This is a genomic window from Streptomyces sp. NPDC053541, assembly GCF_044544705.1.
Classification (GTDB): Bacteria; Actinomycetota; Actinomycetes; order Streptomycetales; family Streptomycetaceae; genus Streptomyces.
Genome location: NZ_JBITXM010000006.1, coordinates 396,412 through 452,783 on the forward strand (window position 1 = coordinate 396,412; position 56,372 = coordinate 452,783).

At 72.5% G+C, this 56,372-nt stretch carries 48 protein-coding genes, 1 pseudogene and 1 riboswitch (2 of these 50 only partly in view); of the genes and pseudogenes, 22 read left to right on the plus strand and 27 right to left on the minus strand.

The annotated features are described in order from the left end of the window. Both ACIGW2_RS18245 and ACIGW2_RS18250 read right to left on the minus strand, forming a co-directional pair. On the minus strand, positions 1 to 925 hold the 5' portion of the coding sequence (locus ACIGW2_RS18245) for an NYN domain-containing protein (protein WP_399844446.1). The gene continues 437 nt to the left of window position 1, outside the view; the window shows 925 of its 1,362 coding nt (coding positions 1-925); its start codon is at positions 923 to 925; the stop codon falls past the left edge of the window. 43 nt (positions 926 to 968) lie between these two features. Beyond that, a complete protein-coding gene (locus ACIGW2_RS18250; protein WP_128976779.1) occupies positions 969 to 1,211 on the minus strand; it encodes a hypothetical protein in 243 nt (80 codons plus the stop codon). Between the two features lie 188 nt (positions 1,212 to 1,399). On the opposite strand from ACIGW2_RS18250, the gene ACIGW2_RS18255 reads away from it, so the two are divergent. Further along, positions 1,400 to 2,134, plus strand: a complete 735-nt coding sequence (locus tag ACIGW2_RS18255; protein ID WP_391654503.1) for a rhomboid family intramembrane serine protease — start codon at positions 1,400 to 1,402, stop codon at positions 2,132 to 2,134. Beyond that, on the plus strand, positions 2,131 to 2,412 hold the full coding sequence (locus tag ACIGW2_RS18260) for an Lrp/AsnC family transcriptional regulator (protein WP_128976777.1): 282 nt from the start codon (positions 2,131 to 2,133) through the stop codon (positions 2,410 to 2,412). The genes ACIGW2_RS18255 and ACIGW2_RS18260 overlap by 4 nt, the downstream gene beginning before the upstream one ends. 75 nt (positions 2,413 to 2,487) lie before the next feature. Here the strand turns inward: ACIGW2_RS18260 and ACIGW2_RS18265 are convergent, their stop codons facing one another. The 6 genes from ACIGW2_RS18265 to ACIGW2_RS18290 form a co-directional block, all read right to left on the minus strand. Next, positions 2,488 to 3,897 (minus strand): aminotransferase class V-fold PLP-dependent enzyme, encoded by a 1,410-nt coding sequence (locus tag ACIGW2_RS18265; RefSeq protein ID WP_391654502.1) that lies wholly within the window; start codon positions 3,895 to 3,897, stop codon positions 2,488 to 2,490. Between the two features lie 183 nt (positions 3,898 to 4,080). Then, a riboswitch (SAM riboswitch) is annotated at positions 4,081 to 4,197 on the minus strand. Between the two features lie 90 nt (positions 4,198 to 4,287). Beyond that, on the minus strand, positions 4,288 to 5,352 hold the full coding sequence (trpD, locus tag ACIGW2_RS18270) for an anthranilate phosphoribosyltransferase (protein ID WP_391654501.1): 1,065 nt from the start codon (positions 5,350 to 5,352) through the stop codon (positions 4,288 to 4,290). Positions 5,353 to 5,493: 141 nt separating this feature from the next. Continuing rightward, a complete protein-coding gene (locus ACIGW2_RS18275; RefSeq protein WP_356064565.1) occupies positions 5,494 to 7,119 on the minus strand; it encodes a cytochrome bc complex cytochrome b subunit in 1,626 nt (541 codons plus the stop codon). Then, a complete protein-coding gene (locus ACIGW2_RS18280) occupies positions 7,116 to 8,168 on the minus strand; it encodes a Rieske 2Fe-2S domain-containing protein (RefSeq protein WP_356064567.1) in 1,053 nt (350 codons plus the stop codon). The genes ACIGW2_RS18275 and ACIGW2_RS18280 overlap by 4 nt, the downstream gene beginning before the upstream one ends. Next, positions 8,165 to 8,974, minus strand: a complete 810-nt coding sequence (locus ACIGW2_RS18285; RefSeq protein WP_356064570.1) for a c-type cytochrome — start codon at positions 8,972 to 8,974, stop codon at positions 8,165 to 8,167. Before ACIGW2_RS18285 ends, ACIGW2_RS18280 begins: the two co-directional genes overlap by 4 nt. A gap of 74 nt (positions 8,975 to 9,048) precedes the next feature. Next, positions 9,049 to 9,669 (minus strand): heme-copper oxidase subunit III, encoded by a 621-nt coding sequence (locus ACIGW2_RS18290; RefSeq protein WP_356064572.1) that lies wholly within the window; start codon positions 9,667 to 9,669, stop codon positions 9,049 to 9,051. 188 nt (positions 9,670 to 9,857) lie between these two features. Here ACIGW2_RS18290 and ACIGW2_RS18295 point away from each other — a divergent pair, with 188 nt between their 5' ends. Further along, positions 9,858 to 10,259 (plus strand): hypothetical protein, encoded by a 402-nt coding sequence (locus tag ACIGW2_RS18295; protein ID WP_356064574.1) that lies wholly within the window; start codon positions 9,858 to 9,860, stop codon positions 10,257 to 10,259. 13 nt (positions 10,260 to 10,272) lie between these two features. On the opposite strand, the gene ACIGW2_RS18300 is transcribed toward ACIGW2_RS18295, so the two are convergent. From ACIGW2_RS18300 to coxB, 4 genes are all read right to left on the minus strand, one after another. Then, a complete protein-coding gene (locus ACIGW2_RS18300) occupies positions 10,273 to 11,529 on the minus strand; it encodes an Ig-like domain-containing protein (RefSeq protein WP_361587077.1) in 1,257 nt (418 codons plus the stop codon). Between the two features lie 114 nt (positions 11,530 to 11,643). Then, complete coding sequence (locus ACIGW2_RS18305) at positions 11,644 to 12,042, minus strand: cytochrome c oxidase subunit 4 (RefSeq protein ID WP_356064578.1); 399 nt, start codon at positions 12,040 to 12,042, stop codon at positions 11,644 to 11,646. Then, a complete protein-coding gene (ctaD, locus tag ACIGW2_RS18310) occupies positions 12,039 to 13,775 on the minus strand; it encodes a cytochrome c oxidase subunit I (RefSeq protein ID WP_356064580.1) in 1,737 nt (578 codons plus the stop codon). Before ctaD ends, ACIGW2_RS18305 begins: the two co-directional genes overlap by 4 nt. After that, the gene (gene coxB / locus ACIGW2_RS18315; RefSeq protein ID WP_391654500.1) at positions 13,772 to 14,767 is read right to left on the minus strand and encodes a cytochrome c oxidase subunit II; all 996 of its coding nucleotides are present in this window, start codon (positions 14,765 to 14,767) and stop codon (positions 13,772 to 13,774) included. Before coxB ends, ctaD begins: the two co-directional genes overlap by 4 nt. Before the next feature lie 292 nt (positions 14,768 to 15,059). Here coxB and ACIGW2_RS18320 point away from each other — a divergent pair, with 292 nt between their 5' ends. Further along, complete coding sequence (locus ACIGW2_RS18320) at positions 15,060 to 16,448, plus strand: cysteine desulfurase/sulfurtransferase TusA family protein (RefSeq protein WP_391654499.1); 1,389 nt, start codon at positions 15,060 to 15,062, stop codon at positions 16,446 to 16,448. A gap of 69 nt (positions 16,449 to 16,517) precedes the next feature. On the opposite strand, the gene ACIGW2_RS18325 is transcribed toward ACIGW2_RS18320, so the two are convergent. Continuing rightward, positions 16,518 to 17,492: a carbohydrate kinase family protein gene (locus ACIGW2_RS18325; protein ID WP_361587086.1), complete on the minus strand. Its 975-nt coding sequence runs from the start codon at positions 17,490 to 17,492 to the stop codon at positions 16,518 to 16,520. Positions 17,493 to 17,624: 132 nt separating this feature from the next. Between ACIGW2_RS18325 and ACIGW2_RS18330 the strand changes: the two genes are divergently transcribed. Both ACIGW2_RS18330 and ACIGW2_RS18335 read left to right on the plus strand, forming a co-directional pair. Continuing rightward, the gene (locus ACIGW2_RS18330) at positions 17,625 to 17,831 is read left to right on the plus strand and encodes a hypothetical protein (protein ID WP_361587089.1); all 207 of its coding nucleotides are present in this window, start codon (positions 17,625 to 17,627) and stop codon (positions 17,829 to 17,831) included. Positions 17,832 to 17,931: 100 nt separating this feature from the next. Beyond that, positions 17,932 to 19,398, plus strand: coding sequence for a hypothetical protein (locus ACIGW2_RS18335; protein WP_391654497.1), 1,467 nt, complete (start codon positions 17,932 to 17,934; stop codon positions 19,396 to 19,398). A gap of 111 nt (positions 19,399 to 19,509) precedes the next feature. Here ACIGW2_RS18335 and ACIGW2_RS18340 read toward each other — a convergent pair whose 3' ends face one another. Continuing rightward, on the minus strand, positions 19,510 to 19,866 hold the full coding sequence (locus tag ACIGW2_RS18340; RefSeq protein ID WP_019885637.1) for an iron-sulfur cluster assembly accessory protein: 357 nt from the start codon (positions 19,864 to 19,866) through the stop codon (positions 19,510 to 19,512). Positions 19,867 to 20,118: 252 nt separating this feature from the next. On the opposite strand from ACIGW2_RS18340, the gene nadA reads away from it, so the two are divergent. Further along, positions 20,119 to 21,297 (plus strand): quinolinate synthase NadA, encoded by a 1,179-nt coding sequence (gene nadA, locus ACIGW2_RS18345; RefSeq protein WP_361587095.1) that lies wholly within the window; start codon positions 20,119 to 20,121, stop codon positions 21,295 to 21,297. Between the two features lie 74 nt (positions 21,298 to 21,371). Here nadA and ACIGW2_RS18350 read toward each other — a convergent pair. The 5 genes and pseudogenes from ACIGW2_RS18350 to ACIGW2_RS18370 form a co-directional block, all read right to left on the minus strand. Continuing rightward, positions 21,372 to 24,498, minus strand: a pseudogene (locus ACIGW2_RS18350) (efflux RND transporter permease subunit). A 174-nt stretch (positions 24,499 to 24,672) separates the two neighbouring features. After that, positions 24,673 to 25,362: a response regulator transcription factor gene (locus tag ACIGW2_RS18355; protein WP_356064599.1), complete on the minus strand. Its 690-nt coding sequence runs from the start codon at positions 25,360 to 25,362 to the stop codon at positions 24,673 to 24,675. Continuing rightward, the gene (locus ACIGW2_RS18360; RefSeq protein ID WP_391654495.1) at positions 25,359 to 26,597 is read right to left on the minus strand and encodes a sensor histidine kinase; all 1,239 of its coding nucleotides are present in this window, start codon (positions 26,595 to 26,597) and stop codon (positions 25,359 to 25,361) included. The genes ACIGW2_RS18355 and ACIGW2_RS18360 overlap by 4 nt, the downstream gene beginning before the upstream one ends. A 73-nt stretch (positions 26,598 to 26,670) precedes the next feature. After that, entirely contained in the window at positions 26,671 to 26,949 is a 279-nt protein-coding gene (locus ACIGW2_RS18365; protein ID WP_391654494.1) for a hypothetical protein, read from the minus strand. A 26-nt stretch (positions 26,950 to 26,975) separates the two neighbouring features. Next, positions 26,976 to 27,767, minus strand: coding sequence for a PspA/IM30 family protein (locus ACIGW2_RS18370; protein WP_356064605.1), 792 nt, complete (start codon positions 27,765 to 27,767; stop codon positions 26,976 to 26,978). Positions 27,768 to 28,060: 293 nt separating this feature from the next. Here ACIGW2_RS18370 and ACIGW2_RS18375 point away from each other — a divergent pair, with 293 nt between their 5' ends. The 3 genes from ACIGW2_RS18375 to ACIGW2_RS18385 all read left to right on the plus strand — a co-directional run bounded on the left by ACIGW2_RS18375 (position 28,061) and on the right by ACIGW2_RS18385 (position 30,641). Continuing rightward, the gene (locus ACIGW2_RS18375) at positions 28,061 to 28,663 is read left to right on the plus strand and encodes a DUF3043 domain-containing protein (protein WP_356064607.1); all 603 of its coding nucleotides are present in this window, start codon (positions 28,061 to 28,063) and stop codon (positions 28,661 to 28,663) included. A 50-nt stretch (positions 28,664 to 28,713) separates the two neighbouring features. Beyond that, positions 28,714 to 29,478 (plus strand): methyltransferase domain-containing protein, encoded by a 765-nt coding sequence (locus ACIGW2_RS18380; protein WP_361587108.1) that lies wholly within the window; start codon positions 28,714 to 28,716, stop codon positions 29,476 to 29,478. A 98-nt stretch (positions 29,479 to 29,576) separates the two neighbouring features. Then, entirely contained in the window at positions 29,577 to 30,641 is a 1,065-nt protein-coding gene (locus ACIGW2_RS18385; RefSeq protein WP_391654493.1) for a S1C family serine protease, read from the plus strand. A gap of 52 nt (positions 30,642 to 30,693) precedes the next feature. Here ACIGW2_RS18385 and ACIGW2_RS18390 read toward each other — a convergent pair whose 3' ends face one another. After that, complete coding sequence (locus ACIGW2_RS18390; RefSeq protein WP_356064610.1) at positions 30,694 to 30,900, minus strand: hypothetical protein; 207 nt, start codon at positions 30,898 to 30,900, stop codon at positions 30,694 to 30,696. A 92-nt stretch (positions 30,901 to 30,992) separates the two neighbouring features. Between ACIGW2_RS18390 and ACIGW2_RS18395 the strand changes: the two genes are divergently transcribed. From ACIGW2_RS18395 to ACIGW2_RS18410, 4 genes are all read left to right on the plus strand, one after another. Next, positions 30,993 to 32,195, plus strand: coding sequence for a bifunctional adenosylcobinamide kinase/adenosylcobinamide-phosphate guanylyltransferase (locus ACIGW2_RS18395; RefSeq protein ID WP_391654492.1), 1,203 nt, complete (start codon positions 30,993 to 30,995; stop codon positions 32,193 to 32,195). A gap of 754 nt (positions 32,196 to 32,949) precedes the next feature. Beyond that, the gene (gene cobT, locus ACIGW2_RS18400; protein ID WP_391654554.1) at positions 32,950 to 34,023 is read left to right on the plus strand and encodes a nicotinate-nucleotide--dimethylbenzimidazole phosphoribosyltransferase; all 1,074 of its coding nucleotides are present in this window, start codon (positions 32,950 to 32,952) and stop codon (positions 34,021 to 34,023) included. A 73-nt stretch (positions 34,024 to 34,096) separates the two neighbouring features. Beyond that, entirely contained in the window at positions 34,097 to 35,857 is a 1,761-nt protein-coding gene (locus ACIGW2_RS18405) for a phosphatidylglycerol lysyltransferase domain-containing protein (RefSeq protein WP_391654491.1), read from the plus strand. Further along, positions 35,854 to 36,573 carry a hypothetical protein gene (locus tag ACIGW2_RS18410; protein WP_399844456.1) on the plus strand — a complete coding sequence of 240 codons (720 nt, stop codon included), beginning with the start codon at positions 35,854 to 35,856 and terminating at the stop codon, positions 36,571 to 36,573. The genes ACIGW2_RS18405 and ACIGW2_RS18410 overlap by 4 nt, the downstream gene beginning before the upstream one ends. On the opposite strand, the gene ACIGW2_RS18415 is transcribed toward ACIGW2_RS18410, so the two are convergent. Next, positions 36,510 to 37,277, minus strand: coding sequence for a hypothetical protein (locus tag ACIGW2_RS18415; RefSeq protein ID WP_361587123.1), 768 nt, complete (start codon positions 37,275 to 37,277; stop codon positions 36,510 to 36,512). The two genes, ACIGW2_RS18410 and ACIGW2_RS18415, sit on opposite strands and share 64 nt — an antisense overlap. A 78-nt stretch (positions 37,278 to 37,355) precedes the next feature. Between ACIGW2_RS18415 and ACIGW2_RS18420 the strand changes: the two genes are divergently transcribed. Next, positions 37,356 to 38,120 carry an adenosylcobinamide-GDP ribazoletransferase gene (locus ACIGW2_RS18420; protein WP_399844458.1) on the plus strand — a complete coding sequence of 255 codons (765 nt, stop codon included), beginning with the start codon at positions 37,356 to 37,358 and terminating at the stop codon, positions 38,118 to 38,120. 98 nt (positions 38,121 to 38,218) lie between these two features. On the opposite strand, the gene ACIGW2_RS18425 is transcribed toward ACIGW2_RS18420, so the two are convergent. The 5 genes from ACIGW2_RS18425 to ACIGW2_RS18445 are packed head-to-tail and all read right to left on the minus strand — an operon-like array spanning position 38,219 to position 44,804. Further along, entirely contained in the window at positions 38,219 to 39,022 is an 804-nt protein-coding gene (locus ACIGW2_RS18425) for an endo alpha-1,4 polygalactosaminidase (RefSeq protein WP_399844460.1), read from the minus strand. Continuing rightward, a complete protein-coding gene (locus tag ACIGW2_RS18430) occupies positions 39,019 to 39,639 on the minus strand; it encodes a spherulation-specific family 4 protein (protein ID WP_399844462.1) in 621 nt (206 codons plus the stop codon). The genes ACIGW2_RS18425 and ACIGW2_RS18430 overlap by 4 nt, the downstream gene beginning before the upstream one ends. Positions 39,640 to 39,695: 56 nt before the next feature. Next, on the minus strand, positions 39,696 to 41,126 hold the full coding sequence (locus ACIGW2_RS18435; protein WP_399844464.1) for a hypothetical protein: 1,431 nt from the start codon (positions 41,124 to 41,126) through the stop codon (positions 39,696 to 39,698). Further along, positions 41,123 to 42,640 (minus strand): GT4 family glycosyltransferase PelF, encoded by a 1,518-nt coding sequence (pelF, locus tag ACIGW2_RS18440; protein ID WP_391654483.1) that lies wholly within the window; start codon positions 42,638 to 42,640, stop codon positions 41,123 to 41,125. The genes ACIGW2_RS18435 and pelF overlap by 4 nt, the downstream gene beginning before the upstream one ends. A gap of 40 nt (positions 42,641 to 42,680) precedes the next feature. Continuing rightward, the gene (locus ACIGW2_RS18445; protein ID WP_399844466.1) at positions 42,681 to 44,804 is read right to left on the minus strand and encodes a hypothetical protein; all 2,124 of its coding nucleotides are present in this window, start codon (positions 44,802 to 44,804) and stop codon (positions 42,681 to 42,683) included. A 303-nt stretch (positions 44,805 to 45,107) separates the two neighbouring features. Here ACIGW2_RS18445 and ACIGW2_RS18450 point away from each other — a divergent pair, with 303 nt between their 5' ends. The 6 genes from ACIGW2_RS18450 (at position 45,108) to ACIGW2_RS18475 (ending at position 54,909) form a co-directional block, all read left to right on the plus strand. Next, complete coding sequence (locus tag ACIGW2_RS18450) at positions 45,108 to 46,616, plus strand: leucyl aminopeptidase (RefSeq protein WP_391654481.1); 1,509 nt, start codon at positions 45,108 to 45,110, stop codon at positions 46,614 to 46,616. Between the two features lie 280 nt (positions 46,617 to 46,896). Then, on the plus strand, positions 46,897 to 48,285 hold the full coding sequence (lpdA, locus tag ACIGW2_RS18455) for a dihydrolipoyl dehydrogenase (RefSeq protein ID WP_356064640.1): 1,389 nt from the start codon (positions 46,897 to 46,899) through the stop codon (positions 48,283 to 48,285). A gap of 60 nt (positions 48,286 to 48,345) precedes the next feature. Further along, positions 48,346 to 50,112 (plus strand): 2-oxoglutarate dehydrogenase, E2 component, dihydrolipoamide succinyltransferase, encoded by a 1,767-nt coding sequence (sucB, locus tag ACIGW2_RS18460; protein WP_399844468.1) that lies wholly within the window; start codon positions 48,346 to 48,348, stop codon positions 50,110 to 50,112. A gap of 105 nt (positions 50,113 to 50,217) precedes the next feature. Next, a complete protein-coding gene (locus ACIGW2_RS18465; RefSeq protein ID WP_356076425.1) occupies positions 50,218 to 50,841 on the plus strand; it encodes a GntR family transcriptional regulator in 624 nt (207 codons plus the stop codon). A 310-nt stretch (positions 50,842 to 51,151) separates the two neighbouring features. Next, complete coding sequence (gene aceE / locus ACIGW2_RS18470) at positions 51,152 to 53,863, plus strand: pyruvate dehydrogenase (acetyl-transferring), homodimeric type (RefSeq protein WP_399844469.1); 2,712 nt, start codon at positions 51,152 to 51,154, stop codon at positions 53,861 to 53,863. Between the two features lie 83 nt (positions 53,864 to 53,946). Then, positions 53,947 to 54,909, plus strand: a complete 963-nt coding sequence (locus ACIGW2_RS18475; protein WP_391654478.1) for a helix-turn-helix transcriptional regulator — start codon at positions 53,947 to 53,949, stop codon at positions 54,907 to 54,909. On the opposite strand, the gene ACIGW2_RS18480 is transcribed toward ACIGW2_RS18475, so the two are convergent. Further along, on the minus strand, positions 54,900 to 55,829 hold the full coding sequence (locus ACIGW2_RS18480; RefSeq protein ID WP_399844472.1) for an SDR family oxidoreductase: 930 nt from the start codon (positions 55,827 to 55,829) through the stop codon (positions 54,900 to 54,902). The genes ACIGW2_RS18475 and ACIGW2_RS18480 overlap by 10 nt on opposite strands. Before the next feature lie 99 nt (positions 55,830 to 55,928). On the opposite strand from ACIGW2_RS18480, the gene ACIGW2_RS18485 reads away from it, so the two are divergent. After that, positions 55,929 to 56,372, plus strand: partial view of a DUF4240 domain-containing protein gene (locus ACIGW2_RS18485; RefSeq protein WP_361587304.1) — the 5' portion only. Its footprint extends 78 nt past the window's final position; the window shows 444 of its 522 coding nt (coding positions 1-444); it begins with the start codon at positions 55,929 to 55,931; its stop codon lies beyond the right edge, outside the window.

Here is a 56,372-nt window from a genome sequence, read left to right on the forward strand (position 1 = left end):
CCGCGATGTCCTTCGGCGACATCCGCCCCGGCTCCACCGCGTCCACGGTGTCCGCCGGGTGCATCGACACCGGCGGCAGGGCGAGTTCGCGGCGCAGCCCCTGGGCGGCGTCAAGGACGGTGTCCAGGAGCAGCCGCAGCCGCATGTCCTCCACCGAGCGCCCCTCGCGGGCGGCCCGGCGGCTCGCCTCCAGGGCGGCCTCGACCTCGCCGAGCCGGGCCTTGAGCCGCCGGCTCTCGCTCTCGGCGGCGGACACCTGGGCGGCGGCCTCGGTGCGGGCCGCGTCGATCTCGGCCTGCGCCCGGCGCAGCGCGGCCTCGCCGCGCTTGACGTCGCTCTGGGCGCTGCGCAGCTTGCGGTGAAGCGATTCGGCGTCCTTGCGGGCGGCCTCCAGCTCGCGGCGCAGCTGCTCGGTCTCGGCCTTCGCGCGCTCCCTGGCGACGGCCACCTCCTCGCGCAGCCGCTCCAGTTCGCGCCGGCCGGCCTCGTCGGCACGCTCGGCGTCGGCGCGCTCGGCCTCCTCGCCGGCGGCGGCGACCAGCTTGCCCCAGCCGGCCGGGCGCAGCACGTAGGCGGCCGCGGCCACGTCGACCGGGTCGGCGGCGCCGGGCGGGGCGCCGGACTCCACGGCCCCGGCGAGCTCGGGCTGCGCCTCCTTGAAGCGCTCGCCGATCCGCTGCCGGAACAGCGGGTCGCTCTCCAGGGCGGCGGCCATCGCGTTCCCGGCGAACTTGGCGCGCCGGGAGGCGGTGAAGCGGGCGTACTGGCGCAGCGGGGCGGGCAGCTCGGTGACGGTCAGCCCGCCGAAGGCGTCGGCGACGAGCGCGACGACCCGGCGGCGCACGGCCTCGGGCAACGGCCGGTCGAGCGCCTCGGCGGCGCCGTCGGCCGCGCCCGGCTGGTCACCGTGCGCGGGCTGCTCCACGATCCGTCACCCACTCCCTGTCTCGCCCTCGCCGGGCCGCTCCTCAGGAAGCGGCGCCCGGCCTGTCCACCAGTTCGATCTGGTCCACCGCGTTGCACCAGCGGCAGCGGACCGACTCGATGGTCTCACTGACCACCTCGCGCTCCTCGACCTTCGGCTCTCCGGCGAGGTCCAGATGGACGTACTCGACGACCTTGGACGAGCGGGTCACGTCGAAGCGGGTCAGGTTGCCGCAGAGCGTGCAGCGCCAGCGGGTCTCGGCGGTCGGCAGGGGAACCGTCGTCATCGTTGCCGTCCTCTTTCCGTACGAGGCTCAGTGTGAGGCCTTGCGCGAGGTGTCGCGGACCCGCGGTGCGCCGTCGAACAGCGGGGATGTCGCCCATCGGGCAGGTCCTAACCCTACGGCCTCGCGGGTACCCCGCGGCACGGCGAGGCACTCTGTCCAGGTGGGCCCCGGTACGCCATGATCTGTCCATGATCGACTGGCGGGGTGCGGCCCTCGGCGCCTGGCGCGGCGTGCGGAACGGGCCGACGGTGACCTACGGCCTCATCGGGCTGTGCGTGCTGCTGTTCGCGGTGAGCCCGGTGTCGGGCCTGAACCCGGCGTACGGGACGGGAGACCAGCTGCTCGCGGCGCAGAGCGCGTACTTCCAGCGCTGGGGCGTGATCCCGGCCGATCTGACCCGGGCCGAGCCGCGCGCCCTGCTCACCCCGCTGACCGCGCTCTTCGTGCACGGCAGCTGGCTGCACCTGCTCGGGAACATGCTGTTCCTGTACGTGTTCGGGGCGATGGCCGAGGAGCGGATGGGCCCGGTCGGGTTCGGCCTGTTCTATCTGGGGGCGGGGGCGCTCGCGCTGACCGGCTACGCGGTGGCGCACGCCGAGAGCGCGCAGACCCTGGTCGGGGCCTCGGGGGCGATCTCGGGGGTGCTGGGGGCCTTCCTCCACCTCTTCCCGCGCGCGCGGGTGACCAGCCTCTTCCCCTTCCTCTTCTTCCTGCCGCTGCGCTTCCCGGCCTGGATCGTGCTGATCTTCTGGTTCGTGCTCCAGTGGCTGGCGGCGCGCTCGGCCGGGGCGGGGCCGGGGGTGGCGTATCTGGCGCACGTGATCGGCTTCGTACTGGGCTTCCTCTACGCGTGGGCCCGCTACAGAGGTGGGGATACAGTGAAGCCACCAGCCGCGGCCATCGAGGGAGAAAGCCAGCCGTGATCACCGCGATCGTGCTCATCAAGACCAGCGTGGACCGCATCCCCGAGATCGCCGAGGCGATCGCCGCGATCGACTCCGTCAGCGAGGTCTTCTCGGTCACCGGCACCTACGACCTGATCGCCATGGTGCGGGTCGGACGCCACGACGACCTGGCCGACATCATCCCCGGGCAGATCTCCAAGATCCCCGGCGTCGAGGCCACGGACACGCACGTCGCCTTCCGCGCCTACTCGCAGCACGAGCTGGACGCGGCCTTCGCCATCGGCCTGGAGTCCTGACGCCCCGGTCCCCGTACGACGGCGAAGCCGGCCTCTCCCCCGCGGGAGGCCGGCTTCACCCGTTCGAGCGACCGGTCAGCCGCGGTCGGGGACGCAGCGCCCGTCCTCGGTGCGGTACGTCCAGCGGGCGCCGTCGCGCACCAGCTCCTTGACCGCGCCGACGAAGCGCTCGACGTGCTCGTCCGGGGTGCCGGCGCCGAAGCTCACCCGGATGGCGTTGAGCGACCGCTCGCCGGGGGCCGCCTCGGGGGCGCCGCACTCGCCCGGGTCCTGCGGGTCGCTGCCGAGCAGGGTGCGGACCAGCGGGTGGGCGCAGAAGAGGCCGTCGCGGACGCCGATGCCGTACTCGGCGGAGAGCGCGGCGGCGAAGTGGGAGCTGTTCCAGCCCTCGACGACGAAGGAGATGACGCCGACCCGGGGGGCGTCGTCGCCGAAGAGGGAGAGGACGCGCACCTCGGGCACCTCCGCGAGGCCCGCGCGGACCGTGGCGATCAGGTGCTGCTCGCGGGCGACGAGGGAGTCGAAGCCGGCCTCGGTGAGCGCCTTGCAGGCGGAGGCGATGGAGTAGACGCCGATGACGTTGGGCGAGCCCGCCTCGTGCCGGGCCGCGGTGGTGTGCCACTCCACGTCCACACCACCGTCGGCCCGGCGGGCCACCTTGCGGGAGGCGCCGCCGCCCGCGAGGTAGGGCTCGGCGTCCTGGAGCCAGTCGGCGCGGCCGGCGAGCACGCCGGAGCCGAAGGGCGCGTACAGCTTGTGCCCGGAGAAGGCGACCCAGTCCACGTCGAGCTCCCGCACGGAGACCGGGTGGTGGGGCGCCAGCTGGGCGGCGTCCAGGACGATCCGCGCGCCGTGCGCGTGCGCGGCGGCGGCGAGTTCGCGCACCGGCCACAGCTCGCCGGTGACGTTGGAGGCGCCGGTCACGCAGACCAGGGCGGGGCCGTACGGGTCGCGGTCGGCGAGCGCGCGCTCCAGGGTTTCGACGGCCTGGACGGGGGTGCGCGGCGCGTTGAGGTAGGTGACCCGGGCGTCCCGCCACGGGAGCAGCGAGGCGTGGTGCTCGGTCTCGAAGACGAAGACCTGGCAGTCGGCGGGGAGCACTTGGGCGAGCAGGTTGAGCGAGTCGGTGGTGGAGCGGGTGAAGACGACCTGGTCGCCGGGGCGGCAGTCGAGGAACTCGGCGACGGCGGCGCGGCTGTTCTCGAAGAGGTCGGTGGAGAGCTGGGAGAGGTAGCCGGCGCCGCGGTGGACGCTGCCGTAGTACGGGGCGTAGGCGGCGACGTCGTCCCAGACGCGCTGCAGGGCGGGGGCGCTGGCCGCGTAGTCGAGCGCCGCGTAGGTGACCTCGCCGCCGGTGACGAGCGGGACGGTGACGTCGCGGCCGAGGACCGGCAGCGGGGCGGCGCAGCAGGGGTCGGTGCCCTCGGCGGTGGCGACGGAGGAGGCGGCGGGGGCGGCGACGGCGGCGTTCGGGCGTGCGGACATGACGGTATCTCCCGGCATAAAAGGGGCGCGAAAAGGCGTGAGGGGGCCCGCGGGGCGGCAGCGCGAACAGGGGTGCCGCACACGGGGTGGTGAAGGGGAAGAGGGGCCGAGGGCCCTAACGCATTCGCTTGCTCACGAGACAACGCTCCCTAGAGGACCAAGGACCCCAGGGTGGTGCGCAGGGGTCCGCGCTTGCCGCAGGCTTCTGCTCGTACGGCCTGGTCTTCACCCGGGGCACCCCGCCACGGACGGAGGGTTGCCGGACAGCCGGCCGGGGCCTTGCAGCTGTCACTCATGACCTGTTCCAGAACCTATGCCAGACGATCACGGGGCCGCAACCCCGTCCCGGCATCCGGGACGGGGCGTCATGCGCCGTTCACATGGGGGCGGTCAGGCGTTGCTGGCGGCGATCCACCGCTCCAGGGCGCGGCGCGCGGCCCCTGAGTCGATGGACTCGGCGGCCCGGTCCATGCCGGCCCGCAGCTGCTCCGCGAGGGTGCCCTCCCCCGGCTCCAGGGCGGTCAGCGCGGCCGCCGAGTTCAGCAGCACGGCGTCCCGCACCGGCCCGGTCTCGCCGGCGAGCAGCCGCCGGGCGACGTCGGCGTTGTACGAGGGGTCGCCGCCGCGCAGCGCGTCGAGCGGCACCGGGGTGATGCCGACCTCGCGCGGGTCGAAGCGCTCCTCGCGCACGGCGCCGTCCCGGACCACCCACACCCGGGAGGTGCCGGTGGTGGTGAGCTCGTCCAGGCCGTCGTCGCCGCGGAAGACCAGGGCGGAGTTGCCGCGCTCGGCGAGCACCCCGGCGACGATGGGCGCCATCCGCGGGTCGGCGACGCCGACCGCCTGGGCCCGCACCTTCGCCGGGTTGGTGAGCGGGCCGAGCACGTTGAAGGTGGTGCGGATGCCGAGCTGGCCGCGGGCCGCGGCGACGTGCCGCAGCGAGGGGTGGAAGCGCACCGCGAAGCACATGGTGATCCCGGCCTCCTCGGCGACCTCGGCGACCCGCTTCGGGGTCAGGTCGAGGTTGATGCCGAGCTTCTCCAGGACGTCGGAGGAGCCGGAGGCGGAGGACGCGGCCCGGTTGCCGTGCTTGACGACCTTCACCCCGGTGCCGGCCACGACGATCGCGGACATCGTGGAGATGTTCACCGTCTTGGCGCCGTCGCCGCCGGTGCCGACGATGTCGACGGCGGGCCCGGGCACCTCGATGACGTTGGCGTGCTCGTACATCGTGCGCACCAGGCCGGAGATCTCGGCGACGGTCTCGCCCTTGGCGCGCAGCGCCACCATGAACCCGGCGATCTGCGCGTCGGTGGCCTCGCCGCGCATGATCAGGTCCATCGCCCAGGCGGTGTCGTCGGCGGACAGGTCCCGGCCGTCGAGGAGTCCGTTCAGCAGGACGGGCCAGGAGCGGCCCGCCGCGGTGTCGCCTCCAGCGGGGTTCACAGCGCTCATGGTCGCTCCTGAGGGGTCCGTACGGAACTGCGCGGGTGTCGCTCCCACCCTATCGATCTCCGGGGACGGCAAAGAGCCCCGTCCATCGAATGGACGGGGCTCTCGCCGTGGCGACCTAGGCGGTCAGCGGTTCAGTGGTGATCAGTGGTGGCCGTGGCCGCTCTCGATCTCCCTGAACTCCTCCGCGGTGGGCTTGGCGATCTGGTTGTCGCCGCCGTAGTAGCCCCGGTTGAGCTTGACCCGGAGCTTCTCCATGCGCCCGACCTTGCGCTCCACACCGTTCTCGTCGACGGCCGGCGGCAGCTCGGCCGGCTCGTACTGCTCGTGCGCGGTGAGCTTGTAGCGCTCGCCCTGGCTGAGCGGGGTGTGGACCTCGACGAACTCACCGTGCGGCAGGCGCTTGATGATGCCCGACTCGCGGCCGTGCAGCACCTTGTCCTTGTCCCGGCGCTGGAGGCCGAGGCAGATCCGCTTGGTGACGATGAACGCGATGACCGGGCCGACGAAGAAGAAGATCCGCACGAACCAGGTGATCGAGTTGATCGACAGGTGGAAGTGGGTCGCCCAGAGGTCGTTTCCACCACCGACGAGCATGATCATGTACGCGGTGATCCAGGCGACGCCGAAGGCGGTGCGCGTCGGAGCGTTGCGCGGGCGCTGCGCGATGTGGTGCTCGCGCTTGTCGCCGGTGATCCAGGACTCGATGAACGGGTAGACCGCGATGGCCGCGAGGACCACCGGGAAGATCACCAGCGGGATGAACACGCCGAGGACCAGCGTGTGGCCCCACAGGTTGATCTCCCAGCCCGGCATGACACGGATCAGACCCTCGGCGAAGCCCATGTACCAGTCGGGCTGGGCGCCGGTGGACACCTGGTCCGGGCGGTACGGGCCGATGGCCCAGATCGGGTTGATCGAGGCGATCGCCGCGATGACCGCGATGACGCCGAAGACCAGGAAGAAGAAGCCTCCGGCCTTCGCCATGTACACCGGCAGCAGCGGCATGCCGACGACGTTCTTGTTGGTGCGGCCGGGGCCCTCGAAGTGCGTGTGCTTGTGGACGAACACCAGGATGAGGTGCGCGACCACCAGGCCGAGCATGATGCCCGGGAGCAGCAGCACGTGCGCCGAGTAGAACCGGGCGACGAAGTCGCCGCCGGGGAACTCGCCGCCGAACAGGAACATCGACAGGTACGTGCCGACGATCGGCACGGACAGGATGGCGCCCTGCATGAAGCGCACACCGGTGCCGGAGAGCAGGTCGTCCGGGAGCGAGTAACCGGTGAAGCCGGTGAACATGCCCAGGAAGAACAGCAGGAAGCCGAACAGCCAGTTGATCTCACGCGGCTTGCGGAACGCGCCGGTGAAGAACACGCGCATCATGTGCACGAACATGCCGGCGAGGAAGATCAGCGCCGCCCAGTGGTGGATCTGCCGGATGAGCAGACCACCGCGCACCTCGAAGGAGATGTGCATGGTCGAGTTGAACGCCTCGGACATCAGCTGTCCCTGGAGCGGGACGTACGAGCCGGCGTACTCCACCTCGTTCATCGACGGGTGGAAGAACATCGTCAGGTAGACGCCCGTCAGGATGATGATGAGGAAGCTGTAGAGGCAGACCTCGCCCAGCATGAAGGACCAGTGGTCCGGGAAGATCTTCCGCATGTTGGCCTTGGCCAGCGTGTAGATCCCCAGGCGTCCGTCGGCCCAGTCGGCGATCCGCTCACCGGCGGGCGCCTTCTTCTGCGTATTGGTCACAGTGCTCATCCGCGCTCCCAGAAGGCGGGACCGACGGGCTCTTCGAAGTCACCGTGCGCTTCGAGGAAGCCCTTGTCGTTCACGCCGATCCGCAGCTGCGGAAGGGCGTGACCGGCCGGGCCGAAGATGACGCGGGCGCCGTCGGACAGGTCGAAGGTGGACTGGTGGCACGGGCAGAGCACGTGGTGCGTCTGCTGCTCGTACAGCGAGATCGGGCAGCCGACGTGGGTGCAGATCTTCGAGAAGGCGACGATGCCCTCGTGCGACCACTCGAGCTCGCGCTTGTCCTTGATGTCCTCCGGCTGGATCCGGACGATCATCAGGGCGGCCTTGGCGATCTCGGTCTGGAAGTGGTGGTCGTGCTCCTCCAGGCCCTCGGGCTTGGCGAACGTCAGCGAACCGACGGCGACGTCCTCGGGACGCAGCGGCTCGTTGGTGTTCATGTTGATGAGCAGCTTGCCCTTGGACCACAGGGTGGACCGGAGCTTCTTCTCGGGCAGCGGGCCCATGTCACGCAGCAGCACGACGCCGGAGAGCGGCACCAGGGCAAGCGCGCCGAACAGCGTGTTGCGGATCAGCTTGCGGCGGCCGAAGCCGGACTCGGCGGCACCGGCCGCGAAGTCCGCCATGACCTTCGCCTTGACCTCGGGCGTGGCCTCCATCGGGTGACGCTCGTCGGCCACCTCGACGTCGGACATCAGGGTGCGGGCCCAGTGGACCGCGCCGGCGCCGATGAAGAACAGCGCCGCACCGAGGGTCAGACCCAGGGCGAAGTTGAGCGCGGACACCCGGCCGAAGGGCCAGATGTACACGATCTTGTCGACCGGGAAGATCACGTACGAGGCGATGAAGCCGATCGTGGCCAGCATCGACAGCGTGAACATGAAGGCGATCGCGCGCTCGGACCGCTTGGCGGCCCGCTCGTCGATGTCCTGGATGCGCGGCTTGTGGGGCGGGAGGCCCGGGTCGGCGAACGGGTCGTCGGCGACCTTCACCGCGCCGTGCGCGGTGGCCTGCTCGGTCGGCAGGTTCTCTTCTGGATTCTCTTGGGTACTCATGACTTCTTGGCCTTAGCGGTGTGGGCCGCGACCCAGATGGCAACTGCGATCAGTGCGCCCAGTCCGAAGATCCACGCGAACAGGCCCTCGCTGACGGGGCCGAGGCCACCGAGCTTGAGACCGCCCGGGTTGTCGGCCTTGTCGCTGTTCACGGCCTGGACGTAGGCGATGATGTCCTTCTTCTGCTTCTCCGGCATCGTCGTGTCGGGGAAGGAGGGCATGTTCTGCGGGCCGGTCTGCATGGCCTCGTAGAGGTGCTTCGGGTCCACGCCCTCGAGGGTCGGGGCGTACTTGCCGTAGGTCAGCGCGCCGCCCTCGCCGGTGAAGTTGTGGCACTGGGCACAGTTGGAGCGGAACAGTTCGCCACCCTTGGCGATGTCGGCGCCCTCGGGGCTGTACTGGCCTTCCTTCGGCGTGACCGGACCGGCACCGAGGGAGGCGACGTACGCCGCGAGCTGATCGATCTCAGCCTGCGAGTAGATGACCTTCTTCCTCGGGACCTGGGCGCCGGGCTGCTGGGCCGGCATACGGCCGGTGCCGACCTGGAAGTCCACCGCCGCCGAGCCCACGCCTACCAGGGACGGGCCGTCAGAGGTGCCCTGACCGCCGGTTCCGTGGCAGCTGGCACAGCCGACGGAGTAGAGCTTCTTGCCCTCCTCGATGGCGAGGGACTGGGCGGTTTCATCGGCCTTCGCCGTGCCCGCGGGTGCGAACGCGGCGTACAGCCCCCCAGTTGCCGCCAGCGCGAGAAGTAGGACGACGACCGCCGCCAGCGGATGGCGTCGTCGTGCGGAGAGCTTTTTCACGGATTACCCCGGTGTCAGGATCTTCTGCGTCGATGCTTGCTGGATGTGTGCGTCCGCCCGGAGGCGGAGCCCGATTACTTGATCAAGTAGATCGTGGCGAAGAGGCCGATCCAGACGACATCGACGAAGTGCCAGTAGTAGGACACGACGATGGCGGCGGTTGCCTGCTCGTGAGTGAACCTCTTGGCGGCGTACGTCCGGCCGAGGACCAGCAGGAAGGCGATGAGACCGCCCGTCACGTGCAGGCCGTGGAAGCCGGTGGTCAGGTAGAACACCGTGCCGTACGGGTCGGAGGACAGCGAGAGGCCGTCCTTCTTCACCAGCTCGGTGTACTCGAAGACCTGGCCGCCGATGAAGATCGCGCCCATCACGAAGGTGATGATGAACCACGTCCGGAGCTTCTTCACGTCGCCCCGCTCGGCGGCGAAGACGCCGAGCTGGCAGGTGAGGGAGGAGAGCACCAGGATCGTGGTGTTCGTCGCGGAGAACGGGAGGTTCAAGGCGTCGGCCTTTTCCGTCCAGAACTCCGCGCCCATCACGGATCGCAGGGTGAAGTACATCGCGAAGAGGGCCGCGAAGAACATCAGCTCGGAGCTCAGCCAGATGATGGTTCCGACGCTGGTGAGGTTCGGTCGATTGACCGACGGGTGCGCGTGCCCGGTTTCTACTGTCGTTACTGTCGCCACGACCGACATTATGTCGGTCGCTTATCCCGCCCTCACTCCGGGGGGTGCCGTTCGGAGTGTCCGGGGCCCGTGTCCAGCCCGAACGGCCCATCCGGGGGCCCCGCCGACACCCTTCGAACAGGTGTTGAACGGGTGTTGACGGGGTGTGGACCGGAGTAGCATCCGCGCCAACGACCGACCACCTTCACGGAGGAACGATGCAGTCGAGCGCCACGGTCCTGGTCTACAGCGACGACGCGAACACCCGCGCCCAGGTCCGCCTCGCGGCCGGGCGCAGGCCCGCCGCCGACGTTCCCCCGGTCGAGTTCGTGGAGTGCGCGACGCTGCCGGCGGTGATCGAGGCGCTGGACGCGGGCGGCATCGACGTGTGCGTGCTCGACGGCGAGGCGGTCCCGGCCGGCGGCATGGGCGTGTGCCGGCAGATCAAGGACGAGATCTTCCGCTGCCCGCCGGTGCTGCTGCTGATCGGGCGCCCGCAGGACGCCTGGCTGGCCACCTGGAGCCGTGCGGACGCCGCGGTCACCCTTCCGGTGGAACCGGTCGAGTTCGCGGCGTCCCTGGCCTCCCTGCTGCGCTCGCGCCTGGCGATCGCGTCCTGAGCGCCCTGGACCCCTAGATGGAGGGCCTCAGGCGGGCCTTGGCGTCCTCGGTGGCCGTGGGGTCGCCCTTCTCGGCCACCAGGGCGCTGCCCTGGCGCCACTTCGCCCAGTCGAGGTTCCAGTCGCCGAAGCCGTTGCCGAAGGGGTCCATCATCTCGCCCTCGCTGTTGACGACGCGGACGATGTCGCCGGGGCGCACGTTCTCGTAGAACCAGGCCGCGTTGTCGGTCGACATGCCGACGCAGCCGTGGCTGACGTTGGCGACGCCCTGGGAGCCGACCGACCAGGGGGCGGCGTGCACGTACTCGCCGCTCCAGGTGACCCGGGTGGCGTAGTAGACGGGCAGGTCGTACGACTCGGAGCTGCCCTCGGCGATGCCGATGCTGGTGCCGCGCATCCGGACGTAGTACTCCTTGCCGAGCACCACTTTGATCCCGTTACGGGTGGAGAAGCCGGGTTTCCCGGTGGTCACCGGAATGGTGTTGATCACTTCTCCGTTGCGCCGCACCGTCATGTGGTGGGAGTCGGCGTCGGCGACGGCCTCGATCCGGTCGCCGATGGTGAGCTTCAGCGGCTTGGAGGGGCCGCCGTAGAGCTTGTCGCCGACCTTGATGCCGTCCAGGTTGCCGGTGACCGTGACCGTCGCGCCGGTGGGCCAGTACTCCTTCGGACGGAAGTGCAGTTTCTTGTCGTCCACCCAGTACCAGGAGCCCTCCACGGCCGGGACCGAGCGGACCTTGAGGGCCCGTTCGACGACCGCGCGGGCCGCCCGGTCCTTCACCGGGAGGCTGAGCTCGGCGGTGACGGGCTGTCCGACGCCGTAGGTGCCCGCCTCGGGGCCGAACGCGACGGTGAGGGCCCGCTTGGCCGGGGCGGTCTCGAAGCTGAACGTACGGGCGCCGGGGGCGCCGTCCTCGTCCTCGGTGGACACCTGGACGGTGTAGCGCGCGCCGGCCGCGAGGGCGACCGTGGAGCGCCACTTCCGGCCGTCGGCGGTCAGCTCGCCCGCCAGGTGGCGCCCGGCCTCGTCGGTGGCCCGGACGTCGGTGATCCGCCCGTCCTCGTCCGTGGCGGTGATCTCCAGCGGCTTCTCGGGGTCGGCCTTCCTCCCGTCGCCGGGCGCGTTGAAGGCGACCTGGTCCGCCGCGTCGTAGGGCCTCGCCGACAGCGGGTGGTCCTCCCCGCCCGCACACGCCGTGGCGCCCGCGGTGACGGTGAGGGCCAGAAGAGTGCAGCTCAGAACAGTCCGAATGCGCGGCGTGTCGTTCATGACCTCACGCTAAGAACAATCCTCACGGGCGGCGCGCCGAGCGCGCCAAAAGAGGGGCCCGGCCGCTTCGTCGGAACGAAGTGACCGGGCCCCTCGGGGTGTTGCGGGGTGCTGCTACTGGTTCTGGTTCTCACCGCGGTAGAACTCGAAGACCCAGCCCCAGATGCCGACCAGGATGAGCGGCGCCGAGAAGTACAGCAGCCACCAGCCCATCGCGATGGCGAGGAAGGCGAGCGCGCCACCGATGGCCAGCGAGAGCGGCTGCCAGCTGTGGGGGGCGAAGAAGCCCACCTCGCCGGCCTCGTCCGCGACGTCGGCCTCCTTGTCGTCCTGCGCCATGGCGTCGACCCGCTTGGCCGTGAAGGCCAGGTAGTAGCCGATCATGATGCAGAGACCGAACGCCAGGAACAGCGCGGTCGTGCCGACCGGCTCCTTCGACCACACGCCATAGACGATCGCCATGGCGAGGACGAAGACGCTCAGCCAGATGAACATCTTGCCCTGGATCTTCACTTGCCGGCCTCCTTGCCGCCGCTGAGGGCCGCCACCTCGTGAGGCTTGTTCTCGAGCTGGTCGAGAGCCGCGATCTCAGGGTGGTGCAGGTCGAACGCCGGGGATTCAGAACGGATCCGCGGCAGGGTGAGGAAGTTGTGCCGCGGCGGCGGGCAGGACGTCGCCCACTCGAGCGAACGGCCGTAGCCCCACGGGTCGTCGACCTCGATCTTCTTGCCGTACTTGGCGGTCTTCCAGACGTTGTAGAAGAACGGCAGCATCGACAGGCCGAGCAGGAAGGACGAGATCGTCGAGATCGTGTTCAGCACCGTGAAGCCGTCGGCCTCCAGGTAGTCCGCGTAACGACGCGGCATGCCCTCGGCACCGAGCCAGTGCTGCACCAGGAAGGTGCCGTGGAAGCCGACGAACAGCGTCCAGAAGGTGATCTTGCCGAGACGCTCGTCCAGCATCTTGCCCGTGAACTTCGGCCACCAGAAGTGGAAGCCGGAGAACATCGCGAACACCACGGTGCCGAAGATGACGTAGTGGAAGTGCGCGACCACGAAGTACGAGTCGGAGACGTGGAAGTCCATCGGCGGCGAGGCCAGGATGACACCGGTCAGACCACCGAAGGTGAAGGTGACCAGGAAGCCGGTGGCCCAGAGCATCGGCGTCTCGAAGGACAGCGAGCCCTTCCACATCGTTCCGATCCAGTTGAAGAACTTCACGCCGGTCGGGACGGCGATGAGGAACGTCATGAAGGAGAAGAACGGCAGGAGCACACCGCCGGTGACGTACATGTGGTGGGCCCACACGGTCACGGACAGACCGGCGATCGCGATGGTCGCGGCCACCAGACCGATGTAACCGAACATCGGCTTGCGGCTGAAGACCGGGATGACCTCGGAGATGATGCCGAAGAACGGCAGGGCGATGATGTACACCTCTGGGTGTCCGAAGAACCAGAAGAGGTGCTGCCACAGCAGGGCACCGCCGTTGGCCGCGTCGAAGACGTGGGCACCGAACTTGCGGTCCGCCTCCAGGGCGAACAGCGCGGCCGCCAGGACCGGGAAGGCGAGCAGGACCAGGACACCGGTCAGCAGCACGTTCCAGGTGAAGATCGGCATGCGGAACATCGTCATGCCCGGGGCGCGCATGCAGATGATCGTGGTGATGAAGTTGACCGAGCCGAGGATGGTGCCGAAGCCGGAGAAGGCCAGACCCATGATCCACATGTCGGCGCCGACACCCGGCGAGCGGACGGCGTCCGACAGCGGGGAGTAGGCGAACCAGCCGAAGTCGGCGGCACCCTGCGGGGTGAGGAAGCCGGCCACGGCGATGATCGAGCCGAACAGGTAGAGCCAGTAGGCGAACATGTTCAGCCGCGGGAACGCCACGTCGGGCGCGCCGATCTGCAGCGGCATGATCCAGTTCGCGAAACCGGCGAACAGCGGCGTCGCGAACATCAGCAGCATGATCGTGCCGTGCATCGTGAACGCCTGGTTGAACTGCTCGTTCGACATGATCTGCGTACCCGGACGGGCCAGCTCGGCGCGCATGAAGAGCGCCATGAGGCCGCCGATGATGAAGAACACGAACGAGGTGACCAGGTACATCGTGCCGATGGTCTTGTGGTCGGTGGTGGTCAGCCACTTCACCACGACGTTGCCGGGCTGCTTGCGGCGTACCGGGAGCTCGTTCTCGTACGAGTCCTCAGCCGCGGCCGCACCCTGGGGTTCGTTGAGGATGCTCACAGTTGGTTCTTCTCCGCATTCCGAGCCGGGTCCGTCTGCTCAATGCCGGACGGGATGTAGCCGGTCTGCCCCTTCTCCGCCAGCTCCTTCAGGTGCTGCTGGTAGCGCTCCGGAGAGACCACCTTGACGTTGAAGAGCATCCGGGAGTGGTCGACACCGCACAGCTCGGCGCACTTTCCGAGGAAGGTGCCTTCCTGCGTCGGGGTGACCTCGAAGGCGTTGGTGTGACCCGGAATGACGTCCTGCTTCATGAGGAAGGGGACCACCCAGAAGGAGTGGATGACGTCACGCGAGGTCAGGACGAAACGGACCTTCTCGCCCTTCGGCAGCCACAGGGTCGGGCCCGGGTTGCCGGTCTGCGGGTTCCGGGTCCCGGGGATGCCGGCGTCGTAGACGCCGCCCGCGTTCTCCGGGAACTGCTCCTGGAACTTGTCCGGGATGGCGGAGAGGTTCTTGTCCTTCTTGGCGTCGCCGGTCACGCCGGGGACGTTCTCGATGTAGTTGAAGCCCCAGCTCCACTGGTAACCGACCACGTTGACCGTGTGCGCCGGCTTCGGGGAGAGCTCCAGGAGCTTCGACTCGTCGCGCGCGGTGAAGTAGAAGAGCACCGAGACGATGATGAGCGGGGTGACCGTGTACAGCGCCTCGATGGGCATGTTGTAACGGGTCTGCGGAGGAACCTCGACCTTGGTGCGGCTGCGCCGGTGGAAGATGGTGGCCCAGATGATGAGGCCCCACACCAGGAGGCCGGTGATCAGCGCGGCGGCCCAGGAGCCCTGCCACAGGGAGAGGATCCGCGGAGCCTCTTCCGTGACGGGGGTGGGCATGCCAAGGCGGGGGAAGTCTTCCCAGTTGTACGAGCAGCCGGTGGCTGTCGCCAGGATCAGGCCCGCAGTCAGCACCTGCGGCAGCTTCCGCCGCATCGGGCGCCGCGACGTGGGGGTGCCACCCGCGCCTTGGCTGCGGGGGAGGTCGGAGCCGTTGGGACTCACGTAGCGCCTTCCCGAGAGTCTCGGCCCGCATAGGTCGGCTGCCACGGCCGTCCGTCTCGCTGGTCGGTCGCCGCCCCGGCCGCGGGCAGGGGTTTGGATGTTTATGCGGACCAAACCCTACTGGACGCTATTTGGGGTCGCGCGGGGAGGGTGCCCAACGCGCCGTCCGAGTCCCCGAAGGGGTGGACTCCCGGCTTCCGGGCGGGCGCCCGGCAGGGCCGACCGGCGGTGCGGGCCGGACTTCTGACGGGGCATCGCGGGCCCGCCGGGGCGGCGGGGATAGCGTGGGCGGATGCCGTACTTCGACGCCGCCTCCGCGGCTCCGCTGCACCCCGTGGCCCGTCAGGCGCTGCTCGCCTCGCTGGACGAGGGCTGGGCCGACCCGGCCCGGCTGTACCGGGAGGGGCGGCGGGCCCGGCTGTTGCTCGACGCCGCCCGGGAGGCCGCGGCGGAGGCGGTCGGCTGCCGGCCCGACGAGCTGGTGTTCACTCCTTCGGGGACGCGCGCGGTTCACACGGGCGTGTCCGGGGCGCTGGCCGGGCGCCGGCGGGTCGGCGACCGGCTCGTGGTGTCGGCGGTCGAACACTCCTCCGTACTGCACGCGGGCGAGGCGCACGCGGCGGCCGGCGGGACGGTGACCGAGGTGCCGGTGGGCCGGTCCGGAGCGGTGGACCCGGCGGTGTTCGCGGCGGCGCTCGACTCCCGTACCGCGCTCGCCTGTCTGCAGTCGGCCAATCACGAGGTGGGCACCGAGCAGCCGGTGGCCGAGGTGGCCGAGGCCTGCGCGGCGGCCGGGGTGCCGCTGCTCGTGGACGCGGCGCAGTCGCTCGGCTGGGGGCCGGTGCCGGCGGGCTGGTCGCTGCTCGCGGCGAGCGCCCACAAGTGGGGCGGGCCCTCCGGGGTGGGCCTGCTCGCGGTGCGCAAGGGCGTCCGGTTCGCGCCGCGGGGCCCGGCGGACGAGCGGGAGTCCGGGCGGGCGCCGGGCTTCGAGAACCTGCCCGGGATCGTGGCGGCGGCGGCCTCGCTGCGGGCGGTCCGGGCGGAGGCGGCGGCCGAGGCGGCCCGGCTGCGGGAGCTGGTGGACCGGATCCGGGCGCGGGTGCCGGAGCTGGTGCCGGACGTGGAGGTGGTGGGCGATCCGGTGCGGCGGCTGCCCCACCTCGTCACCTTCTCCTGTCTCTATGTCGACGGCGAGACCCTGCTCTCGGAGCTGGACCGGGAGGGTTTCTCTGTTTCGTCCGGTTCGTCGTGCACGAGTTCGACGCTGACGCCCAGCCATGTGCTGCGCGCCATGGGGGTGCTGAGCGAGGGGAACGTCCGGGTCTCGCTGCCAACCGGCACGCCCGCGGACGAGGTGGACCGCTTCCTCGCGGTGCTGCCCGGCGTGGTGGCCGGGGTCCGGGCCCGGCTCGGCGCGCCGGCGGCGATGTTCGACGCCCCGGTGGAGACGGCCGGCACCCTGCTGGTCGACGCGCTCGGGCGGCGCTGCCCGATCCCGGTGATCGAGCTGGCCAAGGTGATCGGCGAGGTGCCGGTGGGCGGCACGGTGACGGTGCTCGCGGACGACGAGGCGGCCCGGCTCGACATCCCGGCCTGGTGCGAGATGCGCGGCCAGGAGTACGTGGGCGAGGAGCCCTCGCCGAAGGGCGGCACCGCGTACGTGGTGCGGCGGACCTCCTGACGCACCGGAGCCCCGGGGCGCGCGGCCCCGGGGCTCCGGTGGGCGGGTGCTCCCGCCCGTCGTGACGGATCAGGCCAGGTGGGCCTGGACCTCGGCGGCGGCCTCGTCGCCGTAGGCCTTGGTGAAGCGGTCCATGAAGTGGGCGCGGCGCAGGGTGTACTCCTGGGTGCCCAGGGTCTCGATCACCAGGGTGGCGAGCATGCAGCCGACCTGGGCGGCGCGCTCCAGGCTGACGCCCCAGCCGAGGCCGGTCAGGAAGCCGGCGCGGAAGGCGTCGCCGACGCCGGTCGGGTCGACCTTGGCCTCCTCCTCCGGGCAGCCGACCTCGATCGGGTCCTCGCCGGCGCGCTCGATGCGCACGCCGCGCGAGCCGAGGGTGGTGATGCGGTGCCCGACGCGTCCGAGGATCTCCTCCTCGGTCCAGCCGGTCTTGGACTCGATGAGGCCCTTCTCGTACTCGTTGGAGAAGAGGTAGGTGGCGCCGTCCATCAGGGTGCGGATCTCGTCGCCGTCCATGCGCGCGATCTGCTGCGAGAAGTCGGCGGCGAAGGGGATCTCGCGGGCGCGGCACTCCTCGGTGTGGCGCAGCATCGCCTCGGGGTCGTCGGCGCCGATGAGGACCAGGTCGAGGCCGCCGACGCGGTCGGCGACGGCCTTGAGCTCGATCTGCCGGGCCTCGCTCATGGCGCCGGTGTAGAAGGAGCCGATCTGGTTGTGGTCCTTGTCCGTGGTGCACACGAAGCGGGCGGTGTGCAGGACCTCGGAGATGCGGACGGAGCCGGTGTCCACGCCGTGCCGGTCGAGCCAGGCGCGGTACTCGTCGAAGTCGAAGCCGGCCGCGCCGACGAGCACCGGCCGGCCGCCGAGCTGCCCCATGCCGAAGGCGATGTTGGCCGCGACGCCGCCGCGGCGGACGTCGAGGTTGTCCACGAGGAACGACAGCGAGACCGTGTGGAGCTGGTCGGCGACGAATTGGTCGGCGAACCTGCCCGGGAAGGTCATGAGGTGGTCGGTTGCGATGGAGCCGGTGACTGCGATTCGCACGGCTGGACGCTCCTGTGGAAAGGGACGGCGTTGACAGTTCACGCTACCGGCTGGTCGCACGGAAGCCGAACAGTGGAAACTACCCCAGAGTAGGGCTTTTCCCCGAACCCGGACCGTGCGTACGGTGCGGCCATGACCACGTACCCCGCTCCTCGTGAGCACCAGGAGTCCGAATTCGGCCTTGCGGAGCTGTGCGGTGACGGCGCGCGGATGGCCCCGCACTGGGTGACGCCGGCCGAGCCCGCGGCCGCCCCGGTCTCCCCGGCCCTGATCCACGGCGTCCGGGTCCCGGCGGCCTCGGCCCGCCTGATCGCGGCGACCGCGGAGTACGGGGTCTGACCCCACCGGATCGCGCCGGGCGCGGGGACGGAACCGTCCGGGCGCCGGTTCCGTCCCAGAGGTGTCTTCCGCAGGGATGCCACATCTGGAGGAGCGCGCGGTGAGCAGCAGTACGGAGACGGAGAACCGGCCGAAGAAGCGCGGTCCGCTTCTCGTCGCCTCGGTGGCGGCGGGAGTGGTCCTCGTGGGCGGCGGGGGCGTGTACTACGCCGCCACCGCCGCGGGCGACGGCAGCCCGGCCGGCAGTGGCGCGCGGGACGCGGCCGCCGCTCCCCCGCCGCTGAGGCTGGGCGGCGCGGACGGCGGCGGGCCCGGGATCGCGCCGGGCGAGCCCGATCCGGGCGGCGGCCCGGACGGCACCGTCTATCGAGCCAAGGGCCCACTCCCCCACGGGCCCTCCTCGGCCGCGGTCCACCGGCCCGAGGGCCGGGTCACCTCGGCGGAGGTGGCCCGGCTGGCCGAGGCGCTCGGCCTGTCGGGCGAGCCCCGGCTGATCGGCGAGGTGTGGCGGCTGGACCCGGAGAAGGACACCCGGGGGCTGCGCCTGGACGTGTCCGTGCGGGCGCCCGGCAGCTGGACGCTGAGCCGCTACGACGGCGGGCCGGTCGGCGACTCCTGCCTGAAGGGCAAGGCGTGTCCGCCGCCGGGCGAGGCGAAGCCTCCGACGGCCGGAGGCTCCCCGGTGAGCGAGGCGGCGGCCCGGGCGGCCGCGGCCCCGGTCCTGAAGGCGATCGGCCAGGACGACGCCAAGGTGGACGCGAGCCAGGTGACGAACGGCTCCGAGCGGGTGGTGAACGCCGACCCGGTGGTCGGCGGGCTGCCCACCTACGGCTGGTCGACGGGGCTGCACATCGGTCCGGACGGCTCGGTGACGGCCGGCAGCGGGCGGCTGAAGGAGCCGGCGAAGGGCGACACCTATCCGGTGGTCGGCGCGGACAAGGCGCTGGCCGAGCTGAACGCGGCCTCGACGGCCACCCCGGTCGGCATCGGCGGCTGCGCCACGGACCCGCCGGCGAGCACGGACGGGAAGCCCGGGATCGCGCCGGACGCGCCGGACTCCCCGTGCCGGAGCACGGTGGCGCCGACCGTGGTGGAGGTGACCGGGGCGCGCTTCGGTCTGGCCGCGCAGTACGTGGACGGGGAGCAGGTGCTCGTACCGGCCTGGCTGTTCGAGGCGCGGGCGTCGGCGGGCGCGAAGCCGTACACGGTGGTGCGCACAGCGGTGGACGCCCGCTATCTGGCCCCGCCGGCCACGCCCTCGCCGGCGCCCACGACGCCGCCGGACCAGGGGACGGCGCCGGTCCGGCAGATCAGCTCGTTCGCGACGGACGCCGGTGGCCGGAAGCTGTCGGTGACCTTCTGGGGCGGGGTGTGCAGCGACTACACGGTGACGGCCGAGGAGAGCCCGCGGCGGGTCGTGGTGCGGATCGCGGAGAAGGCGAAGGAGCCCGGGCGGGCCTGCATCATGATCGCCCAGGAGATCAGCCGCACGGTGACGCTCGGGGCGCCGCTGGGTGACCGTCCGGTGGTGGACGGTGCGAGCGGCGAGACGGTGCCGAGGCCGTAGCGGCGCCCGAGGGCCCGTACCGGCAGCGGGAACGCGGGAATCGCGGCAACGCGCGGGAGGGTGGCACCCGGACTCGACTCCGGGTGCCACCCTCCTTCGCGTGGGTGCAGCCTAGCTGAAGCTGTCGCCGCAGGCGCAGGAACCCGTCGCGTTCGGGTTGTCGATCGTGAAGCCCTGCTTCTCGATGGTGTCGACGAAGTCGATCGAGGCGCCGCCGAGGTACGGAGCGCTCATGCGGTCGGTGACGACCTTGACGCCGCCGAAGTCCTTGACGACGTCGCCGTCGAGCGAACGCTCGTCGAAGAACAGCTGGTAACGCAGGCCGGAGCAGCCACCGGGCTGAACGGCGACGCGCAGCGCCAGGTCGTCACGGCCTTCCTGGTCGAGCAGGGCCTTGACCTTGGCCGCGGCGGCGTCGGACAGGAGGATGCCGTCGCTGACAGTGGTCTTCTCGTCCGATACGGACATCTGCTTCTCTCCCGGGTTGGTACGGAGACTGCTTGCCGACGGTTGCAACCGGCGGGGCCGCGGATTCATTCCGGGCCGGGGCACGTCTTTCCCTTTCATGCTCGCACACCGTGTCCAGAGACGGGGACGGCGAATTCGTCACATCGACACTATGGACATCGTCAAAGTGACGTGAACCGGTTATGATAGATAGCGTCATTTAGACGAAAAGGCTTTTCGAGGCTCACCGTAGAACCAGAAAGGGTGCGTGACGTGACCACCGCCCAGCCCTTGGACGTCCAGCCGACGCCGCTCGCCCTCCTCCTGCTCGGCCGCGAGGCCGACCCGAAGAGCGAGCGCGGCGTGGAGTGCCCCGGCGACCTCCCGTCGCCCTCCGACCCGGACCTGGTGGAGCGCGCCCGCGCCGCCAAGGAGAAGCTCGGGGACAAGGTCTTCGTCCTCGGGCACCACTACCAGCGCGACGAGGTCATCCAGTTCGCCGACGTCACCGGTGACTCCTTCAAGCTCGCCCGTGACGCCGCCGCCAAGCCGGAGGCCGAGTACATCGTCTTCTGCGGTGTGCACTTCATGGCCGAGTCGGCGGACATCCTCACCGGCGACGACCAGAAGGTCGTGCTGCCGGACCTGGCCGCCGGCTGTTCGATGGCCGACATGGCCACCGCCGAGCAGGTCGCCGAGTGCTGGGACGTGCTCACCGAGGCCGGCATCGCCGAGCAGGTCGTGCCCGTCTCGTACATGAACTCCTCCGCCGACATCAAGGCCTTCACCGGCAAGCACGGCGGCACCATCTGCACCTCGTCCAACGCGAAGCGGGCCCTGGACTGGGCCTTCGAGCAGGGCGAGAAGGTGCTCTTCCTGCCGGACCAGCACCTGGGCCGCAACACCGCCGTCCGCGACATGGGCATGTCCCTGGACGACTGCGTGGTCTACAACCCGCACAAGCCGAACGGCGGGCTGACCACCGAGGAGCTGCGCGCCGCCAAGATGATCCTGTGGCGCGGGCACTGCTCGGTGCACGGGCGCTTCTCGCTGGACTCGGTCAACGACGTGCGCGAGCGCATCCCGGGCGTCAACGTCCTGGTCCACCCCGAGTGCAAGCACGAGGTCGTCGCGGCCGCCGACTACGTGGGCTCGACCGAGTACATCATCAAGACCCTGGAGGCGGCCCCGGCCGGCTCGAAGTGGGCGATCGGCACCGAGCTGAACCTGGTCAAGCGCCTCGCCGACCGCTTCGCCCCGGAGGGCAAGGAGGTCGTCTTCCTCGACCGCACGGTGTGCTTCTGCTCCACCATGAACCGGATCGACCTGCCGCACCTGGTGTGGGCGCTGGAGTCGCTGGCCGAGGGCAACCTGGTCAACCGGATCCAGGTCGACAAGGAGACGGAGAGCTTCGCCAAGCTCGCCCTGGAGCGGATGCTGGCGCTGCCGTAACGATTCCCCTCCCGGCACGCGAAAGGGGCGCCCCGCGAGACCGCGGGGCGCCCCTTCGCCTTGTGCCGTGCGGATCAGACCGCGGCCGGCTCCTTCGCCTGCGGCGGGACCGGCGCGTCCCCGTCGCCGCCGCCCCCGGGCGCCCGCTTCGCGGCCTTCCGGCGCGCACGGCGCTCCTTGCGCAGCTCCACCATGGCGTACAGCGTCGGCACGAGCAGCAGGGTCAGCAGCGTCGAGGTGATCAGGCCGCCGATCACCACCACGGCCAGCGGCTGGGCGATGAAGCCGCCCTCGCCGGTGACGCCGAGCGCCATCGGGAGCAGCGCGAAGATCGTCGCCAGCGCGGTCATGAGGATCGGGCGCAGCCGGTGCCGGCCGCCCTCGATCACCGCCTCGACGACGCCCAGGCCCTGGGCCCGGTACTGGTTGATCAGGTCGATCAGGACGATCGCGTTGGTGACCACGATGCCGATGAGCATCAGCATGCCGATCAGGGCCGGGACGCCCATCGGCGTGCCGGTGGCGACCAGCAGGCCGATCGCGCCGGTGGCCGCGAACGGGATGGACACCAGCAGGATCAGCGGCTGGATCAGCGACCGGAAGGTCGCCACGAGCAGCATGAACACGATGGCGACGGCCGCGAGCATGGCCAGGCCGAGCTTCACGAAGGCGTCGGACTGGTCCTCGGAGACTCCGCCGACGGTCGCGGTGGCGCCTTCGGGAAGGTCGATCTCCTTGAGCTTGGTCTGCAGCGCGGCGCTGACGGCGCCGGTGTTGTCGCCGGTCGGGGTGGCGGTGACGGTCGCGGCCCGGGCGCCGTCGATCCGGGTCTTGGAGACCGGGCCGGGCACGAGCTCGACGGTGGCGATGTCGCCCAGCCGCACCGGGCCGAGCGGCAGTGCCTTGAGCTGGTCCAGGGTGGTGGCGGGCTTCGCCGAGGTGAGGACGACGTCCCGCTCGGTGTCGTCGAGGACCGCGGTGCCGGCCGGGGTGCCGTGCACGGCCTGGGCGACGATCATGCCGAGGGTGGCGTCGTCGAAGCCGGCGTCGGCGGCCTTCTCGTTGGCGCGGACCGAGACCCGCGGGATCGACTGGGACAGGTCGCTCTGCACGTCGGTGACGTCGTCGAGCTCGGCCACGCCCTTCCGGACCGCCTCGGCGGCCTTCCGCAGGACGTCGGCGTCGGCGGCCTTCACGACCACCTTGAGGTCCTGGTTGCTGAAGGCGTCGCCCGCCGCGATGGTGGTGTCGCCGATGCCGTCGAGCGTGCCGAGGGCGGTGTCGAGGGCGTCGCGGGTCTTCTCGTACGAGGCGGAGTCCTCCAGGGTCACCTGATAGGAGGCCTGGTTGGTGCCGGTGCCGCCGCCGAAGGCCGCCATCCAGCCGGAGGAGCCGACGGTGACCTGGTAGTCCTTGACGCCCTCGGTGCCGGCGAGGACCTTCTCGACCTTCTTCGCGGCCTCGTCGGAGGCGGCGAGGCTCGTCCCCGGCGGGAGTTCCTGCTTGATGCTGAGGAGCTTCTGCTCGCCCTGGTCGAAGAAGTTGGTCTTCAGCAGGCCGCCCATGCCGAAGGTGACCACGAACCACCAGGGCGATGGCCAGGCTGGTGAGCCGGCGGCGGGTGGCGAAGCGGAGCACCGGCACGTAGGCGCGCTGCAGGCGGCTGCGGGCCTCCTTCTCCTCGGCGGCCCTGCGGGCCTCGTCCGGGTCCTCGGAAGTGCCCTTGGGGGCGCGCAGGAACCAGTACGACAGGACCGGGACCACCGTCAGCGAGACCAGCAGCGAGGCGAGCAGCGCGGCCGTGACGGTGAGCGAGAAGGAGCCGAAGAGCTCGCCGACGATGCCGCCGACCAGGCCGATCGGCAGGAAGACGGCGACGGTGGTGAGGGTCGAGGAGGTGACCGCGCCGGCCACCTCCTTGACCGCGGTGACGATCGCGGCCTGGCGCTCCTCGCCGTAGCCCAGGTGCCGCTTGATGTTCTCCAGGACCACGATCGAGTCGTCGACGACCCGGCCGATGGCGATGGTGAGGGCGCCGAGGGTGAGCATGTTGAGCGAGAGGTCGCGGGTCCACAGCACGATCAGGGCGAGGACCACGGAGAGCGGGATGGAGACCGCGGTGACCAGGGTGGAGCGCAGCGAGGCCAGGAAGACCAGGATGACGAGGACGGCCATGACCAGGCCGAGCGCGCCCTCCGTGGTGAGGCCGGAGATGGACTTGGCGACGGCCGGGCCCTGGTCGGAGACGACCGTGAGCCGGGCGCCGGCGCCGAGGTCGGCGCGGAGTTCCGGCAGCTTGTCCTCGACGGCCTCCGAGATGGTGACGGCGCTGCCGTCCTTGTCCATGGTGGCCGTCACGGCGAGGCTGGGCCGGCCGTCGGTGCGGGTGATCGAGACCCGGCGGGCCTCCTCCTGCCGGACGGTGGCGACGTCGGCGAGGCGGACGGCCTTGCCGCGGGCGGGCTTGATCCGCAGGTCCTGGATCTGCCGGAGCGAGGTGTAGCCGCCGCCGACCTGGACGGTGCGGGTCTTGCCGTCCTCGGTGAAGGCTCCGGCGGGCATGGTGCCGCCGCCGTTCCTGATCGCCTCGGCCAGCTTCATGGTGCTCAGGCCGGCCGCGGCGAGCCGGCGCTCGTCGGGGGTGACGGAGACCTGGAGGTCCTGGACGCCGTCGATGGTGACCTGGCCGACGCCCTCGATGTCCTTGAGGACGGGGACGACGGTGCGCTCCAGCTGGTCGGCCAGGGCCTGCGGGTCCTTGTCGGAGGAGACGGCGAGGACGACGGTAGGGATGTCGTCGGTGGAGCCGGCCACCACCTGCGGGTCGACCGCGTCCGGCAGCTGGGCCCGCGCGCGGTTCACGGCCTGCTGGACGTCGGCGACGAGCTGCTTGGTGCCCTCGTCCCCGTAGTCGAAGCTCGCCATGATGACGGCGCTGCCCTCGGAGGCGGTGGAGGTGACGCCCTGGACGCCGTCGACCGCCTTCAGGGCGTTCTCCAGCGGTTCGACGACCTGCTTCTCCACCACGTCGGGCGAGGCGCCCTGGTACGGGGCGATGACCGAGACCATCGGGAACTCGATCGAGGGCAGCAACTGCTGCTTCAACTGGGGTATCGCGATCGCTCCGAAGAGGAGCGCGACGAGGGACATCAGCCCGATCAGGGCCCGTTGCGCGAGGCTGAATCTGGACAGCCAGGACATGGGGACTCGTTTCTGTGGCGTACGCGGCGGGTCTGCGGCGCATTCGGCGGGCGCCGGGCACCGCGAGGGGTGCCCGGCTACACCCTCGGCCATGGGAAGGGGCCGATTCCTCGGCCCCGGGTCCCAATTCCTCACGCCGCGCATACCGCGTCTGGAGTACGAGCCGCCGCGGTGTCACTCCACCCTCGGACGGACGAGCCCCGACTCGTAGGCCGTGACCACCAGTTGGGCGCGGTCGCGGGCGCCCAGCTTGGCCATGGTGCGGTTCACATGGGTCTTGACGGTGAGCGGGCTGACGTCGAGCCGCTCGGCGATCTCGTCGTTGGACAGGCCGCCGGCCACCAGGACCAGCACCTCTCGCTCGCGGGCGGTGAGCGCGGAGAGGCGCTCGGAGTAGGCGGGGGCGTCCGGGTCGTCGGGGCCGGCGCCGCCGCCCTGGGCGAGGAAGGAGGCGATCAGGCCCTTGGTGGCGGCCGGGGAGAGCAGCGCCTCGCCGGCGTGCGCGATCCGGATGGCGCCGAGCAGCTCCTCCGGTTCGGCGCCCTTGCCGAGGAAGCCGGAGGCCCCGGCGCGCAGCGACTGCACGACGTACTCGTCGACCTCGAAGGTGGTCAGCATGACGATCCGGACGTCCGCGAGCTCGGGGTCGGCGGTGATCATGCGGGTGGCGGCGAGCCCGTCGGTGCCGGGCATCCGGATGTCCATGAGGACCACGTCCGCCCGGGTGCGGCGGGCCTCGGCGACCGCCTGGGCGCCGTCGGCGGCCTCGGCGACCACCTCCATGTCGGGCTCGGAGTCGACCAGGACCCGGAACGCGCTGCGCAGCAGGGCCTGGTCGTCGGCAAGCAGTACCCGGATGGTCACGCGTCCCCCTCGCAGTCGGCCGGCACCGGCAGTATCGCCTGCACCCGGAAGCCGCCCCCGTAGCGGGGTGCCGCGGTGAGGGTGCCGCCGAGCGCGGTGACCCGCTCGCGCATCCCGACCAGGCCGTGCCCGCCGCCCGGTTCGGGTTCCGCGGCGGCGGTGCCGTCGTCGAGGACGGTGATCTCCACGGTGCGGCCGACCCGGACCACGCTCACCTCGGCCCGGGCGCCGGCCCCGGCGTGCTTGCGCACGTTGGTCAGCGCCTCCTGGATGATCCGGTACGCGGCGAGGTCGACGGCGGCGGGCAGCGGCGCGCCCCGGTCGGTGCGGGCCAGCTCGACCGGCAGGCCGGCGTTGCGGAAGGTGGCGAGCAGGTCGTCCAGGACGGCGAGGCCCGAGACCGGTTCGGTGGGGGCCTCCGGGTCGCCGGACTGGCGCAGCAGTCCGACGGTGGCGCGCAGTTCGTCGAGGGCCGAGCGGGAGGCGGCGCGGACGTGCGCCAGGGCCTCCTTGGCCTGGTCGGGGCGCCGGTCCATGACGTGGGCGGCGACCCCGGCCTGCACGTTGACCAGGGCGATGTGGTGGGCGACCACGTCGTGCAGGTCGCGGGCGATCCGCAGCCGCTCCTCGGCGACCCGCCGCCGGGCCTCCTCCTCGCGGCTGCGTTCGGCGCGCTCGGCCCGCTCCCGTATGGCGTCCACGAAGGCCCGCCGGCTGCGCACCGCGTCGCCGGCGGCCGCGGCCATGCCGGTCCAGGCGAAGACGCCCAGGTTCTCCTGCGCGTACCAGGGCGTGGGGCCGAAGACCATGGCGGCGAAGGTCAGCGCGCCCATGGTGGCGAGGCCGAGCCGCCAGGTGGTGGGCCGGTCGGTGCGGGCGGCGACGGTGAAGAGGGCGACGACGGCGCTCATGGTGACCGGCGCCGGACGGGTGTCGCCGATCAGCTCCACCAGCGCGAAGGCGGTGGTGACGGCGAGCACCGGGATGGGCCGGCGGCGGCGGAACACCAGGGCGGCGGCGCCGAGCAGCATCAGCAGGACGCCGGTCGCGGTGGGCGCGCGGTCGCCGAAGGTGGGCCCGTCGGGGCTGCCGTGCGGGTCGGTGAAGGAGCCGAGGACCATGGCGGCGAGCACGGCGAGCGCGAGCCCCGCGTCGAAGGCGAGGGGGTGGGCGCGCAGCCGGTCCCGGGTCCGCGCGAGCGGGGTGCCGTGGGTCGGGGTGCCGTGGGTCGTCACAGCAGAAGACGGTACGGGGTCCGCACGCGCGCGTGCCCCGTCCCGGTGGGGGACGGGGCACGGGCGGGGTGCGTCAGCCGGGGATCAGGCCGTCGTCGGAGAGCATGGCGCGGACCTCGTCGAGGGACGCGTCGGAGGCGGGCAGGATCAGCTCGGAGGGTTCGAGGGCGTCGTCGGGGAGCGGCTCGCCGAGCTCCCTGACCTTGTCGAGCAGGGCGTGCAGCGTGCGCCGGAAGCCCGGCTCGTCACCGGACTCCATCTCGTCGAGCAGTTCGTCGTCGAGCTTGTTCAGCTCGACGAAGTGACTGTCGGCCAGCCGGAGCTGGCCCTCCCCCATGATCCGTACGATCATGACGCGCCGTCCTCCTGCCGAAGGGGTTACTTCTCGAAGCGGGGCTGGGACTGCTGGTGGTTCTGCTGGGCGGAGCCGTTGCCGCCCTCGATGGCCTGCTGCTGCGCGGACGGTCCGCCGGCCAGCTCGGCCTTCATCCGCTGGAGCTCCAGCTCCACGTCGGTGCCGCCGGAGAGCCGGTCGAGCTCGGCCTGGATGTCGTCCTTGGCGAGGCCCGACTGGTCGTCGAGCGCGCCGGAGGCGAGCAGCTCGTCGATCGCGCCGGCCCGGGCCTGCAGCTGGGCGGTCTTGTCCTCGGCCCGCTGGATGGCCAGGCCGACGTCGCTCATCTCCTCGGAGATGCCGGAGAAGGACTCGGCGATCCGGGTCTGGGCCTGGGCGGCCGTGTACGTCGCCTTGATCGTCTCCTTCCGGGTGCGGAAGGCGTCGACCTTGGCCTGGAGCCGCTGCGCGGCGAGGGTCAGCTTCTCCTCCTCGCCCTGCAGGGTCTGGTGCTGCACCTCCAGGTCGCTGACCTGCTGCTGCAGCGCGGCGCGGCGGGACAGCGCCTCGCGCGCCAGGTCCTCGCGGCCGAGCGCGAGGGCCTTGCGGCCCTGGTCCTCGAGCTTGGCGGACTGGCCCTGGAGCTGGTTGAGCTGCAGCTCAAGGCGCTTGCGGGAGGTCGCCACGTCGGCGACGCCGCGGCGCACCTTCTGCAGCAGCTCCAGCTGCTTCTGGTAGGAGTAATCGAGGGTCTCGCGCGGATCCTCGGCCCGGTCGAGGGCCTTGTTTGCCTTCGCGCGGAAGATCATCCCCATACGCTTCATCACACCGCTCATGGGCTTCGCGCGCCCCCTTCTGACGGACTCGGCTCCAGCACTCCAACAAGAACCACAGTACGGTTCCTGACTCCATTACCGCACTGTTCGGGGCCCGATGTGCTCCTCCCCAAGAACGAGTGGAGATCACCGGCCCTCCGGCCCAGGGAGTAGAGGGACACTCCGGGTCCCCCGCACCGGTCCGGCCGTGATCGGCCGGACGGTCCTGGTCTCGTCGGCGAAGACGCGGGCCGTTAGCGGATCGTTCCCGCCCGCGCTGGGTCCCACACCCCGCACCACGTACCCTTGGCCTTGTGTTCCGTAGCCGTTCGAAGGATGAGAAGGCCCCCACCGACAAGGTGACGGCGGACCTCTCCAAGCAGCCCCGCGACCCGCAGGCCCCCAAGGGCCGCCCGACCCCGAAGCGGAGCGACGCGCAGTCGCAGCGCCGTCGTGCGCAGTCCGCGCCGCTGGACCGCAAGGAGGCGGCGAAGCGGCAGCGCGAGGCCCGCCGCGCGGACCTGACCCGCCAGCGCGAGGCGCTGAACAGCGGGGACGAGCGTTATCTGCCCGCCCGTGACAAGGGACCGGTGCGGCGCTTCGTCCGTGACTTCGTCGACTCGCGCTTCGCGGTGGCGGAGTTCTTCCTGCCGATGGCCGTGGTCATCCTGGTGCTGTCGCTCTTCGGCAACACCAACCGCCAGCTGCAGAACATCTCGCTGCTGCTGTGGGCCGGTGTGATCGTGATGATCGTGATCGACTCGATCGGCATCTGGCTGCGTCTGCGCAAGCAGCTGAACGAGCGGTTCCCGAACGAGTCGAAGCGCGGCGCGATCGCGTACGGCCTGATGCGCACGCTCCAGATGCGCCGGCTGCGGCTGCCGAAGCCGCAGGTCAAGCGCGGAGAGCGGCCCTGAGCGCGGACTTCCCGGACGCGGGTGGCGCCGCGGGTGAGGCGCTGCCGGTCGTGGGCACCTGGCCCGCCGAGCCCGGCGGGCTGCGCGACACCGTCCGCACGGAGCTGATCGCGCGCCAGCTCGACGAGCAGATAGCCGCCCGCTACCCGGTGGGGCAGCGGCTGCGGATCCTCGACGCGGGCATGGGCCAGGGCACCCAGGCGCTGCGGCTGGCCCGGGCCGGGCACACGGTGACCGGTCTGGAGGCCGATCCCGAGCTGCTCCAGTGCGCCCGCGACTCGCTGGCGACCGAGCCGGCCGGGATCCGCGAGCGGGTCCGGCTGATCCACGGCGACGGCCGCGAGACCGGGGTGCACTTCCTGCCCGGCAGCTTCGACGTGGTCCTCTGTCACGGCGTGCTGATGTACGCCGACGAGCCGGACGCGCTGCTCGCGGGCCTGGCCCGGATGCTGGCCCCCGGCGGCCTGCTGTCCCTGGTGGTACGGAACGCGGAGGCGCTGGCCATGCGGCCGGGCCTCGCCGGGGACTGGGCGGGCGCGCTGGCCGGTTTCGAGTCGGACGTCTACACCGACCGCCAGGGCGTGAAGGGCCGGGCCGACCGGCTCGACGCCCTCACCACCACCCTGGCCGGGATCGCCGCCCCGCTGCACGCCTGGTACGGGGTGCGGGTCTTCACCGACGGCATCCCCGCCGACACCGGTCTGCCGGCCGCGGACGAGCTGGAGCGGCTGCTGACCGCCGAGGACCGGGCCGGCCGCACCGATCCGTACCGCCGGATCGCGGGACTGCTGCACCTCTGCGGCGTACGGGGCTGAGCCGGGCGCCGAGGCGCACGGGGGCGGGCGGGGCGCCCGCCCCCTGATCGGGCGTCTCCACCGAGGCGTCCGGCGCGGGCGGCGCCGAGACTGCGGTCATGAGACGCCTCCTGTTTTCCCTCGCCGCCGGGACCTGTGCCGCCGCCCTGCTCGCCGGCTGCGCGGCCGGAACCGCGCCCCGGGCCGAGCCGGCCGCCGACACCGGGCGGTCCACCCAGGCCGCGGCCGCCCCGCGGTCCGCCAACGAGCTCCAGGACGACTACCAGGCCGTGATCCGGAACGTGCTGCCGTCGGTGGTGCAGATCGACGCCTCGGAGAGCCTCGGCTCCGGGGTGGTCTACGACGCCAAGGGCCATGTGGTCACCAACGCGCACGTGGTCGGCCAGGAGCGCTCCTTCAAGGTCACCGCGGCGACCGGCGGTCAGCCGGTGACGGCCCGGCTGGTGGCCTCGTACCCGGAGCAGGACCTCGCGGTGATCAAGCTGGACAGCGTGCCGCAGGGGCTGAAGCCGGCCAGGCTGGGCGACTCGGGCAAGGTCGACATGGGGCAGATCGTGCTCGCGATGGGCTCGCCGCTCGGCCTGTCGGGCAGCGTCACCCAGGGCATCGTCTCGGCCACCGGCCGGACGGTCAGCGAGGGCCGCACCGGCGGCGGGACGGGCGCGACGATCGGCAACATGGTGCAGACCTCGGCGGCGATCAACCCCGGCAACAGCGGGGGCGCGCTGGTGAACCTGGACAGCGAGGTCATCGGCATCCCGACGCTGGCGGCGACCGACCCGGAGCTGGGCGGCGGCTCGGCGCCGGGCATCGGCTTCGCGATCCCCGCGTCGATGGTGAAGACGGTGGCGGACCAGATCATCGCGACCGGCAAGGTGACGGACTCCGGCCGGGCCGCCCTGAACATCACGGGCCGCACGGTCCTGGACGACTCCTACGAGCCGGCGGGCGTCGCGATCGTGGAGGCGCAGCCGGACGGGGCGGCGGCGAAGGCGGGGCTGCGGGCCGGCGACGTCATCACCAAGGTGGCCGACGACCCGATCACCACGATCACCTCGCTGTCGGAGTCGCTGGCCTCGCGCAAGCCCGGCGACAAGGTGACGGTGGTCTACACGCGCGGCACGGCCGAGCACAAGGCGGAGGTCACGCTGGGCGAGATCTGACGGCCCCGGGGGCGCCGGCCACCGCGGCCCGGCGCCCCCGGCCCGTCCCGGCTCAGCCCTCGGCGTCCAGCGGCATCGGCCCGTAGATCCTGGTGCCGTCCTCGGAGAGCGTCACCTGGTCCGCGCCGCCGTCCAGGAGGTCGCGCCAGTGCTCACCGATCCAGGACTCGGCGTCGCCCTGGGTGGTGAACTCCTCGGGAGTCACCACCGGCGTGACCTCGGTGCCGTCGGACTTCTCGAACCGCCACGTCCATGCCATGTCCGCCTCCGGTTGATCTTCCGGTTGACCGGTTTCCTGCCCGCAGCGTAGCCGGGCGCGCACCCCTCGCGGTGACGCGGGAGGATCTAGACGTGGAACTGACTCTGCTCGGCACCGGCGCCCCCCTCGGACTCCCCCGCCCCGACTGCCCCTGCGCCGTGTGCGCGGTGTCCCGCGGGGAGCGGGCCCGGGCCGCGACCTCGCTGCTCGTGGACGGGGCCCTGCTGCTCGACCTGACACCGGGCGCGGCCCTGGCCGCCGCCCGCTCGGGGCACTCCCTGGTGGGGGTGCGGCAGGTGCTGCTCACGCATCCGCACGACGGGCCGGCGGTGGAGGTCCCGGCGGGGCTGCCGACGGCGGGGCGGGTGCCGGACGGGCGGGAGCTGACGCTGATCAGCGGGCACCGGGTGCGGGCGGTGCCGATGGACGCGCCGGGCACCGGCTACGAGGTGACCTCGGCGGACGGCGAGCGGCTGCTCTACCTGCCGCCGGGCGCCGCCCCGGCCGGTCTGCCGGAGGACCACCGGCCGCCGTACGACCTGGTGGTGGCGGACGTGACCGGGCGGCCGGACGCGCTGGCCCGGCTGCGGGCGACCGGCGCGGTGGGCCCGGCCACGGACGTGATCGCGGCGCACCTGGACCACGACGCCCCGGCCGGGGCGGAGCTGGACCGGCGGCTGGCGGCGGCGGGCGCGCGGGCGGTGCCGGACGGCACGACGCTGTACGTGGGCGAGTACCACGCGGTGCCGGACGTGCCGCGCCGCACGCTGGTGACGGGCGGGGCCCGGTCGGGCAAGTCGGTGGAGGCGGAGCGGCGGCTGGAGACCTTCCCCGAGGTGCTGTACGTGGCGACCGGCGGGACCCGCGAGGGCGACCCGGAGTGGGCGCACCGGGTGAGCCTGCACCGGGAGCGGCGGCCGGGCTCCTGGCGTACCGCGGAGACCACCGACCTCGTGCCGCTGTTGCGCGAGGAGGGTCCGCCGCTGCTGATCGACTGCCTGTCGCTGTGGCTGACGGACGCGATGGACGCGGTGGGCGCGTGGGACGACGAGCGCTGGGCGAACGGCGGCCGGGCGGCCCTCGCGGCGCGGGTCGCGGAGCTGGTGACGGCGGTCCGGGAGACCTCCCGGACGGTGGTGGCGGTGACCAACGAGGTGGGCTCGGGCGTGGTGCCGGCGACGGCCGCGGGGCGCCGGTTCCGGGACGAGCTGGGCCGGCTGAACGCGGCCTTCGGCGACGAGTGCGAGCAGGTGCTGCTGGTGGCGGCGGGGCAGGCGCTGGTGCTGCGCGGGTAGGTCGTTTCTTTCGGATCAGGCCGGATCTGGGGGCACCTCCCGTGCCCGGAGGGCTACGGGGGAGAGCGGCGTCCGGTGTATGGGGTCTCCCCAGGCCCGTCAGGGCCGAGGGTCGGGGTCTCCCCAGGCCCGTCAGGGCCGAGGGTCGGGGTCTCCCCAGGCCCGTCAGGGCCAAGGGTCGGGGTCTCCCCAGGCCGTCAGGGCCAAGGGTCGGGGTCTCCCCAGGCCGTCAGGGCCAAGGGTTGGGGTCTCCCCAGGCCGTCAGGGCCAAGGGTTGGGGTCTCCCCAGGCCGTCAGGGCCGAGGGTCGGGGTCTCCCCAGGCCGTCAGGGCCGAGGGTCGGGGTCTCCCCGGGCCCGCCAGGGCCCAGGGGAAGGATCGCAAGGCGGAGGTGGGGGCACCTCCCCGGCCGCCAGGCCGAGGGGGCGGAAGCGATGCGGTGGGGGTACTCCCCCTGGACTTCGCCCGGGGGCACCCCCACCCGGCGAAGCCCAGGGGGCCATCGGCGACCGACGACAACGCGGCGAGGCACGGTGCCGGGGGCACTCCCCCAGGCTCCGCCGGGGGCACCCCCACCCAGGCGAAGCTCCGGGGGAGTCGAGAGCCCGGCAAGATCCGGAAGAGACGGCCTAGGCGCGGGCGGGGGCGGGGCGGGCGGGGGTGCCGGTGCCTGCGGGGGCGGGCGCGGCGCGGGTAGGGTGCGAGCGACCGCGTGACTGACCCACGAACGCATGGACGCCTAGGTGGAAGCGACCTTGAACCTCGACGACTTCTCCGATCTGATCGAGCGCCCCGACGGGGGGATCCGGCACGAGGCCGAGGAGCGGCGGGCGCGGCTCGCCGTGCGGCCGGGGGCGCTCGGGCGGCTCGACGAGCTGGGCGAGTGGCTGTCGGCCGCGCAGGGCGCGGTGCCGGTGCGGCCGGTGGAGCAGCCGAAGGTGGTGCTGTTCGCCGGTGACCACGGGGTGGCGTCCCTGGAGGTGTCGGGGCGGGCCGCGGGCACGGCGTACGAGCTGGTGCGGGCGGTGCTCGACGGGGTGAGCCCGGTGGCGGTGCTGGCGCGGGCGCAGCAGGTGCCGGTGCGGGTGGTGGACGCGGGGCTGGACTGCGACCCGGAGCTGCTGCCGGCGGAGGTGACGCGGCGCCGGGTGCGGCGCGGGGCGGGCCGGATCGACGTGGAGGACGCGCTGACGGTCGAGGAGGCGCGGGCCGCCCTGGAGCTGGGCATCGCGGTGGCCGACGAGGAGGCCGACTCGGGCACCGATCTGGTGGTGCTGGGCGATCTCAGCGTGGGCGGCACGACCCCGGCGTCGACGCTGATCGCGGCGCTGTGCGGGACGGACGCCTCGGTGGTGACCGGGCGCGGCGGGGCCGGGATCGACGACCTGGCGTGGATGCGCAAGTGCGCGGCGATCCGGGACGCGCTGCGCCGGGCGCGGCCGGTGCTCGGCGACCAGCTGGAGCTGCTGGCGACGGTCGGCGGCGCGGATCTGACGGCGATGACGGGCTTCCTGCTGCAGGCCTCGGTGCGCCGGATGCCGGTGGTCCTGGACGGTGTGGTGGGGGCGGCCTGCGCGCTGGTGGCGCAGCGGGCGGCGTTCCGGGCGCCGGACTGGTGGCTGGCGGGCCAGGTGAGCGGGGAGCCGGCGCAGGCGAAGGCGCTGGACCGGATGGCGCTCAACCCGCTGCTCGACCACGGCGTCACTGTGGGAGAGGGAACCGGGGCGCTGCTCGCACTGCCCCTCGTCCGGGCCGCCGCGGCGCTGGCCGCGGAGCTGCCGGAGGCGACCGCCGCGCAGGCGCCGGCTCCGGCGGAAGAGGTGGGCTGAGCGGGTTCACCCGCGGACGTGGTGGTTCCCGGCGACCGGCCGGGAGAAGCGGTGCCCCATATGATCGCTTTTCATGGGAGAGGTCCGTTTGTCCACCGAGGGAGCACCCCAGGGCTCGGTCCGCTCGCGGCGCAGTGCCGCGTTCGCGGTCTGGTATCTGCGGGTCGTCACGTTCGTCAACTTCCTCAGCGCCGTGTGGGTGTCCTTCGGCAATGACCTGCGCCGGCACAACGAGGACGACTACTTCACGCCGTACATGCTCACGGCGGGCTTCGCGTCCGGTGTGTTCACCCTCTTCCTGGCGATCACCATGCGCCGCCGCAAGCGGGCCGCGTGGATCCTGAACCTGGTGCTCAGCGGCCTCTTCCTGCTGCTGTTCGCGCTGGTGATGATCTTCCCGGAGATCCGTGGACACGCCCAGAACTGGGTGTCGCTGGTGCTGACGGCGGCCTTCTTCACGGCGCTGCTGCTGGGCCGCAGGGAGTTCTACGCGAAGGGCGACCGCTCCAACCCGCTGCTCGCCACCGCCGTGGCGGTCGGCGGCCTGCTCGTCACCTCGCTGCTCGCCGCCGCGCTGGTCACCGTCACCAACGAGTCCACCGGGCACTCCACCTTCCTGGAGCGCTGGCGCTACGGCGTGATGCGGCTGATCACGCTGGCGGCCGACGACTCGCGGTTCGCCGGCATCGCCACCCCGGGCTGGGTGGACGTGGTGATCAACGTGATGTCCACGCTGCTGCTCTTCGCCGTGCTCTTCGCCGCCTTCCGCTCCCGGCGGGCGGTCGACCCGCTCACCGAGGAGGACGAGGACCGGCTGCGGACGCTGCTCGACAAGCAGGGCGACCGGGACTCGCTGGGCTACTTCGCGCTGCGCCGCGAGAAGAGCGTCATCTGGTCGCCCAGCGAGAAGGCGGCGATCGCCTACCGGGTGGTGGGCGGGGTGTCGCTGGCCTCCGGCGACCCGATCGGCGACCCGGAGGCCTGGCCGGGCGCCATCGAGCCCTGGCTGGCCGAGGCCCGCGAGCACGGCTGGATCCCGGCCGTGATGGGCGCGAGCGAGGAGGCCGGCACCATCTACGCCCGGCACGGCCTGGACGCCCTGGAGCTGGGTGACGAGGCGATCGTGGAGACCGCCGAGTTCACCCTGGACGGGCGGGCCATGCGGACCGTGCGGCAGGCCTTCAACCGGGTCAAGCGGGCCGGGTACCAGGTGCGCATCCGGCGCCACGAGGACATCCCGGCCGACGAGATGGACGAGCTGCTGCGCAAGGCCGACGACTGGCGGGACGGCGCCACCGAGCGCGGCTTCTCGATGGCGCTCGGGCGGCTCGGCGACCCGCGCGACGGGCGCTGCGTGATGCTGGAGTGCACCGACGAGAAGGGCGAGCTGCGGGCGCTGCTGTCCTTCGTGCCCTGGGGCCCGAACGGGCTGTCGCTCGACCTGATGCGCCGTGACCGGGACGCCGAGAACGGCCTGATGGAGTTCATGGTCATCGAGCTGCTGCAGCGCGCGAAGGAGATCGGGATCACTCAGGTCTCGCTGAACTTCGCGATGTTCCGCTCCGTCTTCGAACGCGGCTCGAAGCTCGGGGCGGGACCCGTGCTGCGGATGTGGCGTTCGCTGCTCAGCTTCTTCTCCCGCTGGTGGCAGATCGAGTCGCTGTACCGCGCCAACGCCAAGTACCGACCGATCTGGGAGCCCCGATTCATGCTCTTCGAGAAGAGCGCCGACCTGCTGCGGATCGGTCTCGCCGCCGGCCGCGCCGAGGGTTTCCTGGAGGCTCCGGGCCTGCCCAAGTGGATGCACCGCAAGCACCTGGAAGGCAGACGTTGATCCCTGCGCGGGTCCGGGCCTTCGCGCGCCGCGAGTGGGGCCCGCTGTTCGGCACCGTACGGGCGGCGCTGGTCGCGCGGAGGTGGCGGGCAGTCCCGATGACGCTCGCCGCCGTCTGTCTGACCTCCGTCTTCCAGCTGGTGCAGAACCAGGACTGGGGCTACCGGCCGGTCCAGGACATCGGCTCGGTGCGGGCCGAGGACCCGCTGGTCCTGGCCCTGCTGCGGACCCCGCTGTCGCTGTTCGTGCCGGCCCTGGACCTGCCGGTGTGGGGGGCGCTCGCGCAGGTCCTGCTCGTCTTCGGGATCGCCGAGATCTGCCTCGGCCGGGCCCGCACCCTGCTGCTCGCGTACGCGGCGACGCTGGCCGGCACCCTCTACGCGCGCGTGGGCATCGCGCTCGGCCCGGACCACCCGCTGGGGCTGCCCGCCACCGACGCGCAGGTGGTGGACACCGGGCCGTCGGCCGCCGTGGTGGGACTCGCGGTGTACGTCTGCTGGCGGTACGGGGCCCGCTGGACCGGGGCCCTGGTGGTGGTCGCGATGGTGGTCGAGGTGCTGATCAAGAACAACCTGGCGGGCAAGGAGCACCTGGCGGCGATCGCGGCCGTGCTCCTGGTGGTCGCCGTCCAGGAGTGGCGCCGGCGGCGCCGTCAGCGCGACGGGGTGGAGCCGCGGCCGGGCACCCGCTCCTGGAAGCCGCCGATCAGGTCCTGAACCCGGCGGCGCACCTTCACCCAGCGCCGGTCGTGCCGGTAGGCCCGGATCCGGGCCCGGGCCCGCGCCCGGTGCCGGCGCGGATAGAGCCGGCGGGACCACCAGGAGCCGGGACGGGCGAGGCGGACGGCGCCGACGACCGCCACGAACGGGATCAGAGTGCCGATCACGGCCATCCGGAACTTCCCCTTCACCAGGGTGACCAGGACGAAGAGGAAGTTGACCGCCAGGGTGAGGATGAAGCTCACCCGGTCCTGCCGCTCCTCGGTCGTCACGTCGTTCACGCCGAGCGGGGAGAAGCCGGCGAGGACGAGCAGCACCAGGGCGGCGGTGAGCACCACCACCTCGACGCTCTGCCGCCCGGCCTCCGACCAGTAGACGTCGTCGAGGTGCAGGATCAGCGCGAACTCGTCGAGGACCAGGCCCGCGCCGACCCCGAAGACCACCGCGAACACGCCGGCCCCGACGCCGTGCCGGCCGCTGGCGACCGCGCCGAAGCCGCCGAGCACGGTGAGCACCACGCCCGGCACCACGTGGTGGATGTGCAGCCCGCCCGAGGACACGTTCCGGAAGGGGCCCTTGCCGGCCCGGATCAGCCGGGTGACCGTCCGGGTGGCCAGGAAGGTGAGCACGAAGGAGGCCAGGGCGAGGAACAGCGGGAGCTTCCCGGGTTCCACGATGTTGCGGAAGAACCAGTGACCCATGCCACCCTCTGCCGAATCGTCAGCTTTCTGCCGTTCCCGCCCATTTAACCCTCCGGCCGGGGCACTACCCTTCCGCGGATGGACGGCCTGCGTTTCGCCTTCGGCACCCTCACGGTGCTCCCCGCCCGCATCACCCGCTGGGACCGCGACACGGCCCGCGCCGGGATGCTCTGCGCCCCGCTCGCGGGCCTGGTCGTCGGCCTGTGCGCGGCCGCGGTCGGCGGGGGGTTCCTGCTGCTCGGCGCCGGGCCGCTGCTCGCCGCCGTGCTCACCGTCGCGGTGCCCGCCCTGATGACCCGCGGCCTGCACCTGGACGGCCTCGCCGACACCGCCGACGGCCTCGGCAGCGCCAAGCCGGCCGAGGACGCGCTGCGCATCATGAAGCAGTCGGACATCGGCCCGTTCGGCGTCATCACCCTGGTCCTCGCCCTGCTCGCCCAGGTCGCCGCGGTGTACGAGCTGTACGGGCAGGGCTGGGCGCACGGCGCGGTGGCCGCCGCGCTCGCCGCGACCGTCGCCCGCCTCGCGCTGACCGGCGCCTCCCGCGAGGGCGTCCCGGCCGCCCGCCCCGAGGGTCTGGGCGCGGTCGTCGCGGCCACCGTCCCCGTCCCCGCCGCCGCCCTGACCGCGCTCGCGGTCCTGCTCCTCGCAACGGCCTCCGGCGCCCTGTTCTCCCCCTGGGACGCCCTCCGCCACCTCCTCGCCGCCCTGGCCGCCCTCGCCGCCGCGGAACTGCTGCTGCGCCACTGCGTACGCCGCTTCGGCGGGGTGACCGGCGACGTCTTCGGCGCGCTGGCGGAGACGGCGGCGACGGCGGCGCTGGTGGTGCTGACCCTGGGGTGAGCGCCGGTCGGGTCCCTACGGGGGACGGCGTGCCGGGGGCACCTCCCAGGCGAAGCTCTGGAGGAGCCGCGAGCCAGGCGAAACCTTCCGGACAGGGCCTAGCAGGCCCTGCGCCACGCCCCCAGCTCGTACTTCTTCAGGATCGAGTCGAGCCCGAGTTCCTTCGAGCGCGGGCAGAACGCGGCGAGCGGCAGTTCGTACTCGGCGTGGAAGACCGCCTTGCCGGAGGTCACGAAGGGGGTGAGGCGGTCGCACTCCTCGTATTCGGCGCACTGTTCGTTGACCGCGAAGTCGAAGTCCGCGAGCAGCTGCGGGATCTGGTCCAGGTCGTTCTTCAGGCCCACGGCCAGGCCGCGTTCGTGGGCGAGGCGGGCGATCAGGCGGTTGTAGGCGAGCTGGTCGGCGGCGGTCAGGGGGAAGCCGGTGCGGTTGGCGTAGCCGTCCATGTTGTCGGGCTCGACCGCGTCGAAGCCCTTGGTCCGGCACATGTCGAGGCGGGCCGCCATCAGCGGGGCGAGCAGGTCGGTGCGGCGGATGTCGAGCCAGCGCTCGCCGGGCCAGCCGTTGCCGGCGCCGAGGAGCTCCTTCGGGAACTTCCCGGCGTCCGGGCGGAACTCCTCCCAGGCGCCGGTGGACAGGTAGCAGATCACCTTGCGGCCCCGGCGGTGCAGGTCGGCGACGGCCGAGGCCGGGTGGTCGAAGCCGTCGATGTCGTACACCGGCACGTCGACCGTCGGGTCGAGCCGTCCGCTGAGCTGCCACTGCCAGGCGAGACCGGGCGCGGGGCGCCACCACTCCGAGGCCTTCGGGTCGGAGGTCCCGGGCGCCGGTGTCTCGGGGGCGGAGGTGCAGGCCGCGGCGAGCAGCAGCAACGGGAGGAGCAGGGCCGCCAGTCGTCTCATCGGGCCGGCTCCAGGGTGTGCGGCAGGGTTCCCCAGGGGTGGGCGCCGGTGCCGGGCACCGCGCAGTGCACCGGGGTGGCGGGGCGGGCGTCGGCCGGGGCCGCGTAGACCAGGTGGCAGTAGTGCGCGGCGACCGGCAGGTCCAGGTGCCGGTAGGCGTCCCAGGGCCCCTCGAAGGTGACCAGGAGCTCGGCCAGCGTCTCGTAGCCGGGGGCGGGCTGGGCGCCGTGGTTCAGCACCAGGGTGCGGGCCCCTGCGGCCCGGGCGGCCACCGCGAGGCGGTGGTAGTGCGGCAGCGCCTCCGGCGCGGTCGGCACCTGGTCGAGGAAGGCCCCGTCCGCCCCGTACCAGTCGCGGTGCCGCACCAGGTCGGCGACCACGTCGGCGTGCGGCCGGCGCCCGTAGTCGGTGTCGGCGTAGCCGAGCACCCGCACCCCGGCGGCCCGCAGCCGCTCGGCGACCTCGGCGAAGGCCGGGTCGGGGGCGCCGCCCGCGCCGCTCGCCGGGTTGAGGACGACGCCGTAGAGCGAGGGCGCGGCCGCGATCAGGGCGGCCCAGTCCTCGGGGCGCTCGGCGGGGTGCTCGTAGAACGGCACCAGGAGGGAGGGGTGGAGCATGGAGTTCACGGTGCGGTCCCCAAGGGGTGTCGGGTCCGGGGCGGGGTCGGCATCGCCTATCCGCGGTGGGCGGTCGGTCGTACCAGCAGAGCACGGGTGAGCAGGCCCAGCACGGCGGCCGCCGCACCCGCCGCGAGCGGACCGGCGGCCGGCGCGTGGGCCTGCGCGAGGCCCTGGGCGGCAGCCGCGAGCAGGCACACGGCGGCCGCGCGGGACACCGCGCCGAAGGCCTGGAGCAGCAGGCCCAGCCACAGCACCGCGCCGACGCACAGCAGCGAGGCGATCCGGGGCGCGGAGACGGCGGCGGCGCCGGGCCACAGCAGCGCGGCGGCGGTGGCGAGGACCAGCAGCACGGCGAGGTAGCCGCCGAGGCAGCCGGCGAGCGCTCCGGTGACCGCCCGCCGGAACTCGTCGGTCGTGCCGAGCAGCCGCAGCCGGGCCAGGCCGGCGGCCCGGAAGCGGTGCAGGAGCCATTCGGCCGGGCCCATGGAGAGGGTGAGCGCGATGACCGCGTCGGCGCCCGCGTACAGCACGAGCACGCCGCTGCCCAGGCCGAACAGGCCGTACGGCAGCGAGCGGGCGAGCGGCGGCCCGCCGCGGCCCCGGGCGAGCCCGCCGGGGCGGCGCGGGCGCAGCACCAGCGCGGCGAAGCCGGTGGTGGCGGCGAGCGAGAGGAGCAGCAGCGCGATCCGCAGCGCGTCCGGCAGGTCGTAGTGGAAGGCGGGGACGGCGCCGGCCAGCGGCGCGAGGGCGACGAGCAGGGCGCGTTCCCGGCCGAGGACGAGGAGCACGGTGGCGGCGGCGAGGTAGAGGGCCTGGCCGGCGCCGAAGAGGGCGGCGGGCCGCTCCCCCGGGCCCGCGGCGGCGACCGCCACGGCGGCGCCGGCGAGCGCGCCCGCGGGGGCGCCGGTGACCAGGGCGCGGACGGCGGCGGCGCGGTCGCCGAGCCCGAGCCAGGTGTAGGCGCGGTGGGCGAGGGCCTGGTTCCACACCCAGCCGGTGACGGCGCCGGCGAGCAGCGGGACGGTGCCGGGCGGCAGCCCGTAGCGTCCGGGTCCGGTGAGCAGGGGTGCGCCGAGCACGTAGGCGAGTCCGGGCAGGGCGAAGACGAGGCCGCGCAGCAGACAGCCGGCGAGACCGGTGTGCCAGGGTGCGGCGGTGGGCGGTTCGGGCGCGGGGTGACGGCGTTCGGTGCGGGCGTAGAGGTCCTCGGCGAGTGCGAAGGAGTCGGCACGCCCGTACACCAGCCGGATGTGGTCGTCCGTCATGCCGTCCGACTCCAGGATCGCCGCTATCTCGTCCGGGTGGACGGCGGTGGCGGCGAGGGCGTCGAGCCGGTCGGCGAGTTCGTCCAGCGGGTCGGCGGCGAGGGCGGTGGCGCCGGCCGGACCGCCGGCGGCGGGCGCGGGTTCCGTGGTGCGCTGGCGCGGGATCTGCGGCAGCGCGTCCCGGGTGGCGCCCGGCTTCAGCCAGAGCGAGCCGCTCACGCGAGGGCACCTCCCCGGAGGAGTTCGGCCCGCCAGGGGTCGGTGAGGCGGACGGTCCAGTCGAGCGGGTCCTCGGGCGGGGCGGCGGGGCGGCCGGCGAGTTCGAGGTAGATGCGGCGGAATCCGTCGACGGAGCGGTGCAGGGTGAAGCGGTCGACGACCCGCTGCCGGGCCCGGCGGGCGAGGTCGGCGCGGCGCTCGTGGTCGCGGAGGAGGTCACTGACGGCGGCGGCCATGACGGCGGGCTCGCGGGGCGGGACGACGAGCCCGGTGTCGCCGACGGCCTCGCGGACCCCGCCGACGTCGGTGGAGACGGTGGCCCGGCCGCAGGACATGGCCTCGATGAGGGAGAAGGGGAAGCCCTCGCTGATGGAGGAGAGCAGCACGACGTTGCCGGCCGCGTAGGCGCCGGCGACGTCGGAGGTGCGGCCCTCGAAGACGAGGCCGTCGGTGACGCCGAGTTCGGCGGCGAGCTTCTCCAGGCGGGTGCGGTAGTCCTCGTTGCCGGCCGGCACCGGGCCGAAGAGGCGCAGCCGCAGCTCGGGGAGTTCGGCACGGCAGATCGCGTAGGCGCGGAGCAGGGTCTCCAGGTCCTTGATGGGGTCGATCCGGCCGACCCAGCTGAGGGTGGGGGTCTCGGGCTCGGGTCCGGCCCAGGGGAAGGCTGCGGGGTCGACGCCGTTGTAGACGGTGCGGATGCGGTCGGCGGGGGCGCCGCCGCGCTCCTCCCAGCGCCGGTTGTACTGGTTGCAGGGGGTGATGAGATCGGCCCTGCGGTAGCCGAGGGTGTTGAGCTCCCGGTAGAAGCCGAGGAGCAGGGCCTTGACGGGGAAGCGCTGGGCCTCGGTGCGGTAGCCGAGGTAGCGCTCGCGCAGGTAGATGCCGTGTTCGGTGAGCAGGAAGGGCACCCCTTCGAAGTGCTGGGCGGCGAGCGCCGGCAGGGTGGCGAGCCCGCTGGACACGGCGTGCGCGACCCGGTCGCCGGGTATCCGGGCGGCGAGCGGGCGCAGGGCGTGTTCCAGCAGGTCGGTGGCGGTGAGGGCGTCGTGGACGGTGGGCCGGGCCGCGGCCGTCGGCAGGTGCGGCATGGACCAGATCCACATCAGGGAGCGCAGCACGGCCTCGGTACGCAGGGCCGCGGTGAGCCCGCCGGCCCGGGCGAGTTCGGCGAGTTCGCACAGCGCCTCGCCGAAGTCGCAGCCGGCGGCGGGGTCGAGGATCGCGAGGAGGAGGCGTTCCCAGGTGTCGAGGAAGCGGCGGCGGGCCCGGCCGCGCGGGGCCGCCCGGGCCCGCTCCGGGGCGGGGCCCCAGAGCGGGAAGGAGGTGTGGAGCGAGAGGTTCGGCGGCAGTTCCCAGGTGACGGGCTCCCGGCCGTTGCCGGTGAGCGCGAGGACCTGGAAGTCGACCTCGGGCATGCCGCGGATCAGCTGGTCGCACCAGGTGCTGACGCCGCCGTGGACATGGGGATAGGTGCCTTCGGTGAGCATGGTGACGTGACGGCCACTGCCCGGCATGTGCGTGTCCCCCCGGAGCGCGCGGTTCTCGGTCGGCTGGTCAGGTGGTCGGGAGCTTGAGCGTGACGGCGTTCTGGAGCAGGTCGGGCGTGCTCCAGTCGGACCGGGTGCCGGCGTAGGCGGCGCCGAACTCGGTGGTGCCGAGGAGGAGTTGCCGGCGCGTGCCGTCGGGGGCGGTGATCGGGGCGGCGACGCCGGCGGGGGCCTTGACGGTGACGGTGGTGCCGATCCGGTAGGCGGTGACCTGGCCGGCGGCGAGCGCCCGGTCCCAGGCGGCGCGGCGGTCGAGTTCGGTGCCGGTCTCCCGCTGACTGGGGTTCACCAGCGGGGTGTTGTCGGCGAAGAGGGCGCGGTGGTCGGCGAGGACCCGGTCGAGGACGGGGTAGAGGAGGCGTTCCTCGGCGAGGTTGGACTGGTGGACGTAGTGCGGCCGGGGGTCGTTGCCCATGACGTGGGCGAGGGCGGTACGGGCCTCCTGCGGCACGATGTGGCTCGCGTAGCCGGTGGCGGTGTCGAGCGGGGCGGGCAGGCAGGTGGAGGCGGGGTTGTTCTCGCACAGGCCGCTGCCGCCGTCGGCGCGGGAGGTGTAGATCCAGTTGTACTCGTCGGTCATCTCGGCGGCGGTGCCCACGTTGTAGTACACGTTCATGGGGTGGCGGGGCACGGTCTTCGCGGCGCCGGAGCTGGTGCCGAGGGTGCGCTGGGCGGGTTCGCGGGAGTTGTCGCTGGCCGTCCACTTCACGCCGTTGTCGGCGAGCGCGCCGGCCAGGTTGGGGTTGTCCACGGGCTGCTGGGGCAGGGTCCTCAGACCGGAGTGCTCTCCGGTGACGAGTTCGGCGCGGTCGACGGAGATGCCCTTGCCGGTGGCCCAGTTGAGGTTGTCGCGGATCTGCGCGGAGATCTCGGACCGGGTGACCCAGCGGGTCGCCCCGGTGGCGTCCTTGGCGCAGCTCCACGGGACGGTGGTGGTGTCCTGGACGCAGCCGAGGAAGGGGTGGGTGTAGGTGTGGTTGATCCAGCGGTACTGCGCGCGGTCGGCGATCAGCCGGGCGGCCAGCGGGTCGGTGCCGCCGTGCTCGGTCTTCCACTGCTCGCCCTGTCCGCCGTTGTAGACCAGGTCGAGCCGGAAGCCGGAGGCCTGCTGCCAGGCGGCGGCGTAGGCCGCGTCGGCGGCGGTCATGCGGATCGGGTTCGCGCCGGCCGCGCCGTCGCCGCCGGGGCAGTCGAGGTCGCCGGGGGTGCAGTCGCGGACGGTGTCCCAGCGGGCGTCGGGGGCGAGGACGTCGTCGACGTGCACGGAGAGGTAGTCGCGGGAGCGGCCGAGGTGGACGCCCTGGGTGAGCCATTCGACGATGCCGCGGGCGAGCGCCCGGAACTGGCGCTGGTGGCGGTTGTAGGCGAAGGTGACGACGAGTTCGCGGCGCCCGTCGTGGGCGTACTCGCCGATCAGGCTGATCCGTCCGCCGTCGGCGGCGGGCATGTCGAGGAAGCTGGTGTAGCCGGCCCGGGGGCGGCCCGCGTAGCCGTAGCTCTCGGCGACGGCCGGGGCGTTGTCCTCGAAGACCACGGGGCCGCGCAGGTCGCGGAAGGCCCCGGCCCGGCCGGCCGGGGTGACGTGTCCGGTGGCGCCGTCGAGGACGCCGGACCAGCCGCCGTCACTGGTGTAGTCGAGGCCGACGCCGGGGTGGGCCCACGTGTAGGCGTCGACCTGGGGGATGCCGAAGCCCCGCTCGTACGCGACGAGGGCGGCCTGCTCGGCGGAGTCGGGTCCGAACACGGCCTCGTGCGGCAGCACCACGCCCTGGTACTTGGCGCGCGGCCGGCCGTCGACGGTGTCGCTGAGGAAGGCGGCGCTGACCACGGGGCGGCCGGGGTCGTTCAGGTCGAGGGTGCGGTACGGGACGCCGGAGCCGCGCAGCTCGGCGGTGATCGCCTCGACGGCGCTGCCCCCGTCGTCGACCACGAGGACGGTGAGGTCGATCCGCGGGGTGGGCGTCGCCGCCCCGGCCGCCTGCGCGGACGGCACCACGGTGGCGAGCAGTCCGGCCGCGGCGAGGGCGGCGAGCCGGGCGGTACGGGGAGCGCGCGCCGTACGGGGCGGGCGGGCGGCGCGGCGGGTGCGGGCGGCGCCGGTTCTGGGCGTGCGGGAGCGGCCGGAATCCATCGGTGGGTGTCCCCCCTCGGCGGGGCCCGCGCGCACGGCGGGCCCGTGGAGATGTGTCGGTCGGGCGCGGGGCGGCGTGCCGCCCCGGTCCGATGGAGGCGAGTGTGAATCGGGACCGCACGGAGGGGACGTCAAACCCGACACAGACACCACGGATGAGTGAATCACCACCGCCGTGAACGAAAACGACGAGCGAGCGTAGGCTCATTACCGGCGCTCATCGGGCCGAAATACGATGCGGCGGGCACGGTCGGCCCATCCCTCGACCGCCACAGAACTCAATGGAAGCGAGAATTCACCACCGTGACTGCTCTCACTCTCAGCACCGCCGGAGCGGCGACGCTGCGCGCCGACGCGGTCGTCGTCGGCGTCGCCAAGTCCGGCAAGACGCTGGTCGTCGCCCCGGGCGCCGAGGTCGTCGACCAGGCCTTCGACGGTGGCCTGGCCGCCGTCCTGGAGACCCTGGGCGCCTCGGGCGCCGAGGGTGAGGCGACCAAGCTGCCCTCCCCCGCCGGTCTGAAGGCCCCCGTCGTGCTCGCCGTCGGCCTGGGCTCCGCGCCCGAGGACGGCGAGGCCTACGGGACCGAGGCCCTGCGCCGCGCCGCGGGCACCGCCGCCCGCGCGCTGCACGGCTCGAAGAAGGCCGCCTTCGCCCTGCCGGTCGCCGACGCCGAGGCCGTCGCCGCGATCGGCGAGGGCGCGCTGCTCGGCGCGTACTCCTACACGGCGTACCAGGAGAACGGCAACGGCGGGAAGAAGCCGCTGGCCGACGTCGCCGTGCTCGGCGCCAAGCCGCGCGACAAGGCCCACAAGGCCGCCGCGGAGCGCGCGATCGCCGTCGCGGAGGAGATGAACCGCGCCCGCGACCTGATCAACCAGCCGCCGAACGACCTGACCCCGGCCGCCTTCGCCGCCGCCGTCCAGGCCGCCGGCAAGGAGCACGGCCTCAAGGTGCAGGTGCTCGACGAGAAGGCGCTCGCCAAGGGCGGCTACGGCGGCATCCTGGGCGTCGGCGCCGGCTCGGTGAACCCGCCGCGCCTGGTCCGGGTCGCCTACACCCACCCGAAGGCGGAGAAGACCCTCGCCCTGGTCGGCAAGGGCATCACCTACGACTCGGGCGGCATCTCCCTGAAGCCGGCCGGCCACAACGAGACGATGAAGTGCGACATGAGCGGCGCGGCCGCCGTCTTCGCCACCGTCGTCGCCGCGGCCCGGCTCGGCCTCGCCGTCAACGTCACCGGCTGGCTCGCCCTGGCCGAGAACATGCCGTCCGGCTCCGCCACCCGCCCGGGCGACGTGCTGCGCATGTACAGCGGCAAGACCGTCGAGGTCCTGAACACCGACGCCGAGGGCCGCCTCGTCATGGCGGACGCGCTGACCAAGGCCTCCGAGGAGCACCCGGACGCGATCGTCGACGTGGCCACCCTGACCGGTGCCATGGTCCTGGCGCTCGGCAACCGCACCTTCGCGATCATGGCCAACGACGACGACTACCGCTCCGCGATCCATGAGATCGCCGAGGAGGTCGGCGAGCAGTCCTGGCCGATGCCGCTGCCGGCGGACCTGCGCAAGGCGATGGACTCCCCGACCGCCGACATCTCCAACATGGGCGAGCGGATGGGCGGCGGCCTGGTGGCCGGTCTGTTCCTGAAGGAGTTCGTGGGCGAGGGCATCACCTGGGCCCACCTGGACATCGCGGGCCCGGCCTTCCACGAGGGCGCCCCCTACGGCTACACCCCGAAGGGCGGCACCGGCTCCTCGGTGCGCACCCTGGTGCGCCTCGCGGAGCGCACGGCGGACGGCGAGCTCTGATCCCCGGAGCCGCCGCGAACGGCCCCCGGGTCCCGGACCCGGGGGCCGTTCGCGCACGACGGAATCCGTAGCTTCGTACGGTCCCGTCGCCCCTCCGTACGGACCATCCGCCGTCTCAGTGCGCGGCCCCGCGTCCCGTCGGTCGGCAACAAGTGCGAAGATGGGTTCTCGGCAGGACAGGGCCCCCACCACAGGGCCGACGAAAATGCGGCCGGACACCCGGAGCCGCCGCCCGGTCACCGACGACCGGCGACGAGCGCACATGCATGGAGGACGTGACGTGGCGAACGACGCCAGCACCGTTTTCGACCTAGTGATCCTCGGCGGCGGTAGCGGCGGTTACGCCGCCGCGCTGCGCGGAGCGCAGCTGGGCCTGGACGTCGCACTGATCGAGAAGAACAAGCTCGGCGGCACCTGCCTGCACAACGGCTGCATCCCGACGAAGGCCCTGCTCCACGCCGGCGAGGTCGCCGACCAGGCGCGCGAGGCGGAGCAGTTCGGTGTCAAGGCCTCCTTCGAGGGCATCGACATCAAGGCCGTGCACAAGTACAAGGACGACGTGATCTCGGGCCTGTACAAGGGTCTGCAGGGTCTGGTCGCCTCCCGCAAGGTGACCTACATCGAGGGCACCGGTCACCTGTCCTCCCCGACCTCCGTCGACGTCGACGGCCGCCGGGTCGAGGGCCGTCACGTCCTCCTCGCCACCGGCTCCGTGCCGAAGTCCCTGCCGGGCCTGGAGATCGACGGCAACCGCATCATCTCCTCGGACCACGCGCTGACCCTGGACCGGGTCCCGGAGTCCGCGATCATCCTCGGCGGCGGCGTCATCGGCGTCGAGTTCGCCTCGGCGTGGAAGTCCTTCGGCACCGACGTCACGATCATCGAGGGCCTGAAGCACCTGGTCCCGGTCGAGGACGAGAACAGCTCCAAGCTGCTTGAGCGCGCCTTCCGCAAGCGCGGCATCAAGTTCAACCTGGGCACCTTCTTCCAGTCGGCCGAGTACACCGAGAACGGTGTGAAGGTCACCCTGGCCGACGGCAAGACCTTCGAGGCCGAGGTGCTGCTCGTCGCCATCGGCCGCGGCCCGGTCTCGGCCGGTCTCGGCTACGAGGAGCAGGGCATCGCGATGGACCGCGGCTACGTCCTCGTGGACGAGTACATGCGGACCAACGTGCCCACCATCTCCGCGGTCGGCGACCTGGTCCCGACGCTCCAGCTCGCGCACGTCGGCTTCGCCGAGGGCATCCTGGTCGCGGAGCGGCTGGCCGGTCTCAAGCCCGTCCCGGTCGACTACGACGGCGTGCCGCGGGTGACGTACTGCCACCCGGAGGTCGCCTCCGTCGGCATCACCGAGGCCAAGGCCAAGGAGATCTACGGCGCGGACAAGGTCGTCGCCCTGAAGTACAACCTCGCGGGCAACGGCAAGAGCAAGATCCTCAAGACCGCGGGCGAGATCAAGCTCGTCCAGGTCAAGGACGGTGCCGTGGTCGGCGTCCACATGGTCGGTGACCGCATGGGCGAGCAGGTCGGCGAGGCGCAGCTGATCTACAACTGGGAGGCGCTGCCGGCCGAGGTCGCGCAGCTCATCCACGCCCACCCGACGCAGAACGAGGCGCTCGGCGAGGCCCACCTGGCCCTGGCCGGCAAGCCTCTGCACTCCCACGACTGACGCTCACGTCACACGGGCGCGACGACCACTTTCCGCAATTCGTTAGGAGCAACTGAAACCATGTCGGTTTCCGTAACCCTGCCGGCGCTCGGCGAGAGCGTCACCGAGGGCACCGTCACCCGCTGGCTCAAGGCCGAGGGTGAGCGTGTCGAGGCCGACGAGCCGCTGCTCGAGGTCTCGACCGACAAGGTCGACACCGAGATCCCCGCCCCCGCCTCGGGCATCCTGGCCTCCATCAAGGTCGCCGAGGACGAGACGGTCGAGGTCGGCGCCGAGCTGGCCATCATCGACGACGGCTCCGGTGCTCCGGCGGCCGCCCCGGCCCCCGCCGCCGAGGCCGCTCCGGCTCCGGCCGCCGAGCCGGCCCCGGCCCCCGCGGCCGAGGCCCCCGCCGCCCCGGCCCCCGCCGCCGAGGCCCCCGCGGCCGCCCCGGCCGGTGGCGCGCAGGGCACCGACGTCGTCCTGCCGGCGCTCGGCGAGTCCGTCACCGAGGGCACCGTGACCCGCTGGCTGAAGTCGGTCGGCGAGACCGTCGAGGCCGACGAGCCGCTGCTCGAGGTCTCCACGGACAAGGTCGACACCGAGATCCCCGCCCCCGCCTCCGGCGTTCTCCTGGAGATCGTCGTCGGCGAGGACGAGACCGCGGAGGTCGGCGCCAAGCTGGCCGTCATCGGTGCCGCGGGTGCGGCTCCGGCCGCCGCCCCGGCCCCGGCCGCCCCGGCCCCCGCCGCCGCTCCGGCTCCGGCTCCGGCCGCTCCGGCTCCGGCCCCCGCGCCGGCCGCCCCGGCCGCTCCGGCTCCGGCTCCCGCCCCGGTGGCCCCGGCCGCCCCCGTGGCCGCCCCGGCCCCGGTGACCCCGGCCCCCGCCGCCCCGGCCCCCGCCGCCGCTCCGGCGGAGGACGGCGCCTACGTGACCCCGCTGGTCCGCAAGCTCGCCACCGAGAACGGTGTCGACCTGGCGACCGTCAAGGGCTCCGGCGTCGGCGGCCGCATCCGCAAGCAGGACGTCCTCGCGGCCGCCGAGGCCAAGAAGGCCGCCGTCCCGGCCCCCGCCGCCGCTGCCGCCCCGGCCGCCGCGTCGAAGGCCCCGGCGCTCGAGGTCTCCCCGCTGCGCGGCCAGACCGTCAAGATGACCCGCATGCGCAAGGTCATCGGCGACAACATGATGAAGGCGCTGCACGGCCAGGCCCAGCTGTCCTCGGTCGTCGAGGTCGACATCACCAAGCTGATGAAGCTGCGCGCCCGCGCCAAGGACGCGTTCGCGGCCCGCGAGGGCGTCAAGCTCTCCCCGATGCCGTTCTTCGTCAAGGCGGCGGCCCAGGCGCTGAAGGCCCACCCGGTCATCAACGCCCGGATCAACGAGGACGAGGGCACGATCACCTACTTCGACACCGAGAACATCGGTATCGCGGTGGACTCCGAGAAGGGCCTGATGACCCCGGTCATCAAGGGTGCGGGCGACCTGAACATCGCCGGCATCTCCAAGGCCACGGCGGAGCTGGCCGGCAAGGTCCGCGGCAACAAGATCACCCCGGACGAGCTGGCGGGCGCGACCTTCACGATCTCCAACACGGGTTCGCGCGGCGCGCTGTTCGACACCATCATCGTTCCGCCGAACCAGGTCGCCATCCTGGGCATCGGCGCCACGGTGAAGCGTCCGGCCGTGATCGAGACCGCCGAGGGCACCGTCATCGGCGTGCGCGACATGACCTACCTGACGCTCTCCTACGACCACCGTCTGGTGGACGGCGCCGACGCCGCCCGCTACCTGGTGGCCGTGAAGGCGATCCTGGAGGCCGGCGAGTTCGAGGTCGACCTCGGCCTGTAAGGCAACGTAACGAGCCTCACCAGCGGTGTCCCCGTCCGGATGGATGTCCGGGCGGGGACACCGCCGTATTGTCTAAGGGTCACGAACTCCCGGAGGAGCCGCTCAATGACCGTCCCCGTCGTCCACTCGCTGCGCGAGCAGATCCGCGAGCACATCGTGGAGGGGATCGTCAGCGGTCGCTGGAAGCCGGGCGAGCGCATCGTGGAGCGCCGGATCGCGACCGAGCTGGAGGTCTCCCAGACGCCCGTCCGCGAGGCGCTGCGCGAGCTGGAGTCGCTGCGGCTGATCGAGTCCGCGCCCAACAAGGGCGTCCGGGTGCGCAATCTGACCGCCGCGGACCTGGAGGAGAGCTACCCGGTCCGGGCCGGTCTGGAGCAGATCGCGGCGGAGCTGGCGGCCGGCCGGCTGGCCTCGGACTGCTCGGCCCTGGAACCGCACGTGGCGGCGCTGTACGAGGCCGACGCGGCCTCCGACGGCACGGCCCAGGTGCGGCACACGGTGGCCTTCCACCGGGAGCTGGTGCGGGCCGCCGGGAACGGCGTGCTGCTGCACACCTGGGAGGGCCTGGGCATCGAGGTGTTCACGGCGCTGTCGATCCGCTGGCTGGGCACGGTCCAGAAGTCGTACGCGGAGGAGCACCAGGAGCTCGTGGAGGCCTTCCGGCGGGCCGATCCGAACATCGGGGCGCTGGTGAAGGCGCACGTCCTGGGATGCGCGCCGAGGGCCTGAGGGCCGCGCCCGGCGGGGCGCGATTCCGGCCACGTACGCGATGAGCGGGTCCACCTCCGGTGGGCCCGCTCGTTTGTGCGGGCGACGTCTCAGGCGCTCCGGCTCACCTGCGAAAACAAGGCACCGGGTGCCCATTTTCGAGGCACCCTGTGCCGACTTTGGTGCTCCGGGCATCTTTTTCACCAGGAAGCTTTGATCGATCATCGATCGGCGGCTTACAGTCTTCGGCGGGCCGTACCCCGGCCCTCGCCCTGTCCTGCCAGACAAGGCCCCCTTATCTCCACCCCCATCTGTCCGGAAGGCGGCGATCATGACCGATCCCGTAGGCAAGATTCCGAGCGAGCTCGACCAGCTCCCGGACCGTGACACCGAGGAGACCGCCGAGTGGGCGGCCTCCCTCGACGCCGTCACCAAGGCCGCCGGCCCCCACCGGGCCGCCTACCTGATGCGCCGCACCCTCCAGCACGCCGACTCGGCCGGCCTCGCGCTGCCGAAGCTCCTGGAGACGGACTACCTCAACACCATCCCCACCTCCGCCGAGCCGGTCATCGACGGCGACGAGGAGATGGAGCGGAAGATCACCGCGTGGAACCGCTGGAACGCGGCCGCGATGGTCACCCGCGGCTCCAAGCACGGCGTCGGCGGCCACATCGCCACCTTCGCCTCCGCGGCCTGGCTCTACGAGACCGGCTTCAACCACTTCTTCCAGGGCAAGGACTCCGGCGCGGCCGCCGGCTCCGGCGACCAGCTCTACATCCAGGGCCACGCCTCCCCCGGCATCTACGCCCGCGCCTTCCTCGACGGGCGCCTCACCGAGGCCCACCTCGACAACTTCCGGCAGGAGTCCGGCGGCAACGGCCTGCCCTCCTACCCGCACCCGCGCCGGCTGCCCTGGCTGTGGGAGTTCCCCACCGTCTCCATGGGCCTCGGCCCGCTCTCCGCGATCTACCAGGCGCGCTTCAACCGCTACCTGACCAACCGCGGCATCAAGGACGTCTCCTCCTCGCACGTCTGGGCCTTCCTGGGCGACGGCGAGATGGACGAGCCCGAGTCGACGGCGGCCCTCGCGCTCGCCGCCCGCGAGGGTCTGGACAACCTGACCTTCGTCATCAACTGCAACCTGCAGCGCCTCGACGGCCCCGTCCGCGCCAACTTCAAGATCGTGCAGGAGCTGGAGGCCCAGTTCCGCGGCGCCGGCTGGAACGTCGTGAAGACCCTCTGGGGCAACGCCTGGGACGAGCTGTTCGCGCTCGACACCACCGGCGCCCTGGTCCGCCGCCTCCGCGAGGTGCCGGACGCGCAGGTCCAGACGTACCAGACCCGCGACGCCGCCTACATCCGCGCGGACTTCTTCGGCAAGGACCCGGCGCTCGTCGAGATGGCGAAGCTGCTGTCCGACGACAAGATCCTCGAGTGCTTCCACCTGTCCCGCGGTGGCCACGAGCCGCGCAAGGTGTACGCCGCGTACAAGGCCGCCCTGGAGTTCAAGGGCGCGCCGACGGTGATCCTGGCGCAGACCGTGAAGGGCTTCACCCTGGGCGAGGGCTTCGCGTCGAAGAACGCGAACCACCAGATGAAGAAGCTGTCCACGGACGAGTTCAAGAACATGCGCGACCTGCTCGAGCTGCCGATCTCGGACGCGCAGTTCGTCGACGGCGTGGTGCCCTACGGCCACCCGGGCGCCGACTCCCCCGAGGTCCGCTACCTCCAGGAGCGCCGCGCGGCCCTCGGCGGTCCCGCCCCGGCCCGCCGGGTGCACCCGCTGGCCCCGCTCCCGGCCCCGGCCGAGAAGGCCTTCGCCGCCTTCGACAAGGGCTCCGGCTCGCAGTCCGTCGCCACCACGATGGCCTTCGTGCGCCTGGTCAAGGACCTGGTGCGGGACAAGGAGACCGGCAAGCGCTGGGTCCCGATCGTCCCGGACGAGGCCCGCACCTTCGGCATGGAGTCGCTGTTCCCCTCGCTCGGCATCTACTCGCCGAAGGGCCAGACGTACGAGCCGGTCGACCGCGACCAGCTGATGTACTACAAGGAGGCCGTCAACGGCCAGATCCTGAACGAGGGCATCACCGAGGCCGGCTCCATGGCCGACTTCATCGCCGCCTCCACGTCGTACGCGACGCACGGCGAGGCGATGATCCCGTTCTACATCTTCTACTCGATGTTCGGCTGGCAGCGGACCGCCGACCAGATGTGGCAGCTCGGCGACCAGCTCGGCCGCGGCTTCCTCGTCGGCGCGACCGCCGGCCGCACCACCCTCACCGGTGAGGGCCTCCAGCACGCGGACGGGCACTCCCCGATGATCGCGGCCACCAACCCGGCGGCGCTGACCTACGACCCGGCGTTCGCCTACGAGGTCGCGGCCATCGTCAAGGAGGGCCTGCGCCGGATGTACGGCGAGGCGGCCGAGGGCGAGGACCAGAACGTCTTCTACTACCTCACCGTCTACAACGAGCCGATGCCGCAGCCGGCCAAGCCGGGCCACGCGGGCGTCGACGAGGGCATCGTCAAGGGCCTCTACCGCTTCAACACGGCCGAGTCGGCCGGCCTGGAGCTGCCCGCCAACGCCGCCCGCATCCAGCTGCTGGCCTCCGGCACGGCGATCCACTGGGCCCTGGAGGCGCAGAAGCTGCTCGCCGCCGAGTGGGGCGTGGCCGCCGACGTGTGGTCCGCGACCTCGTGGACCGAGCTGCGCCGGGACGCCCTGGAGGCCGACGCGGCCCTGCTGCGCGGCGAGGAGCGCGTGCCGTACGTCCGCCGGGTCCTGGAGGGCGTGGACTCCCCGGTCCTCGCGGTCTCCGACTACATGCGCCAGGTCCCGGACCAGATCGCGCAGTGGGTCGAGCAGGACTGGAGCTCGCTGGGCGCCGACGGCTTCGGCCTGTCGGACACCCGTGAGGCCGCGCGCCGCCACTTCGGCGTCGACGCCCAGTCGATCGTCGTCGCGTCCCTCGCCCAGCTCGCCCGCCGCGGCGAGGTCCAGGCGACGGCCGTGAAGGAGGCGCGGGAGCGCTACGGCCTGTAAGGGCCGCCGATCCGCCCGAGGGGCCGTGTCCGTACGTGGTGTACGGGCGCGGCCCCTCGGCGTGCGTGCGGCAGGCTGTAGGCATGCGTGCCGCTCGTCTCATCAAGATGGTCCTGCTGCTCCAGAACCGCGCCACCATGACCGCCGCCGAACTCGCCGCCGAGCTGGAGGTGTCGGAGCGGACCGTGACCCGTGATGCCCTCGCCCTCTCGGAGGCGGGGGTTCCGGTGTACGCGGACCGGGGCCGGACCGGCGGGTACCGGCTGGTCGGCGGCTACCGCACGCGGCTGACCGGGCTCGCCCGGGACGAGGCGGAGGCGCTGTTCCTGTCCGGACTGCCGGGCGCGCTGCGGGACATGGGGCTCCAGGACGCGGCCTCGGCGGCCCGTCTGAAGGTGACGGCGGCGCTGCTGCCCTCGCTGGCGGACGCGCCGGGTTCGGCGGCCCGCCGCTTCCATCTGGACGCGCCCGGCTGGTACCAGGAGCCGCGGACGCCGGAGCTGCTCGCCCCGATCGCGGAGGCGGTCTGGGACGACCGGCCGGTCGCGGCCCGCTACCGGCGCGGGGACGGCGAGGTGGAGCGCGAGCTCGAACCGTACGGGCTCGTGCTGAAGGCGGGGGTCTGGTACGTGTGCGCCCGCGCGGGGAGCGCGTACCGCACCTACCGGGTGGACCGGTTCACGGCGGTGGCGGTGGGCGACGGGCGCTTCACGCGGGACCCGGACTTCGACCTGGCGGCGTTCTGGTCCGAGCGGTCGGCGGAGTTCGCGCGCTCGCTGCTGCGCGCGGAGGTGGTGCTGCGGCTCACGGAGCCGGGTGCGCGGCGGCTGCCGTACGTGACGGACCGGGCGGCGGCCGAGGAGGCGCTCGCGGCGGGGGCCGCGGAGGAGGACGGGCGGCTGCGGGTGGTGCTTCCGGTGGAGAGCGAGGAGGTGGCCTTCGGCCAGTTGCTCGGGCTGGGGGCGGAGGCGGAGGTGGTGGCCCCGGCGGCGCTCAGGGAGCGCTTCGCCGAGGCCGCCCGCGCGATGGCCGAGCGCTACCGGTAGTCGTCGACGTTCACGTCGGGGTCGGTCTCCTTGGCGGTGATGAACCCCCAGGAGTCGGGCCGGGAGCCGTCGGCGTCGGTGAAGCCGTACTCCCGGGCGAGCCGGCCGCTGTCGAGGGACTGTCCGTTCCAGCGGGCCCGGTCGGGGTCGGCGGCGAGGGCGGCGACCGCGCGTCCGACGTAGACCGGGGACTCGGAGACCGCGAAGTCGGGGACCTTCTCGGTGGCCTCGCGCCAGTTGTCCTCGGTGACGCCGAAGTGGGCGAGCATCTGCTCGGAGCGGAGCCAGCCGGGGCTGACGGAGACGGCGGTGCCGCCGGAGTCGGCCAGTTCCTCGGCGAGGCCGAAGGCCATCCGGATGGGGGCGTTCTTGGCGAGGTCGTAGAAGAGGTTCTCGCGGTAGCGGGTGCCGTTGTACGCGGTGGTGCCGTCGGTGACCTCGACGACCAGGCCTCCGGGGTGGCGGGTGAGCAGCGGCAGGGCGGTGTGGGAGGTGATCAGGTGGGTGCGGACGCCGAGTTCCAGCATGCGCAGGCCGTCGGCGAGGCCGATCTCCCAGGTCTTCTTGCCGAAGGTGGAGCCGATGAGGTGTTCGCCGCCCCAGACGTCGTTGACGAGGACGTCGAGCCGGCCGCGTTCGCGGTCGATCCGCTCGACGAGGGCGCGGACCTGCTCGGGTTCCAGGTGGTCGGTGGGCACGGCGACGCCCTCGCCGCCGGCGGCGGTGACCAGCTCGGCGGTCTCCTCGATGGTCTCGGTGGTCCGGCCGACCTCGCTGACCTTGTCGCGGGTGGTGCGGCCGGTGACGTAGACGGTGGCTCCGGCGGCGCCGAGCTGCACGGCGATGGCGCGTCCGGCGCCCCGGGTGGCCCCGGCGACGAGGGCGATGCGGCCGGTGAGCGGGGTGTTCTCGTGGGTCATGCGAGCAGCCTGACAGGGAAACCCGACATCTTCTGTCCGGATTGATTTCAGCCGATTCCGGGTGCGTCGTCCGGCGGCACGCACGATGCTTGTCCCGTGATGGACGAGACGGAGTTCTGGGAGATCATCGACTCCACCCGGGAGCGCGCCGAGGGCGACCCGGAGGAGCACGCCGACCTGCTCGTGGAGCGCCTGTCCCGGCTCGACCCGGACTCCGTGGTGGACTTCGCCCGGCATTTCGAGGCCCGCTACAACCGCGCGTTCACCTGGGAGCTGTGGGGCGCGGCGGCGGTGCTGCTCGACGGGGCGCCGGACGACACCTTCGACTGGTTCCGCTGCTGGCTGATCGGCCAGGGGCGGGAGGTCTTCGAGGGCGCGGTGCACGATCCGGACGCGCTGGCGGAGCTGCTCGACGACTTCGATCCGGAGATCGACGGGGACGGTGAGGAGCTGGGCTTCGCGGCGGACGAGGCGTACGAGGGGCTGACCGGCGGCGAGACGCCGGAGCTGGGCATCACGCCGCAGGGCCCGGAGCCGCTGGGC

Coding starts and splice junctions, on each gene's coding strand:
- ACIGW2_RS18475 (WP_391654478.1), top strand. CDS start 53,947: ATGCGTGCCGCTCGTCTCATCAAGATGGTCCTGCTGCTCCAGAACCGC.
- ACIGW2_RS18420 (WP_399844458.1), top strand. CDS start 37,356: ATGGACGGCCTGCGTTTCGCCTTCGGCACCCTCACGGTGCTCCCCGCC.
- ACIGW2_RS18255 (WP_391654503.1), top strand. CDS start 1,400: ATGATCGACTGGCGGGGTGCGGCCCTCGGCGCCTGGCGCGGCGTGCGG.
- ACIGW2_RS18280 (WP_356064567.1), bottom strand. CDS start 8,168: ATGAGTACCCAAGAGAATCCAGAAGAGAACCTGCCGACCGAGCAGGCC.
- ACIGW2_RS18480 (WP_399844472.1), bottom strand. CDS start 55,829: ATGACCCACGAGAACACCCCGCTCACCGGCCGCATCGCCCTCGTCGCC.
- ACIGW2_RS18250 (WP_128976779.1), bottom strand. CDS start 1,211: ATGACGACGGTTCCCCTGCCGACCGCCGAGACCCGCTGGCGCTGCACG.
- ACIGW2_RS18295 (WP_356064574.1), top strand. CDS start 9,858: ATGCAGTCGAGCGCCACGGTCCTGGTCTACAGCGACGACGCGAACACC.
- ACIGW2_RS18370 (WP_356064605.1), bottom strand. CDS start 27,767: ATGAGCGGTGTGATGAAGCGTATGGGGATGATCTTCCGCGCGAAGGCA.
- ACIGW2_RS18405 (WP_391654491.1), top strand. CDS start 34,097: ATGGGAGAGGTCCGTTTGTCCACCGAGGGAGCACCCCAGGGCTCGGTC.
- ACIGW2_RS18365 (WP_391654494.1), bottom strand. CDS start 26,949: ATGATCGTACGGATCATGGGGGAGGGCCAGCTCCGGCTGGCCGACAGT.
- ACIGW2_RS18340 (WP_019885637.1), bottom strand. CDS start 19,866: ATGTCCGTATCGGACGAGAAGACCACTGTCAGCGACGGCATCCTCCTG.
- ACIGW2_RS18430 (WP_399844462.1), bottom strand. CDS start 39,639: ATGCTCCACCCCTCCCTCCTGGTGCCGTTCTACGAGCACCCCGCCGAG.
- ACIGW2_RS18290 (WP_356064572.1), bottom strand. CDS start 9,669: ATGTCGGTCGTGGCGACAGTAACGACAGTAGAAACCGGGCACGCGCAC.
- ACIGW2_RS18320 (WP_391654499.1), top strand. CDS start 15,060: ATGCCGTACTTCGACGCCGCCTCCGCGGCTCCGCTGCACCCCGTGGCC.
- trpD (WP_391654501.1), bottom strand. CDS start 5,352: ATGAGCGCTGTGAACCCCGCTGGAGGCGACACCGCGGCGGGCCGCTCC.
- ACIGW2_RS18300 (WP_361587077.1), bottom strand. CDS start 11,529: ATGAACGACACGCCGCGCATTCGGACTGTTCTGAGCTGCACTCTTCTG.
- ACIGW2_RS18465 (WP_356076425.1), top strand. CDS start 50,218: ATGACCGTCCCCGTCGTCCACTCGCTGCGCGAGCAGATCCGCGAGCAC.
- ACIGW2_RS18390 (WP_356064610.1), bottom strand. CDS start 30,900: ATGGCATGGACGTGGCGGTTCGAGAAGTCCGACGGCACCGAGGTCACG.
- ACIGW2_RS18330 (WP_361587089.1), top strand. CDS start 17,625: ATGACCACGTACCCCGCTCCTCGTGAGCACCAGGAGTCCGAATTCGGC.
- ACIGW2_RS18275 (WP_356064565.1), bottom strand. CDS start 7,119: ATGAGCACTGTGACCAATACGCAGAAGAAGGCGCCCGCCGGTGAGCGG.
- ACIGW2_RS18415 (WP_361587123.1), bottom strand. CDS start 37,277: ATGGGTCACTGGTTCTTCCGCAACATCGTGGAACCCGGGAAGCTCCCG.
- sucB (WP_399844468.1), top strand. CDS start 48,346: ATGTCGGTTTCCGTAACCCTGCCGGCGCTCGGCGAGAGCGTCACCGAG.
- ACIGW2_RS18445 (WP_399844466.1), bottom strand. CDS start 44,804: ATGGATTCCGGCCGCTCCCGCACGCCCAGAACCGGCGCCGCCCGCACC.
- ACIGW2_RS18265 (WP_391654502.1), bottom strand. CDS start 3,897: ATGTCCGCACGCCCGAACGCCGCCGTCGCCGCCCCCGCCGCCTCCTCC.
- aceE (WP_399844469.1), top strand. CDS start 51,152: ATGACCGATCCCGTAGGCAAGATTCCGAGCGAGCTCGACCAGCTCCCG.
- ACIGW2_RS18385 (WP_391654493.1), top strand. CDS start 29,577: ATGAGACGCCTCCTGTTTTCCCTCGCCGCCGGGACCTGTGCCGCCGCC.
- pelF (WP_391654483.1), bottom strand. CDS start 42,640: ATGCCGGGCAGTGGCCGTCACGTCACCATGCTCACCGAAGGCACCTAT.
- ACIGW2_RS18425 (WP_399844460.1), bottom strand. CDS start 39,022: ATGAGACGACTGGCGGCCCTGCTCCTCCCGTTGCTGCTGCTCGCCGCG.